This is a genomic window from Meridianimarinicoccus sp. MJW13 (genome assembly GCF_014901205.1).
GTDB lineage: Bacteria > Pseudomonadota > Alphaproteobacteria > Rhodobacterales > Rhodobacteraceae > Meridianimarinicoccus.
In genome coordinates, this window is the sequence record NZ_JACNMU010000004.1 from 115344 (window position 1) to 171668 (window position 56325).

55 protein-coding genes (2 of these 55 running past the window's edge) are annotated in these 56325 nt (G+C 65.0%); 29 read left to right on the plus strand and 26 right to left on the minus strand.

Translation table 11 applies throughout. From position 1 onward, the window contains the following. Positions 1–623, plus strand: partial view of a ParB/RepB/Spo0J family partition protein gene (locus H8B03_RS08480; RefSeq protein ID WP_193141310.1) — the 3' portion only. 382 nt of this gene lie to the left of the window's left edge; only the last 623 of its 1005 coding nucleotides appear in the window; its start codon lies off the left edge, out of view; its stop codon occupies positions 621–623. Between the two features lie 152 nt (positions 624–775). Here H8B03_RS08480 and H8B03_RS08485 read toward each other — a convergent pair whose 3' ends face one another. The 11 genes from H8B03_RS08485 to H8B03_RS08535 all read right to left on the minus strand — a co-directional run bounded on the left by H8B03_RS08485 (position 776) and on the right by H8B03_RS08535 (position 10457). Continuing rightward, the gene (locus H8B03_RS08485) at positions 776–1012 is read right to left on the minus strand and encodes a hypothetical protein (protein ID WP_193141311.1); all 237 of its coding nucleotides are present in this window, start codon (positions 1010–1012) and stop codon (positions 776–778) included. Next, positions 1009–1752 carry a cobalamin biosynthesis protein CbiX gene (locus H8B03_RS08490; protein WP_193141312.1) on the minus strand — a complete coding sequence of 248 codons (744 nt, stop codon included), beginning with the start codon at positions 1750–1752 and terminating at the stop codon, positions 1009–1011. The genes H8B03_RS08485 and H8B03_RS08490 overlap by 4 nt, the downstream gene beginning before the upstream one ends. Beyond that, a complete protein-coding gene (locus tag H8B03_RS08495; protein WP_193141313.1) occupies positions 1709–3256 on the minus strand; it encodes a nitrite reductase in 1548 nt (515 codons plus the stop codon). Before H8B03_RS08495 ends, H8B03_RS08490 begins: the two co-directional genes overlap by 44 nt. Next, positions 3231–4445, minus strand: a complete 1215-nt coding sequence (gene nirJ, locus H8B03_RS08500; protein WP_193141314.1) for a heme d1 biosynthesis radical SAM protein NirJ — start codon at positions 4443–4445, stop codon at positions 3231–3233. Before nirJ ends, H8B03_RS08495 begins: the two co-directional genes overlap by 26 nt. A 3-nt stretch (positions 4446–4448) precedes the next feature. Beyond that, complete coding sequence (locus H8B03_RS08505; protein WP_193141315.1) at positions 4449–4937, minus strand: Lrp/AsnC family transcriptional regulator; 489 nt, start codon at positions 4935–4937, stop codon at positions 4449–4451. Further along, positions 4934–5389 carry an Lrp/AsnC family transcriptional regulator gene (locus H8B03_RS08510; RefSeq protein ID WP_193141316.1) on the minus strand — a complete coding sequence of 152 codons (456 nt, stop codon included), beginning with the start codon at positions 5387–5389 and terminating at the stop codon, positions 4934–4936. The genes H8B03_RS08505 and H8B03_RS08510 overlap by 4 nt, the downstream gene beginning before the upstream one ends. Further along, entirely contained in the window at positions 5386–6378 is a 993-nt protein-coding gene (locus H8B03_RS08515) for an AsnC family transcriptional regulator (RefSeq protein ID WP_193141317.1), read from the minus strand. The genes H8B03_RS08510 and H8B03_RS08515 overlap by 4 nt, the downstream gene beginning before the upstream one ends. 2 nt (positions 6379–6380) lie before the next feature. Then, a complete protein-coding gene (locus H8B03_RS08520) occupies positions 6381–7529 on the minus strand; it encodes a cytochrome D1 domain-containing protein (protein ID WP_193141318.1) in 1149 nt (382 codons plus the stop codon). Further along, on the minus strand, positions 7526–7828 hold the full coding sequence (locus H8B03_RS08525) for a cytochrome c (RefSeq protein WP_193141319.1): 303 nt from the start codon (positions 7826–7828) through the stop codon (positions 7526–7528). The genes H8B03_RS08520 and H8B03_RS08525 overlap by 4 nt, the downstream gene beginning before the upstream one ends. After that, positions 7821–8615 carry a uroporphyrinogen-III C-methyltransferase gene (cobA, locus tag H8B03_RS08530; protein WP_193141320.1) on the minus strand — a complete coding sequence of 265 codons (795 nt, stop codon included), beginning with the start codon at positions 8613–8615 and terminating at the stop codon, positions 7821–7823. The genes H8B03_RS08525 and cobA overlap by 8 nt, the downstream gene beginning before the upstream one ends. Positions 8616–8702: 87 nt before the next feature. Further along, the gene (locus tag H8B03_RS08535; protein ID WP_226925809.1) at positions 8703–10457 is read right to left on the minus strand and encodes a nitrite reductase; all 1755 of its coding nucleotides are present in this window, start codon (positions 10455–10457) and stop codon (positions 8703–8705) included. 110 nt (positions 10458–10567) lie between these two features. Here H8B03_RS08535 and H8B03_RS08540 point away from each other — a divergent pair, with 110 nt between their 5' ends. The 8 genes from H8B03_RS08540 (at position 10568) to H8B03_RS08575 (ending at position 19587) form a co-directional block, all read left to right on the plus strand. Next, on the plus strand, positions 10568–12679 hold the full coding sequence (locus H8B03_RS08540; protein WP_226925810.1) for a NosR/NirI family protein: 2112 nt from the start codon (positions 10568–10570) through the stop codon (positions 12677–12679). Further along, complete coding sequence (locus H8B03_RS08545) at positions 12676–13875, plus strand: NnrS family protein (RefSeq protein ID WP_193141321.1); 1200 nt, start codon at positions 12676–12678, stop codon at positions 13873–13875. The genes H8B03_RS08540 and H8B03_RS08545 overlap by 4 nt, the downstream gene beginning before the upstream one ends. 260 nt (positions 13876–14135) lie before the next feature. After that, positions 14136–14588, plus strand: coding sequence for a cytochrome c (locus H8B03_RS08550; protein ID WP_193141322.1), 453 nt, complete (start codon positions 14136–14138; stop codon positions 14586–14588). A 20-nt stretch (positions 14589–14608) separates the two neighbouring features. After that, positions 14609–15973 carry a cbb3-type cytochrome c oxidase subunit I gene (locus H8B03_RS08555; RefSeq protein ID WP_193141323.1) on the plus strand — a complete coding sequence of 455 codons (1365 nt, stop codon included), beginning with the start codon at positions 14609–14611 and terminating at the stop codon, positions 15971–15973. A 5-nt stretch (positions 15974–15978) separates the two neighbouring features. Beyond that, entirely contained in the window at positions 15979–16788 is an 810-nt protein-coding gene (locus H8B03_RS08560) for a CbbQ/NirQ/NorQ/GpvN family protein (RefSeq protein WP_193141324.1), read from the plus strand. Between the two features lie 11 nt (positions 16789–16799). Further along, entirely contained in the window at positions 16800–18737 is a 1938-nt protein-coding gene (locus H8B03_RS08565) for a nitric oxide reductase activation protein NorD (RefSeq protein WP_193141325.1), read from the plus strand. A gap of 2 nt (positions 18738–18739) precedes the next feature. Further along, complete coding sequence (locus H8B03_RS08570; protein ID WP_226925811.1) at positions 18740–19306, plus strand: cytochrome c oxidase subunit 3; 567 nt, start codon at positions 18740–18742, stop codon at positions 19304–19306. Further along, positions 19303–19587, plus strand: coding sequence for a nitric oxide reductase F protein (locus tag H8B03_RS08575; protein WP_193141326.1), 285 nt, complete (start codon positions 19303–19305; stop codon positions 19585–19587). Before H8B03_RS08570 ends, H8B03_RS08575 begins: the two co-directional genes overlap by 4 nt. Here H8B03_RS08575 and H8B03_RS08580 read toward each other — a convergent pair. Further along, entirely contained in the window at positions 19584–20291 is a 708-nt protein-coding gene (locus tag H8B03_RS08580) for a Crp/Fnr family transcriptional regulator (RefSeq protein WP_193141327.1), read from the minus strand. The two genes, H8B03_RS08575 and H8B03_RS08580, sit on opposite strands and share 4 nt — an antisense overlap. 183 nt (positions 20292–20474) lie before the next feature. Here H8B03_RS08580 and hemA point away from each other — a divergent pair, with 183 nt between their 5' ends. The 9 genes from hemA to H8B03_RS08625 all read left to right on the plus strand — a co-directional run bounded on the left by hemA (position 20475) and on the right by H8B03_RS08625 (position 31182). Then, entirely contained in the window at positions 20475–21698 is a 1224-nt protein-coding gene (gene hemA, locus H8B03_RS08585; protein WP_193141328.1) for a 5-aminolevulinate synthase, read from the plus strand. Between the two features lie 565 nt (positions 21699–22263). Beyond that, complete coding sequence (locus H8B03_RS08590; RefSeq protein ID WP_193141329.1) at positions 22264–24459, plus strand: NosR/NirI family protein; 2196 nt, start codon at positions 22264–22266, stop codon at positions 24457–24459. Next, positions 24452–26362 carry a TAT-dependent nitrous-oxide reductase gene (nosZ, locus tag H8B03_RS08595; protein WP_193141330.1) on the plus strand — a complete coding sequence of 637 codons (1911 nt, stop codon included), beginning with the start codon at positions 24452–24454 and terminating at the stop codon, positions 26360–26362. The genes H8B03_RS08590 and nosZ overlap by 8 nt, the downstream gene beginning before the upstream one ends. Before the next feature lie 3 nt (positions 26363–26365). Further along, the gene (locus H8B03_RS08600) at positions 26366–27625 is read left to right on the plus strand and encodes a nitrous oxide reductase family maturation protein NosD (RefSeq protein WP_193141331.1); all 1260 of its coding nucleotides are present in this window, start codon (positions 26366–26368) and stop codon (positions 27623–27625) included. Then, positions 27615–28514: an ABC transporter ATP-binding protein gene (locus H8B03_RS08605; protein ID WP_193141332.1), complete on the plus strand. Its 900-nt coding sequence runs from the start codon at positions 27615–27617 to the stop codon at positions 28512–28514. The genes H8B03_RS08600 and H8B03_RS08605 overlap by 11 nt, the downstream gene beginning before the upstream one ends. Continuing rightward, positions 28511–29335 carry an ABC transporter permease gene (locus tag H8B03_RS08610; protein ID WP_193141333.1) on the plus strand — a complete coding sequence of 275 codons (825 nt, stop codon included), beginning with the start codon at positions 28511–28513 and terminating at the stop codon, positions 29333–29335. The genes H8B03_RS08605 and H8B03_RS08610 overlap by 4 nt, the downstream gene beginning before the upstream one ends. Further along, positions 29332–29850, plus strand: coding sequence for a nitrous oxide reductase accessory protein NosL (locus tag H8B03_RS08615; RefSeq protein WP_193141334.1), 519 nt, complete (start codon positions 29332–29334; stop codon positions 29848–29850). The genes H8B03_RS08610 and H8B03_RS08615 overlap by 4 nt, the downstream gene beginning before the upstream one ends. Beyond that, positions 29847–30782: an FAD:protein FMN transferase gene (locus tag H8B03_RS08620; protein WP_193141335.1), complete on the plus strand. Its 936-nt coding sequence runs from the start codon at positions 29847–29849 to the stop codon at positions 30780–30782. Before H8B03_RS08615 ends, H8B03_RS08620 begins: the two co-directional genes overlap by 4 nt. A 16-nt stretch (positions 30783–30798) precedes the next feature. Further along, positions 30799–31182, plus strand: a complete 384-nt coding sequence (locus H8B03_RS08625; RefSeq protein WP_193141336.1) for a cytochrome c family protein — start codon at positions 30799–30801, stop codon at positions 31180–31182. A 231-nt stretch (positions 31183–31413) separates the two neighbouring features. Here H8B03_RS08625 and H8B03_RS08630 read toward each other — a convergent pair whose 3' ends face one another. Next, complete coding sequence (locus H8B03_RS08630) at positions 31414–32925, minus strand: aldehyde dehydrogenase (NADP(+)) (RefSeq protein ID WP_193141337.1); 1512 nt, start codon at positions 32923–32925, stop codon at positions 31414–31416. A gap of 108 nt (positions 32926–33033) precedes the next feature. After that, positions 33034–33726, minus strand: coding sequence for a GntR family transcriptional regulator (locus tag H8B03_RS08635; RefSeq protein ID WP_193141338.1), 693 nt, complete (start codon positions 33724–33726; stop codon positions 33034–33036). 157 nt (positions 33727–33883) lie between these two features. Here H8B03_RS08635 and H8B03_RS08640 point away from each other — a divergent pair, with 157 nt between their 5' ends. Then, the gene (locus H8B03_RS08640; protein WP_193141339.1) at positions 33884–34900 is read left to right on the plus strand and encodes an Ldh family oxidoreductase; all 1017 of its coding nucleotides are present in this window, start codon (positions 33884–33886) and stop codon (positions 34898–34900) included. 49 nt (positions 34901–34949) lie between these two features. On the opposite strand, the gene H8B03_RS08645 is transcribed toward H8B03_RS08640, so the two are convergent. The 12 genes from H8B03_RS08645 to H8B03_RS08700 all read right to left on the minus strand — a co-directional run bounded on the left by H8B03_RS08645 (position 34950) and on the right by H8B03_RS08700 (position 46282). Then, the gene (locus tag H8B03_RS08645; protein ID WP_193141340.1) at positions 34950–35975 is read right to left on the minus strand and encodes a proline racemase family protein; all 1026 of its coding nucleotides are present in this window, start codon (positions 35973–35975) and stop codon (positions 34950–34952) included. A gap of 11 nt (positions 35976–35986) precedes the next feature. Next, the gene (locus tag H8B03_RS08650; protein WP_193141341.1) at positions 35987–37090 is read right to left on the minus strand and encodes a cis-3-hydroxy-L-proline dehydratase; all 1104 of its coding nucleotides are present in this window, start codon (positions 37088–37090) and stop codon (positions 35987–35989) included. Between the two features lie 13 nt (positions 37091–37103). Then, positions 37104–38357 (minus strand): FAD-binding oxidoreductase, encoded by a 1254-nt coding sequence (locus tag H8B03_RS08655; RefSeq protein ID WP_193141342.1) that lies wholly within the window; start codon positions 38355–38357, stop codon positions 37104–37106. Positions 38358–38365: 8 nt separating this feature from the next. Further along, entirely contained in the window at positions 38366–39676 is a 1311-nt protein-coding gene (locus H8B03_RS08660; RefSeq protein WP_193141343.1) for a TRAP transporter large permease subunit, read from the minus strand. 3 nt (positions 39677–39679) lie between these two features. Further along, positions 39680–40228 (minus strand): TRAP transporter small permease subunit, encoded by a 549-nt coding sequence (locus H8B03_RS08665; RefSeq protein WP_193141344.1) that lies wholly within the window; start codon positions 40226–40228, stop codon positions 39680–39682. Between the two features lie 63 nt (positions 40229–40291). Continuing rightward, entirely contained in the window at positions 40292–41356 is a 1065-nt protein-coding gene (gene dctP, locus H8B03_RS08670; protein ID WP_193141345.1) for a TRAP transporter substrate-binding protein DctP, read from the minus strand. Between the two features lie 46 nt (positions 41357–41402). Next, a complete protein-coding gene (locus H8B03_RS08675; protein ID WP_193141346.1) occupies positions 41403–42353 on the minus strand; it encodes a proline racemase family protein in 951 nt (316 codons plus the stop codon). After that, positions 42344–43303, minus strand: a complete 960-nt coding sequence (locus tag H8B03_RS08680) for a dihydrodipicolinate synthase family protein (protein WP_193141347.1) — start codon at positions 43301–43303, stop codon at positions 42344–42346. The genes H8B03_RS08675 and H8B03_RS08680 overlap by 10 nt, the downstream gene beginning before the upstream one ends. Positions 43304–43368: 65 nt before the next feature. Continuing rightward, on the minus strand, positions 43369–44091 hold the full coding sequence (locus H8B03_RS08685) for an amino acid ABC transporter ATP-binding protein (RefSeq protein WP_193141348.1): 723 nt from the start codon (positions 44089–44091) through the stop codon (positions 43369–43371). Then, complete coding sequence (locus tag H8B03_RS08690; RefSeq protein ID WP_193141349.1) at positions 44088–44750, minus strand: amino acid ABC transporter permease; 663 nt, start codon at positions 44748–44750, stop codon at positions 44088–44090. The genes H8B03_RS08685 and H8B03_RS08690 overlap by 4 nt, the downstream gene beginning before the upstream one ends. 9 nt (positions 44751–44759) lie before the next feature. After that, entirely contained in the window at positions 44760–45422 is a 663-nt protein-coding gene (locus H8B03_RS08695) for an amino acid ABC transporter permease (protein ID WP_193141350.1), read from the minus strand. Positions 45423–45481: 59 nt separating this feature from the next. Next, the gene (locus H8B03_RS08700; protein ID WP_193141351.1) at positions 45482–46282 is read right to left on the minus strand and encodes a transporter substrate-binding domain-containing protein; all 801 of its coding nucleotides are present in this window, start codon (positions 46280–46282) and stop codon (positions 45482–45484) included. Between the two features lie 368 nt (positions 46283–46650). Between H8B03_RS08700 and H8B03_RS08705 the strand changes: the two genes are divergently transcribed. The 10 genes from H8B03_RS08705 to H8B03_RS08750 all read left to right on the plus strand — a co-directional run. Then, positions 46651–47673 carry a tripartite tricarboxylate transporter substrate binding protein gene (locus H8B03_RS08705; RefSeq protein ID WP_193141352.1) on the plus strand — a complete coding sequence of 341 codons (1023 nt, stop codon included), beginning with the start codon at positions 46651–46653 and terminating at the stop codon, positions 47671–47673. Positions 47674–47764: 91 nt separating this feature from the next. After that, positions 47765–48250, plus strand: a complete 486-nt coding sequence (locus tag H8B03_RS08710; RefSeq protein ID WP_193141353.1) for a tripartite tricarboxylate transporter TctB family protein — start codon at positions 47765–47767, stop codon at positions 48248–48250. Beyond that, positions 48247–49770 (plus strand): tripartite tricarboxylate transporter permease, encoded by a 1524-nt coding sequence (locus H8B03_RS08715; RefSeq protein WP_193141354.1) that lies wholly within the window; start codon positions 48247–48249, stop codon positions 49768–49770. The genes H8B03_RS08710 and H8B03_RS08715 overlap by 4 nt, the downstream gene beginning before the upstream one ends. Next, a complete protein-coding gene (locus H8B03_RS08720; protein WP_193141355.1) occupies positions 49763–50593 on the plus strand; it encodes a sugar phosphate isomerase/epimerase in 831 nt (276 codons plus the stop codon). The genes H8B03_RS08715 and H8B03_RS08720 overlap by 8 nt, the downstream gene beginning before the upstream one ends. Beyond that, the gene (locus H8B03_RS08725; protein WP_193141356.1) at positions 50590–51909 is read left to right on the plus strand and encodes an enolase C-terminal domain-like protein; all 1320 of its coding nucleotides are present in this window, start codon (positions 50590–50592) and stop codon (positions 51907–51909) included. The genes H8B03_RS08720 and H8B03_RS08725 overlap by 4 nt, the downstream gene beginning before the upstream one ends. 63 nt (positions 51910–51972) lie before the next feature. Further along, positions 51973–52635, plus strand: coding sequence for a TetR/AcrR family transcriptional regulator (locus H8B03_RS08730; RefSeq protein WP_193141357.1), 663 nt, complete (start codon positions 51973–51975; stop codon positions 52633–52635). A 378-nt stretch (positions 52636–53013) separates the two neighbouring features. Next, positions 53014–54165, plus strand: a complete 1152-nt coding sequence (locus H8B03_RS08735) for a Gfo/Idh/MocA family protein (protein WP_193141358.1) — start codon at positions 53014–53016, stop codon at positions 54163–54165. A gap of 13 nt (positions 54166–54178) precedes the next feature. After that, positions 54179–55333: a dihydrodipicolinate synthase family protein gene (locus H8B03_RS08740; RefSeq protein ID WP_193141359.1), complete on the plus strand. Its 1155-nt coding sequence runs from the start codon at positions 54179–54181 to the stop codon at positions 55331–55333. Beyond that, positions 55330–56154 carry a sugar phosphate isomerase/epimerase gene (locus H8B03_RS08745; RefSeq protein ID WP_193141360.1) on the plus strand — a complete coding sequence of 275 codons (825 nt, stop codon included), beginning with the start codon at positions 55330–55332 and terminating at the stop codon, positions 56152–56154. The genes H8B03_RS08740 and H8B03_RS08745 overlap by 4 nt, the downstream gene beginning before the upstream one ends. Before the next feature lie 140 nt (positions 56155–56294). Further along, positions 56295–56325 carry the 5' end (the start) of a LacI family DNA-binding transcriptional regulator gene (locus tag H8B03_RS08750; RefSeq protein WP_193141361.1) on the plus strand. It continues 998 nt past the right edge of the window, so 31 of the gene's 1029 nt are visible here — the first part of the coding sequence; its start codon is at positions 56295–56297; its stop codon lies off the right edge, out of view.

A 56325-nucleotide genomic window follows, 5' to 3' on the forward strand; every position in this document is an offset into this window, starting at 1 on the left:
TCAGCTGGCTGCGGGCCAACAATTATCCGCAGTTCAAGTACCTGGTGGATGTGCGCGACCTGTCGGATGAAGAGGCCTTCCGCCTGGCCGATATCGAGAACCGCGACCGCGAGGACATCAGCGACTTCGAACGCGCCCGCGACTATGCCGCCGCGCTTGAGCGTTATTACGGCGGCAAGCAGAAGGCCATGGCGGCGCGGCTGGAGGTCTCGGAGGGCTGGCTGTCGCGCTATCTGCAACTGGCCAAACTACCGCCCGAGATCGTCGCGGCCTATGGTGCCATCACCGACATCAAGGAGCTGCACGCCCGCCAGCTGAAACCGCTTCTGGCGCGGCCGGCGGATCGGGCCAGGGTTCTGTCTGCGGCGGCGGATCTGGCGGCGGCGAAAGGGCAGGGGCGGGCCAGCGATGGCGCGCAGGTTCTGGCGGCGTTGAAGGCGGCGGTCAAACCGGCGAAACCGAAAGGGCAGGGCGGCACGCTGTATCGCCGGGGGCCGGGAGAAAGCGGCATCACCGTGCGCAAGAAGGGCCGCAGCGTCGTCATGGAGTTCTCGGACAGCCTGAGCCGCAATGCGCTGGAGGAGGCCTTCGCCCGATACATGGCGGATCGCTTTGGAAAGTGAAATTGCCAACTGGCAAGAAGACGGTTTTACCGTTTAAAAACAGTTGGTTCATCAGTTTGACAACGGATCTGTTGCAGCCAGATTGCCAAGGCAAGGCTTTGAAGATGGTCACGACAGGGCAGGGGAGGCGGGCCGCAAGACCCGCCGTCCGGTTATTTGCCCTCGGCCTCGTCCATCAGGCCGCGCACCCATTTGGCCGCCCACCAGGTCGCCGGAATCCCCAGCGGAATGCTGAGACCAAGGGTCAACATCGGCGACAGCGCCGACAGACCGATGGCCTGGCCCATCAGGCTGAGCATGAACAGGTTGATGGCCACGGCCCCCGCCGCGAAGGGGTACAGCACGATGGCCAGCCGCTTGCGGGTCCATTTCTCGTCGGTGTCGGTCATGAGGCGTGTTCCAGGCGGGCGGCGGCGCACAGGGCGTCGGCGATCAGGGCAGGGATGGCCGGCCACAGGGCCAGCGGCGGCAGGGTGGGGCCACGAAAGCCGCCCGCGCTCAGGGCGGCGGGCAGGTCGTCGGTGACATGGCCGCCGTCGGCGGTGAAATAGGACAGGCAGATCGCCTTGGGTCCGAAGCCTGCCGCCACCGTGTGGATATGGGGGGGTTCTTCCAGGAAGGCGACCTCGATCCGGGCGAAGGTTCCGGCCTGACGCAAGGCCTCGGCAAAGCGCCGGGTGCAGGCGGCGGGCACCGCGCCCTGCGCCGATCCGTGGGCCGCGACCAGAACTTCGGTCTCTGAGGCGCTCCAACCGGCGCTGGAGGCCGCGTCCGACAGCATCTGAAGGGTGCGGTCCGGCAAGGCCGGATCGCTGCCCAGCGGCGGCAGGACGCGCGCGGCGGGCAGGCCCAGACGGGCGGGCAGGGCGGTGTTGGTGAACCAGCCTTCGGTCATGAACAGCGGATAGATCAGCACATCGTCGCGCGCACCGTCCAGTGCGCGCTCGACGGACCCCTTGGCCGCCAATGTGGCCGCGCCAATGCGGCGCCCCGGCATCCGGGCCGCGACCTTGGCGGCCAGTTCGGCCAGCCGGGCCTCGGCCGGGGCCGGGTCCGAGGGCTGGCCGTGCGAGACCAGGATGGCCTCAGTGGCTGGTGCCTTCAGAGAAGGTGATCTTGTTCCAGACATTGTATTTCCCGGATGGTTTGCGCATCGGCAGGCGGCGGACCTCTTCCAGCGTGGCGGCGTCATAGACGATGACCGCGCCGTCATCCTCCCAGACCGACACCAGCGCATGGCGTCCGTCGCGGGTGAATTCCACATGGGCGACGGTGGCGCCGGGCACCGGGCGCAGGGTCTTGACGATCTCGAGGCTCTGCTTGTCGATCACATGCATGACGTCGCGGTTGGGACCAAAGAAGACGTCGGCCCAGAAGTAGGGCGTGTTCTCATGACTGCGCAGGAAGAAGCCGGGGCCTTCGGTTTCGATCGTGGTCAGCCGTTCCCAGGTTTCGGTGTCGATGACCGAAAGCTTGGCCTCTTTCAGGTGCGGCGTCGCCATCACACGGCGGCCATCGCGATCCCACGAGATGCCCGAGCCCAGATGCGGCATGCCGTCCAGCGGCAGTTCGGCGATCTCGCGCCCGACGTTGAGGTTGACCACCACCCCGCGACGCCCGTCGCGGGCGGCCCCGATCAGGTTGCGATAGTCGTCGTCAAAGAAGAAATCATCCAGCGGTTCGGTAACCTCGATCCGGCGCCGGGCGAACAGCCCTTCGGAGGAGGCGATGGCCTCGACCATGTCCTTCTCGCGGCTGTGCACGAAACCTTCGTAGACCGGCTCGGCGTTGGGATCGGTGGCGACCTCCCAGATCTCGGGGGCGTCCTTCAGCGCAAGGATGAAGCTTTTGCGTTGCGGGGCCTGGTAGACCGCCGAAACCCGGCTGGGGGTGCCGTCCTTGCCGATCACCTCCATCACGCGGGTAACCGACAGATCCTCGGTCGACAGCAGGGTCAGGGTCATCGGCAGGTAGTTGGCAACGGCCAGCCATTTGCCATCGTGGCTCATGGCGATGTTGCGGCTGTTCAGACCGGCGCGGACCCGGCCCACTTCGGACAGGGACCACAGGTCGTACTTCTGCACCCAGCCGTCGCGCGACATGATGAAGACATAGCGCCCGTCGGGGCTGAACTTCGGGCCGCCATGCACGGCAAAGGGGGTTTCGAACCGGTCGAGCACCTCGAAGGTGTCGCCATCCAGCACGCTGACGTGATGGTCGCCGGTTTCCACCACCAGGGTGATGTTCATCGGGTCCGAGGACCAGACCGGCGCTTCGGCGGCGGCGTAGTCCGGGGTCAGGGTGCGGCTGGCGGCGATCTCGGCCTCGCCCCAGGCCGGAACATCGTCCAGCGGGGTGCGCAGGTAGTCGGCCAGCGCGGCGATACGGTCGGTGTCCAGCACCTCGGCAAAGCCCGGCATCTGGGTGGCGGCACGGCCGTCGCGGATCACCGCCTCCAGGTTGGGGCCGCGCATCCGGCCAAGGGTCTGCGGAATCAGCGCCGGACCCAGGGCGCCCAGACGGCTGGGGCCATGGCAGTCGGTGCAGTGATCGGCATAGTCCTGAGCGGGATCCGCCGCCAGAGAGGTGGCCGCGAACAGGGCCGCACTAATGGAAACGGTGAACCGGATCATTTCGTTTTCCTCGGAAGGGGGTCACGGTAAGGCGGTCGCCCTCGGCCACGCCGATCTCGGCGTCGCTGAGGTAGCAGGCCGGATCTTCGGCCCAGGGATCGCCGGTCAGTTGCAGGGCGCGGATGCGGGTGTTGCCGCCGCAGACGGCCTGATAGGCGCAGGCACCGCAGCGCCCCTTGAGCGGGCGCGGCCGCGTGCGCAGCTTGGCCAGCATCGGATCGGGACCTGTCCAAAGCTCTGAAAACGGGGTCTTTTTCACATTTCCGATGGTGTAGTCCGACCAGTAGGTATCGGGGTGCACATTGCCCTGGGTGTCGATGTTGGCGACCCCCAGACCCGAGGAATTGCCGCCCCAGGCTTCCAGGTGGTCGCGCACATTGGCGTGTTCGGCGGCATCGAAATTGCGTTCGACCCAGTTCAGGAAATGCACCGCGTCGGCATCGTTGTTGCCGGTCACGATGTCCAGCGGGAAGCCGTCGGCGGCCCCTGCCCAGCTGCGTTCGATCAGCACATCCATGGCCCGGCGCGAGCGTTGATGCGCGGCATCCTCGCCCCGGTTCTTGTCGCCGCGCCCGGCATAGACCAGATGCGACAGGTAGAACTTGTCGACCCCTTCGTCGTCGCACAGTTGCAGCAGGTCCGGCAGGTGGCGATGGTTCGACTCGGTCAGGGTGAAGCGAAGCCCGACCTTGATGCCACGCTTCTTGCATTCGCGCACGCCCCGCAGGGCATCGGAAAAGGCACCCTCGACGCCGCGGAACCAGTCGTTGGTGGCCCCGATGCCGTCGATCGAGATGCCGACATAGTCAAAGCCGGCCTCGGCCACGCGGTCGGCGTTCTCGCCGTGGATCTTGGTGCCATTGGTGGACAGCGCCAGCATCCTGACCATCGGCCGGGCGCGGGCGGCCAGGTCGAACAGATCCTTGCGGTCCAGCGGCTCGCCGCCCGACAGGATCAGCGCCGGAATGCCGAAGCGGTCAAGATCGTCGAGCGTGTCCATGGCCTGCTGGTGGCTCAGCTCTCCGGGGAAATCCACATCCGCCGAGACGGTGTAGCAGTGCCGGCATTTCAGGTTGCAGCGGCGGGTCAGGTTCCAGATCACCACCGGTTTCACGGGGCCAGAGCCGCGGCGGGCGCGGACCGGCGTGGGGGTGACCAGCTGGTGCATGTACTCGGTGAGGCGAAACATGGTCTATCCTTCCTTGCGGCGCAGTCGCAGGCCGGTTTTTTTCAAGATTTTCGTGGAAAACAGAATGTCGCTACCACGGCAGGCGTCGCCCAGAATCGCGGCGATCTCGGCGCGCTTGGCATCGACCTCGTCGCGGGTCGAGCCGTGCACCATGGCGAACAGGTTGTAGGGCCAGACGGGCAGGGCGCGCGGGCGGCGGTAGCTGTGGGTGACGAAGGGCAGGGCGCCGATCTTTTCACCCAACTGATCCACCAGGCCGTCATCCACGTCCCAGACAGACATGCCGTTGGCGGTCATGCCCAGCTTGTAGTGATTGGGCGCACCACCGATGCGGCGGATCACGCCGCGCTCTTTCATCGCCGCGATGCGGTCGATGACCTCGGGTTCGGTCAGGCCAAGAACTTCGGCCACGGCGGCGAATGGCGCAGGCACCAGCGGCAGCCCGGCCTGCGTTACCTCGACGATCCGGCGATCGGTTGCATCCAGTGTCATGCCGCCACCCTGAAGCCGATGAAGAATTCGCGTTCCTTGGGAAACAGCAGCACTTGCAGGCCGGTTTCCGCTTCGATCCGGCGCGCCGTGGCCTGGATGCCCTCGGCGCTTTCGGTGGCCATCACGAACCACATGTTCAGGCGATGGTCTCGGGCATAGTTGTGGGCCACCTCGGAATGGGCGTTGACCTGTTCCGTCACCGTCTCATAGCGGTCCTCGGGCACTTCCATCGCGCACAGGCAGAAGGCGCCGCCCAGGGCCGCGGCGTCGTAGAACGGGCCGAAGCGGGTCAGATAGCCGGTGTCGCGCAGCCGCGAGATGCGGGCCAGAACCTCGACCTCGGTCAGATCAAGTTCCTGCCCCAGCGCCGCGAAGGGGCGCCGGTCCAGCGGCAGGTCGTCCTGCAGTCGGTTCAGCAGCGCGCGGTCGGTGGTGTCGATATCTTGAGTCATGCGGCAGCGGTTCCTTTGGTCGAGATCAGGGCGCCAGTCTGCTTGAAACAACGGCTGGAGAACAGCGCAAGATGCTTCACCCCCGCCAGTTCGGGCAGGGCGGCGGCCCCGGTCAGAACGCCTAGGGCCTCGTCGCGGCTGCGGGCGTGGATCATGCAATACAGCCGGTAGGGCCAGGCGTCGGCCACCGGGCGGCGTTCGTAGCACAGGGTGACGCCGCTGTGGGCGGCCAGCACCGGCCCGGCCTGGTCGATGCGGTCCGAGTTGATGTCCCAGACCACCATGGCATTGGCCCGCCAGCCCAGGGCGCGGTGGCGGACGATGACGCCCAGCCGGCCCAGGATGCCGGCCTCTTGCAGCACCGCCAGACGGTCCAGAATCTCGGCCTCGGTCCGGCCCAGCTGTTCGGCCACGCGCAGGTAGGGGCGGGACACCATCTCCAGCCCGTGCGACAGCACTTGCAGCAAACGGCGGTCGCCGGGGACCAGAACCTCGGGACGCACCTCGCGGCGGGTCGCGGGCAGGCCCGGCGTGCCGGTCAGGCGAAAGCCGAGATCGACGTTGAAGGGGCGCACCAGGCGCAGGTCCAGCACCCGCAGGCCGGTCTTGCGCCCGATGTCGTGCAAAACCTGGTCCACATGGGCGCGATCCGGCCCGGTGGCGACGAACCACAGGTTCCATTCGTTTTCGCGCAGGTAGCTGTGATTGACGCCCGGCTGGGCGCCGATGATCTCGGCCACGGATTCGATCCGGTCGGGGGGGGCTGCCACGGCGGCCAGGGTGCTGGCCGAGATGGTGTTGGGGGCAAAGGTCGCCCCCACCCGCGAAATCCGCCCCACTGCCTGCATGCGGTCCAGCCGTTTGAGCACCTCGGCCTCGCCGCAGCCCAGCGTGTCGCCCATCTGGGCGAAGGGGCGGGGCACCAGCGGCAGGTCGCGCTGCCAGTCGTCCAGCAGTCTCAGATCGATGGGATCAACGGTCATGTCCATGGCTACAGCCCCGTCCGATGCGCGCGCGCGGTGAAGAAGATGCCCGAAGGGCTGGCGGCGTCGATCTCGCCCAGCTTTTCGAAGGTCGCGGTGTCGTAGATCATGACCTTGCCGGCGTCGCGGACCGAGACCCAGACCTCGTTGCCGCGCGGGCTGAATTCCATGTGCAGCACGGCGGGGCCGGGCTTGAATTCATGCACCACCTGCTTGGTCAGCGTGTCGATCACCTGGATGGTGTCGTTGCGCGGATGCGCGAAGTTGACCCAGACGTGTCGGCCATCGGGGCGCGCCATGGCAAAGACCGGCTGGCCGTAGGTCGCGGTGCGGCCGGTTTCCTGCAACGTCGTGGAATCGACCCACAGAACCTGGTGATGCTTGACGGCCGGCAGGACGAATTCACCGCCCGCCAGCGCCCAGCCTTCCAGGTGGGGCATCTTGTAGACCGGCAGTTCCTCGGAGCCGCGGCCATAGCCGGGCAGCACGCGGATCGGTTCCGGCGGGACCTGCCACAGGTCCAGCGCGGTCATCCCGTCCTCGCCGAACAGCCCGGTGATATAGGTGCGCCCGTCGCTGGTGATCAGCGCGTCATAGGGGTTGGCGCCCATGTCGGGGATCTTTGTGATCTCGGGCGCGTCGCCGGACATGTCCGCGATCCAGGTTTCGCCGCTGTCCCACATGGTGAAGACAAAGCGGCGGCCCGGCGCATCGACCAGCCCGATGGTTTTCGACCCGGTGGGAATATCGGCGACCATGTCGAGCGTGTCGGCGTCGAAGATCCGCACCCCGCCGGGATCGTAGTTCGACACCGCCACCAGCGCGCCATCGTCAGAGATTGCCCCGCCGATGGAGTTGCCGGCCTGAAGCACGCGCGCCACCACGGCCTGCTCAACGATGTCGACCTTGCTGAGGCCGCCATCGCGGCCAAACACATAGGCAAAGCGTTCGTCGGGCGAATAGACAAGGCTGGCGTGCGACAGGTCGCCCAGACCCTCGATCCGGCCAATGGCCGCGCGTTCGGACCGGTCGACCAGCAGCAGCGCGCCATCGGCGCGTTCGACAACGAGACCAAGGTCGCCTGTGGCAACGATCTCTCCGGCCTGAGCGGCGGTCAGGGTGACAGAGGCCAGCAGGCCGGCGATCAGCAGTTTCATGGTTGGGTACCTGTAAGAAGATAGTCGGCGATCCATTGTGCTTCGGCTTCGGAGATCAGCGGCCGCCACGGCGGCATGGCCGTACCGGGAATGCCGTCGAGCACCACAATGGCCAGCGTGTCGGGATCGTAGTGAGAAATGGCGTCGGGACGGATGTCCGGCCCCAGCCCGCCCTTCAGGGTCAGGCCGTGACAGGATCCGCAATCCTGAAGCACCAGGTGCTCCAGCGCGTCGGGGTCTGCAATGTCGGACGCCGAGACCATGAGGGTCGAGGCCAGCAGGAAAGCGAGGCTACGCATGGGCCGCCCGAACGGTTTTTGGCGCGTCACATTCAGCCGTCAGCCCGACGGCCTCACAGGCCTCGGACAGGGAAACGACGCGGCCGATGACGAACAGGACCGGGGCCTGCATTTCGGCGGCGCAAATGTCGGGGGCAATCCGGCCAAGGCAGGAAAACAGGCGGCGCTCGCGCGGGGTGGTGGCATTGGCGATGGCCATCACCGGGGTGTCATGGGGCAGGCCTTCGGCCATCAGATGCATGGCGATCTGGCCGATATTGGCCACGCCCATGTAGACCACCAGCGTGGTGTCGATGCAGGCGAGGCTTTTCCAGTCCAGATCCAGCGCGCCATCGGCCTGCCGGTGCCCGGTGACATAGCGCACACCGGTGGCCAGCCCGCGATGGGTCAGCGGCACGCCGGTGGCGGCGGCCACCCCTTGCGCGGCGGTGATGCCGGGGGCGTATTCCACCGGGATGCCAAGGGCAGTCAGATAGGCGGCCTCTTCCGAGCCGCGTCCGAAGATCAGCGGGTCGCCGCCCTTCAGGCGGGCCACGGTCAGGCCGTCCTGGGCGAATTCGGCCAGAACCTCGTTGATGCGACCCTGGGGGACGGGGTGATCCTTGGGGGCCTTGCCCACCGAGAACCGGCGCGCGCCCTCGGGCGACAGCGCGAGAATTTCTTCGGAAACCAGGCGGTCGTAGACAACCACATCCGCAGCCTGAAGCATCCGCAGGGCGCGCAGGGTCAGAAGCTCAGGGTCGCCGGGACCGGCTCCGATCAGACAGACTTTTCCCAGGCTGGGCATTGCGCATTCCCCGTAAGCTGAAACGTTTGGCGAAAATTGGGGGTGGCAGGGGCGGTGGCCCGCCCCTGCCGGGAACGACGTGAATGATCAGTAAACGTCAGACCGGGTGTTGTAGACGTTGAACTTGCCGGTCGGTGTGATCAGGCGCGGGTCCTTGATGACCTTCTTCAGCTCAAGCGTCTTGTCATCGACAACCACGATGGCCGATTCCAGATCCTTGGCATTCCAGACAGAGAACCAGATTTCGTTGCCAGCCTGGTTGAATTCACCTTGAACAACGCGTGGCTGTCCTTCGGCAATTTCGGCCCATTCGACGATCGGAAGCGTCACGTACTCAGGCTCTTCCTGATCCAGTTCGTCAATCTTGAAGACCGCGACCGAGCCGGAAGTTTCGGCATCCGGGTTCAGCGTTGCGTCAACATAGAGGTGGTTCGAGGTCGGGTGCGTTTTCACGAACAGCGAACCGCCGCCCAGACCGTAAAGCTGCTGAACCATCTTCCACGCATGGTCGGGGTGACCTTCAGGGTCTGTCCCGATCAAGGCGATCGTGTCATCGCCAAGGTGCGACGTTGCCCAGACCGGCCCGTAGGTCGGGTGCATGATGTTGGCACCGCGGCCCGGGTGGGGTGTCTGGCCTTCGGTCTCGACAATCGCGGTCAGCGCGCTTTCCTTGGTGTCGATCACGGCCACCTTGCCACGCGCGTTGGCGGCTGTCAGGAAGTACCGCTTGGTGCTGTCCAGACCGCCGTCATGCAGGAAGCGTTCGGCTTCGATCTCGGTGACTTTCAGGTTCTTGATGTCCGAATAGTCGACCATCAGGATCTTGCCGGTTTCCTTGACGTTGACCAGGAACTCGGGCTTGTAGTGCGAGGCCAGAATGGCCGCCACGCGGGGTTCGGGGTGGTAGACCTGTTCGTCGTAGACCATGCCGCGGGTGGACTTGATCTTCAGCGGCTCAAGCGTGTTGCCGTCCATGATCACGTACTGCGGCGGCCAGTAGGCACCGGCAATGGCGTATTTGTCCTCATAGCCTTCGAACTTGGAGGTTTCGACCGAACGCGCTTCGGCACCGACCTTGATTTCGGCGACGGTGGCGGGCTCTTCCATCCACAGGTCGATCATGTTGACCTTGGCGTCGCGACCGATCACGAGCAGATAGCGGCCCGAGGCCGAGATGCGCGAGATGTGTACGGCATAGCCGGTCTTGATGATCGAGTGGATTTCGTAGGTGGCGCCATCGATCAGGGCAATCTCTCCGCTGTCACGCAGGGTGACCGAGAACAGGTTGTCGATGTCGATGTCGTTCATCTTCTCCTTCGGACGATCCTCGGGTGCGACGATCACTTTCCAGCTTTCGCGCATCTCGGGCATGCCCCATTCTGGCGGCGCAGCCGCATCAAGCAGAATGTAGCGCGCCATCATGTCGACCTGCTCTTCGGTCAGGTCGCCGGATGTGCCCCAGTTCGGCATGCCCGCGGGCGAGCCGTACTTGATGAAATCACGCAGGTATTCAAAACCGTTGGCCCGGGTAATGTCCGGGGTCAGGGCCTTGCCGGTCGCGCCCTTGCGCAACACGCCGTGGCAGCCGGCGCACCGCTCGAAATAGATCTTGTTGGCGGCTTGGTACTCTTCGGCTGTCATCACCGGGTCGCCTTCGCGGCGGCCGGGGATTTCCACTTGCAGTTCGCCAAGTGTGGTCATCGACGGCTGATACGCGGCGGATGCTTCATCCCCGTGATCGGCCGGTTTGTCTTGCGCGGACGCACCAAGGGCGGAAAGCCCAAGGGCCATCGCCGCGCTGACAATCAGCGTGGATCCGCGAATGGCTCGTTTAGTTGTCATAACGGTGTCTCCGTTGTGCTGGTGAGGCACGCCGAACGTGGAATCACATTGCTGTGAGCGCCTTGACTTAGGTTAAGGTGAGACAGTTCTTCGCTTCGTATCCGGAAACAATGATCCGGCTTCATCACATCCCGTTTCTCTGGACCTGCCTGTTGATGCTTGTGCTGCCCGGCAGCATGGCGATTGCTCAGAGCGGGCTGGTCCGCGACACCACCACCACGCCTTCGGTGCAGGTGCTGACAACCATGGCCGAGCGCCTGTTCGACCCGCAGGAACCGATCCGGGTGCGTCCCGACGACGGCGCGGTGCCAGGCTGGTCCGTCACCACCGCCGGCGGCGAAACCCTTGGCTACATCGGGTCGACCTGGGAGATTGCCGGGTCGGTGGGCTATTCCGGCCGCCCGATCGAGATGCTGGTGGCGGTCAGCCAGGATGGCAAGATCGCCGGGGCCGAGTTGCTGCGCCATTCCGAGCCGATCCTGACGCTGGGACTGTCGGATGCCGACATCGCGCGGTTCGTGGCGGGCTTCGGGGGTGTCGATCTGGCGGCCCCGCGCGAATCGGCGGCTGCGGCCGAGGCCAATGCGCCGGACGTGATCTCGCGCGCCACGGTGTCGACCGGGGTGATTCGTGACGGCATCCTGCGCAGCGCCCGCGCGCTGGCGTTGGATCGCGGGGTGATCGACGCTGGCCGAATCGACCGCACCGGGTTTGTACCGCAGGACTGGGCCGCGCTGGTGGCCGATGGGTCCATCGCCTACGCAGGCACCACCAAGACCGATGCCGCCGCGGCTTTTGCCGAGGCCAAGGTACCGCTCAGCCCCGGCGACGCGCCGTTCCTGGATCTGTACGTTGCCCTGCTGGATCCGCCGGCCATCGGGCAGAACCTGCTGGGCCAGACCCTGTACACCCGCGCCGTCGGCGGACTGGGGGCCGGACAGGTGGCGCTGTTCATCGGCTCGCAGGGGGTGCAGTCGCATCGTGGAACCGGGTGGAAACGCAGCCATGTCTTCGACCGTATCACCGTGGTACAGGGCGAGCGGCACTTCGCTCTGACCGACGAAGGCTATCTGCGCGTCGATCGTCTGGGGCTGGAGGATGCGCCGCCGATGAAAGAGCGCAGCGTGTTCCAGCTGGGCGACGGCTTTGATCCCATCGCGCCGTTCCGGGTCGAGGTTGCGGCGACGCGCCCGGCCAGCGACGGCACCGAGCTGCGCTTTGTCACGGCGGTCGAGTATGCGCTGCCGTCCCAGTACATTCTGCCGCCGCCGCCCGAGCCCACGCCGCTGTGGGAAAAGACGTGGCGTGACAAGCGCTTCGTCGTGATCGGGGTCGGCCTGATGATCGCCACCCTGACGCTGATGCTGTTCGCGCAAGAGGCGCTGGTGGCCCGGCCGAAGCTGTGGCGCAGCTTCCGCTACGGCTTCCTGACGCTGACGCTGGTCTGGCTGGGCTGGGGCGTCAACGGCCAGTTGTCGGTGGTGCAGGTGGTGGCTTTCCTGCAATCGCTGCTGACCGGGTTCCACTGGGAAACCTTCCTGATCGAACCGGTGATCTTCATCCTGTGGAGTTTCGTCGCACTGGGACTGCTGTTCTGGGGCCGGGGCGTCTATTGCGGCTGGTTGTGTCCCTTCGGCGCGCTTCAGGAACTGACCAATGCCATCGCGCAGAAACTGAAGGTGCCGCAGATCGCCGTGCCGCAAGCCATCCATGAACGGCTGTGGACGGTGAAATACACGCTGTTCCTGGCGATTCTGGCGCTGTCCTTCTATTCCATGTCCGACGCCATCACCCTGGCCGAGGCGGAACCCTTCAAGACCGCGATCTCGATGCGGATGATCCGGGCCTGGCCGTTCGTGCTGATGGTGCTGGCGATCCTGACCGCCGGATTGTTCATCGAACGGTTCTATTGCCGCTACCTGTGCCCGTTGGGCGCGGCGCTGGCGATCCCGGCCAAGCTGAAGATCTTCGACTGGTTGCACCGTCGGTCGCAATGTGGGCGCGAGTGCCGGCTGTGTGAACAGAAATGCACCGTCGGCGCCATCGATGCCCTTGGCCGGATCAATCCCAATGAATGCGTGCTCTGTCTGCGCTGCCAGGTCATTTTCAACGACGACACGACCTGCCCGACGCTGCTGAAGCGCGCCCGCAGTGACGCGGCCCGGCAGGCCGCCATCGAAAAGGCGCGCGCGGCCCGCGCCGAAAAGGAGCACGAAGTATGACCTCCAGAATAGCGCTTTTCTTCGGCGAGGGGTTTCGCGTCTTTTTCTTCGCGGCGGGGGCCTTCGGCGTCCTGTCGATGCTGGTCTGGGTCATGTGGCTGGGGGTGCACTATCTTGGCCCGGTGGTCAGCGAGATGCCCTTTGGCATGCCGGCGCATCAATGGCATTCCCACGAGATGATCTTCGGCTATGCCGGGGCGGCCCTTGGGGGGTTCCTGCTGACGGCGGTTCCGAACTGGACCGGTTCACAGGCGGCGCGGCACCGGTTCATCACTGCCGCGGCCGGGGTCTGGCTGGCCGGACGGTTGGCGATCTGGTGCTCCGGCACGCTGCCGCTGTGGCTGGTGGCTGGGCTGGATCTGGCCTTTCTGCCGATTCTCGCCGCGAAGATCGGCAGCCAGCTGTGGCGGCGTCCGAAGCCGCAGAACATGATGTTCCTGCTGTTCATCGCGATGATCTGGGTGTCGAACCTGATGGTGCACCTGCAATGGCTGGGGCTGACCAAGGCGACGCTGGACGCAGGGATGCGCGGCGGGTTGCTGGGGGTTTGCGCGATGATCGCGGTGCTGGGCGGTCGGGTGACACCGGGGTTCACGCGCAACGCGATGAAGCGTGCGGGCGTGCCCGAAGAAGGCTGGCCGGTGACCGTACCGCTGGCCGAGAAGGCCGCGCTGGGGCTGGCCATCGTGCTGCCACTGGCGGTGCTGACCGGACTGCCACAGGCGGCGGTCGGCGGGCTGGCGGTTCTGGCGGGCGCGGTGCAGATCCTGCGGATCGCACGCTGGAAATGGCGGTGGACCCTGGACCAGCCGATCCTTCTGGCGCTGCATCTGGGCATGGCCATGCTGGGCGCCGGCCTGATCCTGTGGGGGCTGTCGCTGCTGGGCACCGGCAGCGAGGTGGCCGCGCTGCACATCCTGGGGATCGGTGCGGTGGGCGGCATGACGCTGGCGGTGATGAGCCGCGCCGTGCTGGGGCATACCGGCCGACCGCTGGTGGCCCCAAGCCCGGTGGCGGCGGGCTATCTGATGCTGGCCGTGGCGGCGGTCCTGCGCTGGCTGGCCTCGACCCTGCCCGCGGATTGGTACTTTCCGCTGGTGCTGGCGTCGGGTGTTCTGTGGGTGGCGGTTTTTGTTCTGTACACCGTGTCAATCTGGCCGGCAGTGACCAACGTCCGGCTTCCATCGCGGGCCTGACGCCGGGTGCGGCAGGGGCGGCCCATGGGCCCGGCCCTCCGCCCCAGTCTGCTGCAAATAGCTGAAACTAATCCCTATTATTTCCTATTGGTCGCGTTTCGAACCCGGCTCTGACCGTTTGTGCGCGACCCGCGAGACATGGATTAGGCCATCACATTCAAATTTCAAGAGAGTTCACGATCCCTTGACTTTCGTTAAGGCGAGTCGGCTCTCGGCGACGCAAGTTCTGCATATCATCAAGCGGCGCAAAGGAGCGCGCAATGCGCGAAGTCATGACCAAAAGCATGGCCCGCAATATCTTCTATGGCGGGTCGCTTTTCTTCATCCTCATCTTTGTGGGCCTTTCGGTCCACTCTCACTATTACATCGTCAACACATCGACGGACGCGAGCACGCTGAACGAAAGCGTGGCCGCGGGCAAACACGTGTGGGAACGCCACGCGTGTATCAACTGTCACACGATCCTGGGCGAAGGGGCCTACTTTGCCCCCGAGGTCGCGAACGTGATGACTCGCTGGGGCGTCCTTGACGACCCCGAAGCAGCTTTCGAGACCCTCAAAGGCTGGATGGAAGCCATGCCAACCGGGATCGAAGGTCGTCGTCAGATGCCCCAATTCAATCTGACCGACGAAGAAATTCGTGACCTCAGCAACTTCCTGATCTGGACCGACAAGATCGACGCCCAGGGATGGCCGCCGAACGACGCGGGCTAAGGGACGAGAGGACAAAGAAAATGAAATACCAAACTCAGAAAATTGCCCTGGCTTACTTTGCCGTGGCCATGGCCCTGTTCGCCATCCAGGTACTGGGCGGACTGCTGGCCGGGTGGATCTATGTCTCCCCCAACTTCATGTCCGAGCTTCTGCCGTTCAACATCGTGCGGATGCTTCACACCAACTCGCTGATCGTCTGGCTGCTGTGCGGCTTCTTCGGCGCGGCCTACTTCCTGATCCCGGAAGAAGCCGAGCGGGAAATGTACTCGACCAAGCTGGCCTATCTTCAGCTGCTGATCCTCGTGGTCGGTACGCTGGGCGTGGTGCTGACCTATGTCTTCAACCTGTTCGAAGGCAACTGGCTGCTGGGCAAGGAAGGCCGCGAGTTCATCGAACAGCCCAAATGGGTCAAGATGGGCATCGTCGTTGCGGCGCTGATCTTCCTGTTCAACGTCACCATGACGGTGCTGAAGGGCAAGAAGACCGCGATCACCAACATCCTTCTGCTGGGGCTTTGGGGTCTGGCGCTGCTGTTCCTGTTCAGCTTCGTCAATCCTGACAACCTGTCGCTGGACAAGATGTACTGGTGGTACATCGTGCACCTGTGGGTGGAAGGCGTCTGGGAACTGATCATGGCCTCGATCCTGGCCTACCTGATGCTGAAGCTGACCGGGGTGGACCGCGAGGTCGTCGAGAAATGGCTGTATGTCATCGTCGCCGCCGCGCTGTTCTCGGGCATCCTTGGCACCGGCCACCACTATTTCTGGATCGGCACGCCGGGCTACTGGCAGTGGATAGGATCGATCTTCTCGGCCCTGGAAGTGGTACCCTTCTTCGCCATGATGGCCTTTGCCTTCGTGATGGTCTGGAAGGGCCGCCGGGACCATCCCAACAAGGCCGCGCTGTTGTGGTCGCTGGGCTGTGCCACGCTGGCCTTCTTCGGCGCCGGTGTCTGGGGCTTCATGCACACGCTGCACGGGGTGAACTTCTATACCCACGGCACGCAGATCACCGCCGCCCACGGTCACCTGGCCTTCTTCGGCGCCTATGTCTCGCTGAACCTCGCGATCTTCAGCTATGCCATGCCGATCCTGCGCGGACGTGATCCGTACAACCAGGTGCTCAACATGGCCTCGTTCTGGCTGATGGCCGGGGGCATGACCTTCATGACCTTCGTGCTGACCTTCGCAGGGACGCTTCAGACGCACCTGCAACGGGTGGGTGGCGAGTACTTCATGGACGTTCAGGATCAGCTGGCGCTGTTCTACTGGATGCGCTTCGGCTCGGGCCTGGCGGTTGTGATCGGCGCCCTGCTGTTTATCTACGCCATGTGGGTGCCGCGTCGCGAAGTCATCTCGGATGATGCGTCGGTACCGGCGGAGTGAGAACCATGGACGGTACAATGACAAACCTGCAGGGGGCGGCTGACGCCCCCTTCTACCTGGCCCACGCCGATGAATGCGATGTGTTCGAGGCGGCCAATGCAAACGGTCTGCCGGTCCTGCTGAAGGGACCCACAGGCTGCGGCAAGACCCGTTTCGTGTCCCATATGGCGGCGCGTCTGGGCAAGAAACTTTACACCGTCGCCTGTCATGACGACCTGGCGGCGGCGGATCTGATCGGGCGTTATCTGCTGAAGGGCGGCGAGACCGTCTGGGTGGATGGCCCGCTGACCCGCGCCGTGCGCGAGGGGGCAATCTGCTATCTCGACGAAGTGGTCGAGGCGCGCAAGGATGTGACCGTGGTGCTGCACCCGCTCACCGACGACCGGCGCATCCTGCCCATCGACCGCACCGGCGAAGAGCTGGAGGCGGCACCGGGCTTCATGCTGGTGGCTTCCTACAACCCCGGCTATCAGAACATTCTGAAAACCCTGAAACCTTCGACCCGGCAACGGTTCATCTCGGTCGAGTTCGACTTTCCCAAGCCCGAACTGGAAGCCAAGGTTGTCGCCCAGGAAAGCGGGCTGGATGCGGACCGCGTCAAGGCGCTGGTGCGTCTGGCGGGCAAGCTGCGCGCGCTGAAGGGCCAGGATCTGGAAGAAGGGGTATCGACCCGTCTGGTCGTTTATGCCGCGACACTGATCGCACAGGGCATGAGCGTGGAACGGGCCATCCTGGCGGCAATGGTCGAGCCGCTGACGGATGACGAGGACGTCAAACGCGGTCTCCTCGATCTTGTCACGGCTGTCTTTGGGTGAGGCCAGCCGATATGGGCACGATCGACTTCGAGCCATGGGAACCCGAAGAAACTGTCGGGAAACTGTGGCACGCGTTTGCCAGCCGTCTGGATGCGCCTCAGGTGCATCATGGAGCCGCGGTCGACCTCTCTGAGGTTGTGGGGCGGCTGGCAGTTCTTTTTCGGGGGCTGGGTGGCAGCCATGCGGTCGAAATCCGCTCGGTCTCCGATGAAATTTCTTCTCATCGTTTGAGCTTCCGGCGCCGGCTGGGCACCGAAGTGGAAACCGTGCCGCGCGCCAGTTTCGACGGCGAAATCCTGCGCCTGCCTTCGCAGTTGGCGGTCTTTCCCACGCGCGAGGCCAATGCGGCCCTGTACCTGTGGCTGACCGCTGCCGTGGCCCACGCGCCCGCGCGGATGGCCGAAGACGACTTGCTGCTGGCCGATCTGCGCGCCTTGCAGGCGGCACAGGCGATGGTGGCGGCGGCGCTGGACAATGCGCCGGGGCTGCGGGATCTCTATGCGGCGTTGAGCGAGGGCACCCTGTACCAGCGCCCGCGCGGCAAGCTGCCGGGGGTCGAGGCCGATGTCGAGGCACTGTTGCGGCACATGCTGGGCGATCCAGCGGATCTGTCGCCACGGGCGCGAGACATGCAATCCGCGCTGGACGCGGATGATCTGTCCACGATCGCCGCGCCGCGCGGCTATCGCCAGTTCCGCCCGGTGCCGCTGTGGCCTGATCTGCGCGACATGGTGTTTTCCGCCAGTGACGAGGTCGAGAACCCCGAAACCGAGGGCACGCCCGAGGAAGCCGGGGAAAAGACCGTGCGTGCCCGACGCCGCGAGGCCGATCTGGCCGAGCGTCAGGACAGCCTGATCCTGCACAAGTTCGAAGCCATCCTCAGCTGGGCCGAGTTCCTGAACCTGAACCGCCGTGTCGATGACGACGACAATGACGACGCCAAGAAGGCCGCCGACGATCAGGACGAGATCGGTCTGGGGCAGGTGTCGAAAGCGCCGGCCACCCGGCTGAAGCTGCACCTGGACCTTGCCCCCGAGGACGTGGACCGCGAGCGCCTGTCGGCGAAACTGACCTATCCCGAATGGGATGCCCGCACCGGGGCCTATCTGCCCGACCATGTCTGTGTTCTGGCCTCGGTCGCCGAGGCGCGCGCGGAATTCGACGATTTCACCAAGGATCCCCGCACCGCACGGCGCATCCGTGCCGTGAAGCGGCAGTTCGAGGCGCTGCGCCCCGGCCGCGTCACCACGCGCGGGCATCTGGAAGGCGATGATCTGGACATGGATGCCGCCGTGCGCGCGCAGGTCGAACGTCTCGCCTCGGGCGAGAGCAGCGAGCGGATCTGGTTGCAGACCCGTCCCGAGGCCCGCGATCTGGCGGTGTCCATCCTGCTGGATGTGTCCCGCTCCACCGAAAGCGCTGTTTCTGGCCGCGCCGTGATCGACGTGGAGCGCGAGGCGCTGGCGGCGATGGCCTGGGGGCTGGATGCCTGCGGCGACGACTTCGCCATCAACGCGTTTTCCTCGCTCAAGCGGCACCGGGTCTATATCCAGAACTGCAAGAAATTCGGCGAGCCGATGTCGCGGACCATCGAGGAACGCATCGGCGGGCTGCGGCCGGGGTTCTACACCCGTCTGGGTGCGGCGGTGCGCCATGCCTCGGCAGACCTGGCCAAGCAGACGCGGCAGCGCAAGCTGCTGCTGGTCATCACCGATGGCAAGCCCAACGACCTGGACCACTACGAGGGCCGCCACGGCATCGAGGACACCCGCATGGCGGTGCGCGAGGCCCGGCGGCAAGGCCAGTCGGTGTTCGGCGTCACCATCGACCGCAGTGCCAAAAGCTGGTTCCCCCGGCTGTTCGGACAGGGCGGTTTCGCGGTCATCCCCGAGCCGGACAAGCTGACCCAGGCGTTGCCGCAGATCTACCGACAGCTCGTGGGGGGCTGAGCATGGCGGATTCGCGGGGCCAGGCCCCTGCCAGCGTGCTGGACGAACTGCCCGGCGAGCTTCTGATGTGGGTGCTCATCGTCAGCGAGCTGCTGGTGTTCGGGGCCGGGCTGGCCGCCTTTCTGGCGGTACGGATCACCGACCCGGTCGGGTTCGCCGAAGCCCAAAGCCATCTGCATCGTACAAGTGCGGCCCTGAACACCGTGGTGCTGGTCACCAGCGGGTTTCTGGCCGCGCGTGCGCTGAACCTGCGCGAAGCCGCGCGCCGCACCGCCGCGCGTTGGCATCTGGTGGCGGCCATCGTTCTTGGCGGGGTGTTCCTGGCCGTGAAGATCGCGGAATACGCCGACAAGGCAGGGCAGGGGATCGGGATCGAATCCCATGCGTTCTTCACCTTTTACTACCTGCTGACCGGATTTCACGCCGCCCATGTGGTGGCGGGCATGGTCATTCTGGCGCTGGTGGCCTGGAAGGACGACCCCAACAACATCGAAGTCGGCGCTGCCTTCTGGCACATGGTCGATCTGGTCTGGGTGCTGCTGTTCCCGGTGATCTACCTGATCTCATGAAACGGACCCTGCCCACAAACCCGCTGACTCGTGCCTGGGTGCTGCTGCTGCTGCTTTGCATGGCCTCGACCCTGATCGCCGCGCTGGATGCGCTGGCGGTGGCGCCGGTGGTGGTCGGCGCGGTGATCCTGCTGCTGTCCTGGATGAAGGCGCGGGTGATCCTGTCGCGCTATCTGGGCCTGTGGCGCGCGCCCACATGGCGGGCCGGGTTCAACTGGGTGCTAGGGTTATATTGCCTGCTGCTGCTGGGTCTGTACCTGGTGCCCGGCTTTGCCTCTTAGGAGCGCTTGTTCCAGAACGCCGCCGGGTCGGATTCGGAAAAATCGCGCAGACGCTGGATGTCATCGATCGCGGCGTTGTTGCGGGACACCTTCACGCCGAATTCCTTCAGCTTGGAAAACGCCCGCGACAGGCTTTCGGGCTTGATGCCCAGACGTCCGGCGATCACGACCTTGTCGTAGGGCAGGGTCACAAGGCAACTGCCCTCGTCCCGTTCGGACAGTTCCAGCAGAAACTCGGCCACCCGCTGGGCGCCGGTCTGCGCCTTGAGCTGTTCCAGTTGCGCCACCAGCGCGTGCAGATGCGAGAAGGTCGCGGCCAGCATGGTGACGCCGGCCTCGGGGTCGCGCCGCACCATTTCGGTGACCGCGGCGGCGGGGATCTGCAAAACCTCGGAGTCGGTCACCGCCTCGGCCGAAACCGGGTAGGGGGTGCCGCGCAGGGCGACCGCCTCGCCAAAGCTCTGGCCCTTGGTGAACACCGACACGATGGCCTCGCCCCCGTTCGGCGTGATTCGGTAGAGCTTGACCCACCCGTCCACGACAACATGGATCGAGCGCGCTTTCTCGTCCTGCTGAAACAGGGTCTGGTTGCGCTGATAGGTGTGCCAATGGGACATCGAGAGCAGCATGTCGGTCTGCTGCTCGGAAAAGCTTTTCAGCAAAAGGGAGTTTCGGGCGATGAGCGTGCGCCGGTCTTCCGTCATGGGATCATCCCTTCGTCGTCGCCGGCGGTAGGTGCCGGATCGGGTTTCGGGGACCACGTCGCATATTTCGCGGGGGAGGGTCCAGTTGAAAGCCACAACCTTCGCGCTTGGCTTGACTATTGTCATGTAACCGCCGCCCGGATCACTCCAGACTTTGCCTGAAAATCCGAATGTGGGGGTGACATGGACTATCAGGCATTCTTCGCGGACCGGCTCGATTCGTTGCGGGACGAAGGTAACTACCGCGTGTTCGTCGATCTGGAACGCCGTTGCGGGAATTTTCCCTCGGCGCAGCGGACCAAGGGGATCCGTCGCGATGACGTGACGATCTGGTGCTCCAACGATTACTTGGGCATGGGTCAGCATCCCGATGTGGTCGCCGCGATGCATGACGCCATCGACCGCTGCGGCGCCGGCGCCGGCGGGACGCGCAACATTTCCGGCACCACGCACGACCATGTGCTGCTGGAGGCCGAACTGGCCGACCTGCATGGCAAGGAATCCGCCCTGCTGTTCACTTCGGGCTATGTGTCGAACTGGGCAGCCCTTGGGACGCTGGCCTCGGAAATTCCCGGCTGCATCGTCTTTTCCGACGCGCTGAACCACGCCTCGATGATCGAGGGCATCCGCCATTCGCGCGCCGAAAAGGTGATCTGGAAGCACAACGATCTGGCCGATCTGGAAGCCAAGCTGGCCGCCGCGGATCCGTCCCGGCCCAAGCTGATCGCCTTCGAGAGCGTCTATTCCATGGATGGCGATATCGCACCGATCAAGGAGATTTGCGACCTTGCCGACCGCTATGGCGCCATGACCTATCTGGACGAGGTGCACGCGGTGGGCCTCTACGGTCCGCGTGGCGGCGGCATTGCCGAACGCGAAGGGCTGATGGATCGCCTGACGGTGATCGAGGGCACGCTGGGCAAGGCGTTCGGCGTGGTTGGCGGCTATATCGCCGCGTCGGCCGAACTGTGCGATTTCGTGCGCAGCTTTGCCAGCGGCTTCATCTTCACCACGGCCCTGCCGCCGGCGGTCGCGGCGGGGGCCGCGGCCTCGATCCGGCATCTGAAGGCATCTTCGGCCGAACGGGAGTTGCAGCAACGGCGGGTGGCGGATCTGCGCGCGCGCCTGGATGCAATGGAGATCCCGCATCTGGACAACCCCAGCCACATCATCCCGGTGATGGTGGGCGATCCGGTGAAGTGCAAGTTCATCTCGGATACGCTTCTGGACGAGTTCGGGATCTATATCCAGCCGATCAATTACCCCACGGTACCAAGGGGTACGGAGCGGCTGCGCATCACGCCGTCACCGGTGCACAGCGAAGCCGATCTCGACCATCTGGTCGGTGCGCTGGAAGAATTGTGGCATCGCTGCCAGATGGCGCGGATGCCGATGGCGGCGCAATAAGGGGCGTGTCGCGAGGGAAAGCCCGGAAACTGACTTAAATCAATTACGGTCCTTCCACAGGCCACTACCCCTTGCCCTGCAACCATCCTTGATCGGAGTTTGGCGCCGTGCTGGCCCAGCGAGATTTTCAGTTTTCCACAGGAGCATGGCCCAGCCGTCGCTGGTTTGCCGTGGCCCTGTGCGTGGCGCTGGTGCTGGTCCAGGCAAGTTTTGCCTGTGCCCGTCCCGCCGGAGAGCTGACGGAAATCTGCAGCGAAACCGGCGTCTCCGTCGTGCGCATCGATACAGCCGGAAACATCGTTGAACAGGGTGGCCCGCTTGCGCCGGGCTGCGACTCCTGCCGGTTCTGTGCGACCCTGGGTTCTGCGGACCTGGCAGTGGCTTTCGCGCCGGAGCGTCCCGAATTTCCAATCACCGCGGGTGCCCGTCCCATGGCGTGTTCCGTTCATTGCACCACACCCGATCTGTGGCCCGAAACCCGAGGCCCCCCAAGCGATAGCATGATGACCCCATATTCGTTCCCCGCCCAAACCCCGGCCCCCATCTCCGATAACGGGAGGCCGTCATGGGCGTGACCCGGACCCTTGGCCGCTGGATGTCGGCCCTTGTCCTTGCAGTTGGCCTTGTCCTTGCGGCGCTCGCCCCGGCAAAGGCCGATACCCTCGCCACATTTCTGGCTGATCTTGTTCCCGGCGATCTTTACGAAGGCGCCGACGGCTTTGGCGCGATCCGGGACGATGTGCCCGTCGCCCCGGTGCTGAAGGGCGGCGAGACTGTCGCCTGGGCCTTCCTGACTTCGGATTTCGTAGGCACCACCGGCTATTCCGGCAAGCCCATCCATGTGGTTGCGGCCATTGACCCCGACGCGGTGCTGACCGGTGTGCAACTGGTCAAGCACTCTGAACCCATCGTTCTGATCGGCATTCCCGACAGCAAGGTGAAGGCGCTGACCGAATCCTATGCCGGGCTGGACCTGAAGGCCGAAGCGGCCTCGGGCGGGTCGTCGCATGACCTGGACATCATTTCGGGCGCGACGGTGACGATCATCGTGATCGACGATTCCATCGTGCGCGGCGGCATCAAGGTTGCCCGACTGCTGGGACTGGGCGGGCTGGCCGAGGAAATCACCGGCCCCCGGCGCGCACTGGACCCGGACATCACCGGCATCGACTCCTGGACCACCCTGTCGGGCGACGGATCGATCCGGCGCATGACGCTGGACGTGGGCCAGGTCAACGCCGCCTTCGAGGCCAGCGGCGACGCCCGCGCCATCAAGCGCCCCGAGAAGGGTGCCCCCGAGGACACCTTCATCGACATGAACATGGCGCTGGTCTCGGTGCCGTCGATCGGGCGGTCGCTGCTGGGGGACAATGAATACAACAACCTGACCGGCTGGCTGGGCGAAGGCGAGCACGCCATTCTCGTGCTGGGGCGCGGCACCTATTCCTTCAAGGGATCGGGCTATGTGCGCGGGGGCATCTTCGACCGGATCCAGCTGATCCAGGGCGACAATTCGGTGCGCTTCTTCGACAAGCAGCATCGCCGTCTGGGCGATCTGGCGACCACGGATGCGCCCAGTTTCACCGAGATGGACATCTTCAAGATCCCCGCCGACGCCGAGTTCGATCCGGCCGAGCCGTTCCGCCTGCAACTGCTGGTGCAACGGGCCGTGGGGGCGGTGGAAAAGACCTTCCTGACCTTCGATCTGGGCTACAAATTGCCCGAGCGGTTCCTGCTGCCGCAGAAAGCGGCCCCGGTGCTGGAAGTCGCCGGCGGTGAAGAGGCCGCCGCCAAGGCCGCGCTGTGGAAGCGCATCTGGAGGGACAAGGCTTTCGAGATCGGCGTTCTTGGCGTCATGCTGGCGGTGCTGACCGCGACGTTCTTCTTCCAGTTTCAGGCGACGATGAACGCGCGCGTGTTCTATTGGTTCCGCATCGGCTATCTGACCATGACGCTGGTTTTCATCGGCTGGTATGCCAATGCGCAACTGTCGGTGGTCAACCTGATGGCGCTGGCCGGGCAATTGCGCGCCGGGTTCAGCTGGGATGCCTTCCTGATGGATCCGCTGGTCTTCATCCAGTGGTTCGCCGTCGCCGCCGCCCTGCTGTTCTGGGGCCGGGGCGCCTATTGCGGCTGGCTGTGCCCCTTCGGCGCGCTGCAGGAACTGAGCAACCAGATCGCCCGCTATTTCAAGGTGCCGCAATGGGAATTGCCCTGGGGCCTGAACGAACGGCTCTGGCCGATCAAATACATGATCTTCCTGGGGCTGTTCGGCGTCTCCCTGGCGTCGATCCCGATGGCCGAACAACTGGCCGAGGTCGAACCGTTCAAGACCGCGATCATCCTGAAATTCGTGCGTGACTGGCCGTTCGTGGTCTTCGCCCTGCTGCTGCTGCTGGCCGGCCTGTTCGTCGAGCGGTTCTATTGCCGCTACATCTGCCCGCTGGGCGGCGCCCTGGCGATCCCGGCGCGGGTCCGCATGTTCAACTGGCTGCGCCGCTACAAGGAATGCGGAAGCCCGTGCCAGACCTGCGCCAACGAATGCCCGGTGCAGGCCATTCACCCCACCGGTGAGATCAATCCGAATGAGTGCATCAACTGCCTGCATTGCCAGGTTCTGTACCAGTCGGACAAGAAATGCCCCGTTGTCATCAAGAAGATGAAGCGGCGCGCGAATGTTGGCACGCCGCTTGCCATGCCACCGGCCGGCCATCCCAACGCAAAGAAGAACGTACCCAAAGGAGGGAAAGCCCATGTCTGAGAAAATGAAGCAACTGGCGATGACACGCCGGGGCATGCTGGGGGCCGCGGCCACCGGTGCCGCGCTGGCCACCACCGGTATCGGCGGCTCGGTCCTGACCGCGAAACCCGCCAAGGCCGCCGGCGGTAACGCCCACCTGGCACCCGGCGAGCTGGACGATTACTACGGCTTCTGGTCCTCGGGCCAGACCGGCGAATTGCGCATCCTGGGCGTGCCGTCGATGCGCGAATTCATGCGCGTGCCGGTGTTCAACCGCTGCTCGGCCACCGGCTGGGGCCAGACCAACGAAAGCCTGAAGGTGCTGACCGAGGGCCTGACCGAAGATACCAAGAAGTATCTCGCCGCGCAGGGCAAGGTCACCTATGACAACGGCGACCTGCACCACCCGCACATGTCGTTCACCGATGGCACCTATGACGGCCGCTATCTGTTCATGAACGACAAGGCCAACACCCGCGTGGCGCGCGTGCGCTGCGACGTGATGAAATGCGACAAGATCATCGAGATCCCGAACGCGCATGACATCCACGGCATGCGCCCGCAGAAGTACCCGCGCACCGGTTACGTCTTTGCCAACGGCGAGCACGAAGCGCCGCTGGTCAACGACGGCAAGATCCTCGACCAGCCGGAAGAGTATGTGAACATCTTCACCGCCATCGACGGTGACACGATGGAGATCGCGTGGCAGGTGATCGTGTCGGGCAACCTCGACAACACCGACTGCGACTACCAGGGCAAATACGCCTATTCAACCTCGTACAACTCGGAAATGGGCATGACCCTGGCCGAGATGACCGCCAACGAGATGGACCATGTGGTCGTCTTCAACCTGGCCGAGATCGAAGCGGGTGTTGCCGCTGGTGATTATCAGGAGCTGAACGGCGTCAAGGTTCTGGACGGCCGCAAGGGACAGAACAAGAAGTACACCCGTTATATCCCGATCCCGAACTCGCCGCACGGCATCAACACCGCGCCGGACGGCAAGCACGTCTGCATCAACGGCAAGCTGTCGCCGACCGTGTCGGTGATGGATGTGACCAAGCTGGACGCCTTGTTCGAAAGCGACGTCGACCCGCGGTCGTGCATCGTGGCCGAGCCGCAGCTGGGTCTCGGGCCGCTTCACACCGCCTATGACGGTCAGGGCAACGCCTTCACCACGCTGTTCCTGGACAGTCAGGTCGTGAAGTGGAACATCGAGGACGCCATCAAGCTGTATGCGGGCGAGGACGTGGATCCGATCCGCGAAAAGATCGACGTGCACTACCAGCCGGGCCACAACTCGACCTCCATGGGCGAAACCAAGGAAGCCGATGGCAAGTGGCTGATCTCGATGAACAAGTTCTCGAAGGACCGGTTCATCAACGTGGGTCCGCTGAAGCCCGAGAACGAACAGCTGATCGACATCTCGGATGGCGGCATGACGCTGAAGCACGATGGCCCGACCTTTGCCGAGCCGCATGACAGCATCATCGTGCGCCGCGACATCGTGAACCCGGCCACCAACTGGCAGCGCGACGATCCCACCTGGGAAGACGCCCGCAAGCAGGCCGAGGCCGATGGCGTCGATCTGGACTGGGGCCACGAGGAAATCATCCGCGACGGCAACAAGGTGCGGGTCTACATGTCCTCGGTGGCGCCGGAATTCTCGATGGAGAAATTCACGGTCAAGCAGGGCGACGAGGTGACCATCTATGTCACCAACATGGATGACATCGACGATCTGACCCACGGCTTCTGCCTGGCCAACTTCGGCGTCGCCATGGAGGTGGGTCCGCAGGCCACCGCCTCGGTCACCTTCGTGGCCGAACGTCCCGGCGTGCACTGGTACTATTGCCAGTGGTTCTGCCACGCACTCCACATGGAGATGCGCGGCCGGATGTTCGTCGAACCGCGGGCGAGCTGAGCCATGCGCGCGCTCTGGGTTGTTCTGGTCTGTCTTGCCACGCCGCTTTTCGCGGCCGAGTGGGATGTGCCGGTGCACCCGGGCGCGATTGGCGAAACACTGGACCGGGCCGCGCAGGGCGACACGCTGCGCCTGCGGCCCGGCACCTATACCGAAACCGTGGTTCTTGACCGCCCCATCCGCCTGGAAGGGCTCGCCGGCACCGTCATCGACGGGCAGGGGCAGGGCAGCGTCATCACCGTGACCGCGCCGGGCGTCTACGTCGGCGGCATCAAGGTGGTGGGTTCTGGCTCCAGCCACGAAACCATCGACTCTGGCATCAAGCTGACCGAGGGCGCCGTGGGCGCCGAGATCCGCGACAACACGCTGATCGAGAACCTGTACGGCATCGACATTCACGGCGCGCGCGACGCCCTTGTCGCCGGCAACCGGATCGTCGGGCGGCAGGATCGCCGCGTCAATGACCGGGGCAACGGCGTCTACGTCTGGAATGCGCCCGGGGCGGTGGTCGAGGACAATGACATCCAGTTCGGCCGCGACGGCATCTTCGTCAATTCCTCGAAGAAGAACATCTTCCGCAACAACCTGTTCCGCGATCTGCGCTTCGCGGTGCACTACATGTACGCGAACAATTCCGAAGTGACCGGCAACACCTCGATCGGCAACGATCTGGGGTATGCTGTGATGTTCTCGAAACGCGTCAAGGTGGCCGACAACATCTCAATCGGTGACCGCGAGCATGGCGTGATGATGAACTACGCCAACAACAGCGAGATCACCGGCAACTACGTGCGCGGCACCAAGGAGAAATGCGCGTTTCTCTACAATTCCAACAAGAACATCTTCACCGGCAACCACTTCGAGGGCTGCGGCATCGGCATCCATTTCACCGCCGGGTCGGACGGCAACCGCATCGTCGGCAATGCTTTCATCGGCAACCGGACGCAAGTCAAATACGTCTCGACCCGCTGGGTGGAATGGTCCGAGGACGGCAGCGGCAACTTCTGGAGCGATCTGGCGGCCTATGACCTGAATGGCGACGGGGTTTCGGATGTGCCATTCCGTCCCAATGACAGCATGGATCATGTATTGTGGACCCAACCGGCGGCAAAACTGCTGCTGGGGTCACCGGCGGTGCAACTGGTGCGCTGGTCGCAATCGGCCTTCCCGGCGCTGCTGCCCGGCGGCGTGATCGACAGTTATCCGTTGATGCAGCCGCCCGAGCTGACCACCAACGGCAAGGAGATTTCCCATGACCCATGAGGTCCTGAAAATCGACGGCCTCACCAAGCTGCGCAGCGGCCGTCCGGTGCTGCGCGACGTGTCGCTGTCGGTCGCCGCTGGCGAGCGCGTGGCGCTGCTGGGCCACAACGGCGCCGGCAAGAGCACAATGATCAAGATCGCGCTGGGGCTTCTGTCGCCCGATGGCGGGTCCGTGCGTGTTGCCGGTTCGGTGCCGGGAAGCGGCGCGGCGCGTCTGGCCACCGCCTTTCTGCCCGAAGCCGTCAGTTTTCACGGTGCCCTGACCGGACGCGAGCAGTTGTCGCTGTTTGCCCGGCTGGCCGGCACCGGCACCGGCCCGGTGGCGGGCCTGCTGGAACGGGTCGGGCTGGCGGATGCCGCCGACCGCCGCATTCGCACCTATTCCAAGGGGATGCGGCAACGGCTGGGGCTGGCGCAGGTGATGCTGGGCAAACCGGCGGTGGCGCTGCTGGACGAACCGACCAGCGGGCTCGACCCGATCTCGCGCCAGGATCTGTACACGATCATCGACGAACTGGCCGCACAGGGCACGGCGGTGCTGATTGCCAGCCACGCGCTGACCGAGGTTGAGGCCCGCACCGATCGCATCGCCATTCTGCGGCAGGGCGAACTGGTGGCCAATGACACCCTGCGCAACCTGTCGCGCCGGGCCGGGCTGCCGACGCGGCTGCGGATCGTGGTGCGTGGCGGGCTGGCCGACCAGATGGCCGCCGAAACCGGCGGCACCCGCGTCAACGGCGCGTCGGTGGACGTGGAATGCGCCCCCGACACCAAGATGGAAGCGTTGCGGCGCTTTGCCAGCATGCCGGACCGGGTCGAGGATATCGAGATGACACCGCCGGGACTGGAAGACCTGTACCGGCACTATGCGCAGGAGGGCAAACAATGACCGCGCGCGTTCTGGCCGTGGCCCGCAGCGAGATGACCATCCTGCGCCGCAACCGCTGGCTGTTCCTGGCCACGCTGATCATGGTGCTGTTCGCGCTGGCCCTGACCTTTGCCGGCAGCGCGCCGACGGGGTCGCTGGGCGCCGACCGTCTGCTGGTTTCGGTGGCCTCGATGACCACCCTGTCGGTCTATCTGGCGCCGCTGCTGGCGCTGATGATGAGCTTTGATGCCATCGCCGGGGATTCCGAACGCGGCACGCTGGCGCTGCTGTTGAGCTATCCGGCCGGGCGTGGCGAGATCCTGCTGGGCAAATACCTTGCGCAACTGGCCGCCCTGAGTTTCGCCCTGGCCGTGGGCTTCGGCATCGCCGGGGCAGCGGCCGGTCTGACCGGCGGCACTTCGCCGGAAAGCCTTGCGGCCCTGTTGCGGCTGATCGGCACCTCGATCCTGCTGGGCGGCGTGTTCCTGGCCTTCGGGCATTTCCTGTCGGCGCTTGCGGGCAGTCCTGCTGCGGCGGCGGGGGCGGCGGCGGCGCTGTGGCTGGTATTTGTCGTGCTCTATGATCTGGGTCTGCTGGGCGCCGTGGTGCTGGACAGCGGCGGCGTCTTCACAACCACCTTCTTCCCGTGGGTGATGGTGGCCAACCCGGCGGATGCGTTCCGGCTGTGGAATGTCGCGGCCTCGGACGGGGTGGCGCTGACCACCGGGATGACCGGGGTGGCGGGCAGCCTGCCGACCTGGGCCGCGCCGCTGTCCATCGTGCTGTGGCTGGGGATCACCTTCGGTCTGGCCTGGGCCGCGTTCCGGAGGCTGGAACCATGAGAGCCGCCCCGATCCTTGCCCTGCTGCTGCTGTTGCCCGCCTGCCGCGAAGAGGTGGCCGAAGCGCCGCCTCCGGTGGCGATGACCGAAGCCGCGCTGAGCCATTTCTGCCAGATGAATGTTGCCGAACACGGCGGTCCCAAGGGGCAGGTTCACCTGGAAGGAATGCCCGACCCGCTGTTCTTCGCGCAGGTGCGTGATCTGGTCGCCTATCTGAAAAGCCCCGAACGCGATGCCCCGATCACCGCCGTCTATGTCAGCGACATGGCGCTTGCGGCCAGTTGGGCATTGCCCGGCGAGAACAACTGGACCGACGCGAAGACCGCGTTCTTCGTTGTGGATGCCGGGGTCGCGGGCGGCATGGGTGCCCCAGAGATCGTGCCATTTGCCGCGCGCGACGGCGCCGAAGCCTTCGTCGCGCAATATGGCGGCGAGATTCATTCCCTCGAAGACATTCCCGACCACGCGGCCATCGGCCCGGTCGATCTTGACTCTGTTCTGGAGCAACCCTCATGACCCCCATTCTGTCCCGCCGCCGATTTCTGGCCGTTTCCGCCGTGGCCGTGGCCCTGCCCGCCGCTGCCGCAACCCCCGGAGCCCATGCCACATGGCAGGGGATCGCCCTTGGCGCCCCGGCGTCGATGCGGCTGGAAGGCGTGACGCAAGATCAGGCCCGTGCGATCTTTGCCGAGGTCGAGGCGGAACTGTCGCGGCTTGAGGACATCTTCAGCCTGTATCGCCCCGACAGCGCATTGGCGCGGCTGAACCGCGACGGGGTGCTGACCACCCCCCCGGCGGAGCTGCTGGAGGTGCTGAGCCTGAGCGCCAGCCTGAACCAGGCCACCGATGGTGCCTTCGATCCGACGGTGCAGCCGCTTTGGCAGGCGCTGGCCGAGGCGCAGACCAACGGGCCAGGGCTGGATGCCGAAACGCTGGACGCGACCCGCGCCCGCACCGGATGGGCGCATCTGCGCTTTGACCGCGATGCGGTGCGCTTCATGCGTCCGGGCATGGCGCTGACCCTGAACGGGATCGCGCAGGGCTATATCACCGACCGGATTTCGACGCTGCTGGCGGCGCGCGGATACGCGGATACCGTGATCGACATGGGCGAGGTCCGAGCCCGCGGCGTCAAGACGGGCGGCACCCCCTGGACCGCCGGGATCGCCACCCCCGATGGCACCATCGTGCGCCGGATAACCCTTGCGGATCGCGCTCTTGCGACCTCGGCCCCGCTGGGAACGGTTCTGGACCCGGCGGGCCAAATCGGCCATATCATTGACCCACGTACAGGCGGTTCGGTCGAAGGCCGCACCCTGATATCGGTGAGCGCGCGCACAGCCGCGCTGGCCGATGGTCTCTCGACGGCATGCTGCCTTCTGGAGCCCGAACTGATCAAGGTTGTGATCGGAGGTTTTCCCGATACCATCCTTGAGACCCTGATCTGAAGCGAAAGGAATCGAAATGAAATCAGGACTTCTCTCTATGGTCGCCGCACTGGCCACCGCTGTTGCCCTGCCCGTGATGGCAGACGGCGACCCCGAAGCCGGTGAAAAAGTGTTCAAGAAGTGCAAAGCCTGCCACGCGGTCGGCGAAGGCGCCAAAAACAAGGTCGGACCCGAGCTGAACGGCATCGTCGGCAGTGCCGCCGGCCAGGTCGAAGGCTTCAAGTATTCGGACAACCTGCTGGAACTGGCAGAAGGTGGCCTGACCTGGGACGAGCCGACCCTGACGCTTTATCTGACGAAGCCCAAGGACCTGATCCCGAAAACCAAGATGTCCTTCGCCGGTCTGCGCAAGGATGAAGAAATTCAGAACGTCATCGCGTACCTGCAGACATTCGAATAATAATTTCCGAAGTTTCGCGCGAATCGCGGAATGGAAATGCGCAAGGTGCCCGGCTGGAAAGCCGGGCACCTTTCGTTTCGGCAGCAGTTTGCCGAGCGTCCGGCCGGGTCGGACCTGTTGCGCAGGTCTTGTCTGGCCAGCCCTGCGCGCATTCCCTGGCCAGAACAGCAGAAGGCCCGGCATTGGGGTGCCGGGCCTTTGCAATGTGTCGGGGTCAGATCGCGGCGCGGATCAGCGCAGATCCTCGGGCAAAAGCGCTGCCGGCAGGTTCTGGTAGCAGACCGGACGCAGGAAGCGGCGGATCGACAGGGTGCCGACCGATGTGGCGCCAAAGTTGGTGGACGCCGGATAGGGGCCGCCGTGGACCATGGAGTCCGCCACTTCGACCCCGGTGGGGAAGCCATTGGCCAGAACCCGCCCGGCCTTGCGCTCCAGCACCGGCATGAAGGTGCTGGCGACGGCGGTGTCACCGTCGTCCACATGCAGGGTGCAGGTCAGCTGCCCTTGCAGCGCCTCGGCGACGGCGCGCATCTGGTCGGCATCCTCGACGGTGACGACCAGACCCAGCGGGCCAAAGACCTCCTCGGCCAGCACCTCGTTGGCCAGCCACGTTTTCGCGTCGGTGACGAACAGATAGGGTGCCGCCTCCCGCGCATCGCAGCTGGTGGTCAGGACTTCGCGCACCCCGGCGGTGGCCGAGACCCGGCGCTGGCCCGCGCGATAGGCACTGGCGATGCCATCGGTCAGCATGGTCTGCGGTGCGGTGGCATTCAATGCTTCGGTCGCGGTGGCAATGAAGGCTTCGGCCTCGGGTCCGGCGCGCAGCACGGCGATGCCGGGGTTGGTGCAGAACTGCCCCGCGCCCATGGTCAGTGATCCGGTCCAGCCCTTTGCAATCTCGGTGCCGCGTGCCGAAAGCGCCGCGTCGAAGATGAACATCGGGTTGACCGAGCCCAGTTCGCCGAAGAAGGGGATCGGCTCGGGACGGCTGGCGCAAAGGTCGAACAGCGCGCGGCCCCCGCCCAGAGAACCGGTGAAGCCCACGGCCTTGATGATCGGATGCTGCACAAGGGCCGCGCCCACCTGGCGATTGCCGCCCTGGATCAGGCTGAAGACCCCCGGATGCACATCGCATTTCTGGATGGCGGCGTGAATGGCTTCGGCAATGATCTCGCCAGTGCCGGGATGGGCGCTGTGACCCTTGACGACCACCGGGCACCCGGCGGCCAGCGCGGCGGCGGTATCGCCGCCCGCGGTCGAGAACGCCAGCGGGAAGTTCGAGGCGCCGAAGACCGCGACCGGGCCGATGGGACGCTGCATCATGTGCAGTTCGGGGCGGGGCAGCGGCGCGCGATCGGGCAGGGCCTCGTCATGGCGGCGGTCCAGGTAGTCGCCTTTCAGGATATGCTCGGCAAACAGACGCAACTGGCCGGTGGTGCGCCCGCGCTCGCCCTGAAGGCGCGCTTCGGGCAGGCCGGTTTCGGCGCTGCCGATGGCGGTGATGTCGTCGGCGCGGGCCTCGATTTCATCCGCGATGGTGTTCAGGAAAGCCGCCCGGCTTTCGCGGCTGGAATAGCCATAGCTGGCAAAGGCCGCTTCGGCGGCCTGGGCGGCGGCGTCGACGTCGGACACGCGGCCAACGGAATAGTCAAACGACGGTCCCGTGGCGGGCTCGGACGGGAAGCGATCGTCTCCGGCAACCCAGTTGCCTGCGATCAGGTGATTTCCGTGAGGGTGAAACATGGTGTGGCCTCTGTCTTGTGTAAGCAGTGGAGTGCGATGATCTTAGCGTGGATACGAGTGCCCCGGAGGGTCGTGCAACCGGTTTTCCGAAGTCGGTGGGCAGCGGTGTCAGGCGGTGGCGTCTTCGGCAGAGGAGGCGCGGTTTTCCGCCACCAGCGCCAGCAGGGCCTCCTTGGTGCGGGTGATATGCCAGGTCAGCATTGCGCAGGCACCCTCGATGTCGCGGGCCTGGGCCAGTGCCAGCAGGTCGCGATGCTCTTTCTTGGCGGGCTCGCGCTGCTTCATGACGCTCAGGTGCATCCGGACATAGCGGTCGGAATGCACGCTGACCCCTTGCAGAACGTCATTGGTCAGCCGCCGGTCGGCGGCGGCGTAGAGGGCCGAATGGTACTGATGGTTCAGCGACCCCCATTTGCCCACGTCATCGGCGTCATAGGAGGATTCCATCGCCACCAGAATCTCGTCGCAACGGCTGAAATCCGCGTCGGTCATGGCCGGGATGGCGCGGCGGAACAGATCGACCTCCAGCAACATGCGCAGGTCGAAGATCTCGGCGATCTCGCGCAGGGAATGTTTGGTCACGGTGGCGCCGCGATTGTTGGTGAACTGCACCAGCCCCTCGGCATCCAGCCGCTTCAGCGCTTCGCGGATCGGCATGCGCGACACGTCGTATTCCACGGCCAGGTTCTCCTGCCGGATGGTCTCGCCTTCAGCCAGCTCACCGCTGAGGATTCGTTCGCGCAGATCGTCCGCAATGATGTCCGGAAGGGTGTTTTTCTTGACAGCACGGGTGCTTGCCATTGGCGGCCTCTTGCAGCGTTGTTTTCCGTATTTTGGATACAATAAGAATTTTACCTAGGATTTTCAAGCGTGAAACGGCACGGGATTTCGGCAAATGGGATGGTATTGGCGGGAGGGATGATGTATCCCGTATACAAACAGCAAAGTGGAGGCCCGGATGGAGCCGAAAACCAAACTGACCCTGGACGAGGTGCGCGGCCTTGCGACCGACGTTCTGACCCACAGCGGCTATGACGCGGCCCATGCCGGGGCCATTGCCGAGATGCTCTATCGCTGCCAACTGGACGACTGCCAGTCGCATGGTCTGTTCCGGCTGCTCATGTGCGCGGCGACCATGCGCGACGGCAAGATCGACGGGGCAGCGGCGCCGCAGATCACCCCGTCGGACAATGCCATCGTGCGGGCCGACGCGCGGGACGGCATGTCGTTGCTGGCGGTGCAGGCCGGGCTGCCCCTGCTGATCGAGAAGGCACGGGCCCACGGCATGGCGGCGCTGACGGTGAACAACTGCTTCCATTTCTCGGCGCTCTGGCCCGAGGTCGAGGATCTGGCGGGCGCCGGGCTGGCCGGGCTGTCGATGGTGCCCAGTCATTCCTGGGTGGCTCCGGCCGGCGGGCGGCGCGGCACCCTTGGCACCAACCCGCTGGCCTTCAGCTGGCCGCGTCAGGGCCAGACGCCGTTCACCTTCGACTTCGCCACCAGCGGCTTCGCGCGCGGCGAGATCGAGCTTTACAAGCGCGCCGGAAAGCAACTGCCCGAAGGGGTGGCCATCGACCGGGACGGCAACCCGACGCGCGACCCGCAGGCGGCGCTGGATGGTGCGATGCTGACCTTCGGCGGACACAAGGGATCGGCCCTGTCGATCATGATCGAACTGATGGCCGGCCCGCTGATCGACGACCTGACCAGCAAGGAAAGCCAGGCTGCGGCCGGGGCCGATGGCACAGCGCCCTATCACGGGCAGATCATCCTTGCCTTCGATCCCGATCAGTTCTCGGGCGGGACGGCCGAGGCCAACGATGCCCGCGCCGAACGCCTGTTTGCCGATATCGTCGATCAGGGTGCGCGTCTGCCATCGCAGCGCCGCTATGCCGCCCGCGCCCGCAATCTTGCGCGGGGCTATGTGGAAATATCCGAAGGACTGCACCGCGACCTGCTGGCCCTGCTGGGCTAGGCGCGGGTGTCCCGGCGTGCAGGACGCACGCCGGGCGCGGCACGGTGGGTCACACCCCCCAGGTGTCGCTTAACCGATAGCCACCGGGCCAGGGATCGTCGGGATCCAGCATGTGCTGGTGAATGCCGGTGATCCAGCCCCGGCCGCTGATCTCGGGCACGATGGCCGGACGCCCGCCCACGGTGGTCTGCGCTGCCACCCGCCCGGTGAAGCGCGATCCGATGATCGAGATCGCCTCGAACTCCTGATCCGCCGTCATCTCGCCCTTGGCCAGCATCAGCGCCATGCGCGCCGAAACCGCGGTGCCGGTGGGCGAACGGTCGACCTTTCCGGGCTGGATCGTCACCGCCGAACGCCCGCGCAGGCCGGTGGCGGTCTGTTCCAGCGGCCCGCAGAAGGCGCAGAACGAGATATGCGCCCAATCCGGGTTCTCGGGGTGCACGAATCCAAGCTGGTCGTTTGCCGCGGCCACGATCCGGTTGCCCAGTTGCGCGATCTTGCGGGCGTTGGCTTCGGTGATCTCCAGCCCCAGATCGGCGGCCTGCACCACCACGAAGCTGTCGCCGCCATAGGCGGTGTCCACACTCAGACGCTCCAGCCCCGGCACGTCCAGCGCGGCGCCGATCTGGCCGGCGAAACTGGGCACGTTCTGGACGAAGATCCGTTCGGCCTTGCCATTGCGGCACTCGGCGCGCACCCGCACCAGCCCGCCTGGCGCTTCCAGCGTCAGCCGGGTTTCGGTTTCGGTCATCGGCAGGATGCCCCCGTCCAGTAGCACCGTCGAGACGCAGATCGAGTTCGAGCCCGACATCGGCGGGGTGTATTCCGGTTCCATGATGATGAAGCCCATGTCGGCCTCGGGGTGCTTCGGCGGCACCAGCAGGTTGACATGACGGAACACGCCGCCGCGCGGTTCGTTCAGCACGAAGTTGCGCAGGGTTTCGTCACGGGCGATGAAATCGCGCTGCGCCCAAAGCGTGTCGCCGGGCGGTGGGGCGACGCCGCCGACGATCACGTCGCCGACCTCGCCCTCGGCATGGGCCGAAATCACATGGATGGTCTTGTTGCTGCGCATGGGGCCGGGCCTCAGGAATAGCTGGCGACAGGATCGCCAAGCGTGTCGAAGATCGGGGTGATGCCCAGACCCGGACGGTCGGCGGCTGTCATCCGGCCATCGACCCGTTCGGGCGCGCCCGAGGCGATGGCCACGGTGCCGTAGCTGTTGAAATCTGTGGCCGAAAAAGTGAACTCCGCCGGGGTGGAACGCGCCAGATGGGCGATGGTGGCGGTGGTGATATCGCCGCCCCAGGTGTCCTCGATGGTCATCGGGATGCCATGGGCGACGCAAAGGTCGCGCATCAGCCGGGCCTGGCTCAGCCCGCCGACCTTGCTGATCTTCAGGTTGACGACATCCATTGCATCCTCGGCAATGCCGCGCACCAGCGTGTTGGGGGTGTCGATGACCTCGTCCAACACGAAGGGCAGGGGGGTGCGGCGGCGGATCGAGACGCATTCCTCGTAGGTCAGGCAGGGTTGTTCGACATAGACATCCAGCCCGGCGATGGCCCCGACGACGCGGGCGGCCTCGTGCCGGGTCCAGCCGGTGTTGGCATCGGCGACCAGCAGATCGGTGGGCTTCAGCACGGCGCGGGTGGCGTGGATACGCTCGATATCGTCATTGGCGTCACCGCCGACCTTGAGCTGGAACTTGGTATAGCCCTCGGCGGCATAGCCTTCGATCTTGCGGGCCATGGTGTCTGGGTCTTCCTGGCTGATGGCGCGATACAGCACCACGTCGTCCTGCGCCGCGCCGCCCAACAGCACGTACAGCGGCAGGCCCGTGGCCTTGCCCAGCAGATCCCAGCAGGCAATATCCACCGGTGCCTTGGCATAGGGATGGCCGCGCAGGGCGGCATCCATGGTGCGGTTGATCTGCCCGATGTTCAGCGGATCCTGCCCGATCAGATGCGGTGCCAGCTCTGCCAGCCCGGCGCGGACGCCAAGCGCGAAGGACGGCAGATAGGCCGAGCCCAGCGGACAGCATTCGGCATAGCCCGACAAGCCTTCGTCGGTCTGGATTTCCAGCACGGTGCTGTCGAACACTTCGACGAAATTGCCGTTCGACCAGTTGTAGCGGCCTTCCTTCAGGGGCAGGCCCACCTGATAGACGTTGAGCTTGGTGATCTTCACGGAAGCGGTCCTTTCAGAAACGGGCGGCGGAATAGGGCTGCGGGGACAGCGGCGGCGGGGCACCGCGCATCAGGGCGGCCAGAAGCTCGGCGGTGCCGGCGGCCTGTGTCAGCCCAAGGTGGCCGTGACCGAAGGCATAGAACACACCCGGCACACGGGGGGAGGCGTCGATCACCGGCAGGCTGTCGGGCATCGAGGGGCGGAAGCCCATCCATTGGGTGCCACCTTCGGTGCGCAGCCCCGGCAGAAAGCTGGCGGCCTTGCGCAGCAGGATCTCGGAGCGGCGATAGTTCGGCGGCAGCTTGAGACCGCCCAGTTCCACGGCACCGCCCACCCGCACGCCGCCGTTGATCCGGGTCACCACGAAGCCATGCGACGCGAAGGTCAGATGGGTGCGCAGATCGAAGGCCCCCGGCGGCAGGGTGGTGTTGTAGCCGCGCTCGGTCTCCAGCGGGAAACGGTCGCCCAGGGTCCGCGCCAGGTGATGTGACCAGGCCCCGGCAGCGACGACCACCTGTGCCGCGACGCGGGGGCCGCCATCGGTCTGCACTGTTACGCCGTCGGGACCGGGCTGAAGGGCGCGCACCTCGGCCTGGGTGATCGTGCCCCCGCGCTGGCGCAGGGTCGCGGCCAGATGTTCAGCCCAGGTTTTCGGATCGACGGTGTTGAGCCAGTCCGGGGTAAAGGCCGCATGGGTGAACCGTGGGTCCAGCCCCGGCTGGATCTCGGCAATGGCGCCGGGGCTGTCGAGCAGGTCGAAGGCGATGCCGTGGCGGCGGCGCAGTTCCCACCCCTCGCGACTGGCCTCGAACTCGCGCGCACCTTCATACAGCTGCAACTGGCCGTCGCGCTGCATCAGGGGCTCGCCCTGCACATCGGCGACCTGGCGTTCCAGTGCGGCGCGGGAATGGGTCATCAGCCGGGCCTGGGCCGACAGCGCGGCCTCATAGCGGTCGCGCCAGCTGGCCCGCCAGAACCGCAGCATCCACGGCGCAATGTTCAAGGCATAGGCGGGCGGGATCGACAGCGGCCCTTGCGGGTCGGCCAGCCATTTCGGGGCCTTGCGCATGATGCCCGGTGTGGCCAGCGGCACGATGTCGGTGAAGGCGAAGGCCCCGGCGCTGGCCGCCGAAGCCCCTTCCGCGACGCCGGCCCGGTCCAGCACCTGCACGCGGTGGCCCTGACGGGTCAGTTCCAGCGCGGTCGAGATGCCGATGATGCCGGCACCGATGACGATAACATCCTGGGGGGCGTTGGTGGGGGTCATGTCAAGTCTCACAGTCCAACAAGGATCGAAGGCAACCAAGTCGCCAGCCAAGGGAACAGCAGCAGTGCCAGCAGCACCAGCCCCTGCGCCGCCACGAATGGCAACACGCCGCGATACATGTCCCCGTAGGTCATGTCCTTGGGCGCAATCGACCGCAGATAGAAAATCGACGGTGCCATCGGCGGGGTCAGATACGAGGTCTGGATCACCACCAGCACCAGCATCGCGAACCAGATCGGATCGATGCCAGCGCTGCGCACCAGCGGCGCGAAAATCGGCACGAAGATCAGCACGATGGACACCCAGTCCAGCACGAAGCCCGCGAAGAACACCACCAGAAGCAGGAAGGCGATCAGCCCGGCGTTGCCATAGCCGATCAGCTCTACCGTATCGCGCACCAGCCCGCTGCCGCCGGTCACGGCGAAGATGCTGGTGAACATGGTGCCGCCCGCCACGATCAGCATGATCATCGAGGTGATGCGCAGGGTAACCCCCAGGGCCTCGCGCAGCATGGTCAGGTTCAGTTCCCGGAACATCAGGGTCAGCACCAGTGTTCCGGCCGCGCCCACGGCGGCGGCTTCGGTGGCCGAAGCGGCCCCGGCCAGCAGCGAGCCCAGAACCATGCCGATCAGCAGCAGCGGCGGCAGCAGGGCCGTCGCGGTGATCCACAGCTTCTGGCCCAAGGGTATGGCGCGATCCTCACGGGGCAGCGAGGGCGCATCCTGCGGGCGGCGCAGGCTGCGCATCAGCACGTAGCCCACGAAGAAGGCGACCATCAGCGCACCGGGCAGCAGCGAGGCGGCGAAAAGCTGGCCGATGGAAAGCTGCGCGATGGAGGCATAGACCACCACGATGACCGAGGGTGGAATGATCGTGCCAAGGGATCCCCCGGCGCAGATGGTGCCCGCGATCAGGTCATTGCGATAGCCGACCCGACGCATCGCCGGGATGGCCATCAGGCCGACGACGATCTCGACCGCGCCAACGACGCCCGAAGCGGCGGCAAAGATCGCGCACATGGCGATGGTGGCCAGCGCCAGACCGCCGGGCATTCCACCCAGCCACAGTTGCAGCGCATGGAACAGCCGCCGGGCAATGCCCGAACGTTCCAGCACCGCGCCCATGAAGATGAACAGCGGGATCGCCGCCAGAACGAAGTTCGACGCTGTGTGCAGGAGCGGGCCGTAAAGTTGCAAGAACAGCAGGTCGCCAAAGACCGTGTAGCCGAAGATGACCGAGACGATCATCATCGAAAACGCGACCGGGATCCCGGCAAAGACCAGCACGAAAAGCGTGGCAAACATCAACAGGGGTGTCATGGATCAGGACTCCGGTCCGGCGGCGGCGTCCGGTCCCGCATCGGGAAGCGTCTCGCCGGGGCGTTTTTCGCCGTTTGCATATTTCAGGGCTTCGGCAAGGAATTGCAGGCAGAAGGCCAGCAGCCCGATGGCGATCACGGTGTAGAAGGGCCACATGAGCGGTGCCCAGGGGCTGACGTTCTCGACCTCGCCGGTGCGGAAGGCCTTCAGCGCCTTGCCCGCCGCCACCCAGGTCAGCGCCCCGGTGATCGGCACCATGACCAGCGCATAGACCGCCGCGTTCAGGATCTGTTGGGCGCGCAGGGGCATTTTCTGGGACAGGAAGTCGATGCGCACATGGGCTTCCTTGCGCAGCGAATAGGCCGCGCCCAGAAACACGATGGAGCCGTTCAACATGTAGGAAATGTCGAATGCCCAGAGCGTGGGCGCGTTGAACGCATAGCGTGCGACGACCTCGTAGAGCATCGAGGCGATCATGGCGAGAATGGTCAACTGACCGATGACCCCCAGCCCGTTGGCCAGTCGTTCTACGGCGTTTGTGAATCTTTGCATGGCAGCCTCCGGGAGGGATGCGCAGGCCGGCGGGAGAGGACCGGCCTGCGCGGGGAGATGGGCTTACTGGGCGCTGTCGCGCACCAGGTAGATCGAGTTTTCAGCCCAGTTCGACTGGTAGGCCAGGTAGCTGTCCAGAACCTCCTGCGTGCGGGGGTTGCCGGCCTCGGCCTGCTCGGCGGCGCGGGCACGGGCCCAGTTGCGACCCGCTTCGCGGATCTTCTCGGACTCGGCGCGGTCCATCAGCACCATTTCGACCTTTGTATCACGGTAGTCCGCCATAGCCTTGATGTCGGCATCCCCGAAGTGGGTGAAGCCTTCATAGGTGGTCAGCTTGGCGGCGGCGGTGATCAGGGTCTGCAGGTCGGCGGGCAGCGCGTCCCAGGTTTCCTGCTTGACGAAGACTTCCCACAGGAACGACGGCTGGTGCACGCCGGGCAGGATCAGGAAGGGCGCGACCTCGTGGAAGCCTTCCGAGAAGTTGGCGCCGGGGGTGGACCATTCCACAGCATCCACGCCCTTGCGCTGCAGCAGGGTGTAGATCTCGTTGCCGGGGACCACGGTGGGGATGGCGCCGAAGTCTTCCTGCATGACCGCCGCGAAGGCACCCGAGGTGCGGTACTTGACGCCTTTCAGGGCCTCGACGGTGTCAATCTTCACGTTGGAATGGGCCATGATTTCCGAGGTGCCGATGCCGACCACAAGGCTGTGCAGCCCCATGTCCTCGCGCCGAAACGCCTGCAGCAGTTCTTCGCCGCCGCCTTCATAGACCCAGTGCAGGGTCGCCTCGGGGGACATGCCGCCGGGGAAGCTGGCGAAGATCGCGTTGGTCGGATCCTGGTTGACCAGGTAGGAGGGCGTCGAATGCCCGGCCTCGACGATGCCGTCCTGCACGGATTCATAGGCCTTGAAGGCGGGCACGATGACGCCAGCGCCGAACGGTTCGATCTCGACCCGGCCCTGGGTCAGGGTTTCGACGTTGCCGGCAAAGCGTTCCATGAAGTTCTGGTAAAGGAACGAGCCTTCGCCAACGGCGGCGGTCATCTTCCATTCGACCTCGGCCGCGAAGGCGTTGCCGGATAGGGCAAGGGTGATCCCCGCCGCTGCAAATGTGGACATCCTGTTCATGTTCAGACCTCTTTGAGTTGGAACCATGGTGGAAGTTGGGGTGGTGTCAGCCGTTTCCGGCGAACACCGTGGGTATGCCGTCCCGGAAGGGATCTTCCGGATCGAAGACCAGCGTGCTTTCAGCCATGATGAAGGCCTGGCCGGTCAAGGTTGGGATCACGCCGCCGGTCGGGCCGGGCTGCCAGGACAGCCAGTAGGACGAGCCGATGACGCTTTCCTGGGTGATCTCTGTGCCCGGTGCGAGACGACCATCGGCGGCCAGACAGGCCAGCCGCGCCGAACTGCCGGTGCCGCAGGGTGAGCGGTCATAGGCATCGTCCGGGCAGAGTACGAAGTTGCGGCTGTGGACGTTCGACCCCGGCACCTCGTCCTGAAAGATCACGTGGTCGATGGGCGTGTCCGGTCCGCCGCCGACGCCCTGCGCATTGGCCGCCGTGCGGATGGCGACCGCCAGGTCGGTCAGCGCGCGGATGTTGTCGGGGCGTACTGGCAGGGGGCTGGGCTCGACGATGAAGAACCAGTTGCCGCCGTAGGCCACATCGCCGGTCACGGTGCCAAAGTCCGGCACCACGACCTCGGCCGCCTTCTGCACGCGGCGGCTTTCGATGTTGGTGACCTGCACGGTGTGGGTGTCGATCAGGGTCACCGTGACCACCCCGGCCGGGGTTTCGATCCGGTGGGTGCCGGGGGCGATCCGGCCAAGGTGAGCCAGCGTTACCGTCAGACCGATGGTGCCGTGGCCGCACATGCCCAGCACCGCACCGGCATCGAAATAGATCACGCCGGTGACGCAATCGGGATCGGTGGGCGGCACCAGCAGGGCGCCCACCATGGCCGGCTGGCCGCGCGGTTCTTGCATCACACCGTTGCAGAAAGCGGTATGATCGCGGGCCAGCCGCCGCGCCTGTTCGGCCAATGGCCCGGTTCCAAGATCCGGGCCACCGTCGAGGATCACGCGCGTCGGCTCACCGCCGGTATGGCTGTCGACTACATGCATTCGGCGATGATCCCGCCCTGCTTGGACCAATCCGCGAACCAGGTGCGGAACAGGTCATACTGCTGTTCGCAGTAGTTGCGCTGTGCATCGGTCAGCGCATCGGTCTCGTTGAAGTGCAGCCGATACTCTTCCTCGCCGTTCAGAACCAGCAGGTGCTTGTAGTAAAGGATCAGGTCCGGGCCTTCGTCGAAGGTGGACAGCACATGGATGGCCTCGGTCAGTTCCAGCGCGCGCTGGCGGGCTTCGGCGTGACCTGCGGCGGCTTTCTTCGACAGGCGGGCCAGCAGCAGCGCTTCTTTCGGCAGGGCGCAGCCGATCCCGGTGATCGAGCCGGTGGCGCCGCAGTTGACGAAACCGTGGTAGACCTCGGTATCGACGCCGACCATCAGGGTTACCTGATCGTCCTGGCTGGTGATGTGCTCGGCGGCGTAGCGCAGGTCGGCCTTGCCGCCGAATTCCTTGAAGCCGATCAGGTTCTTGTGCTCGGCGCGCAGCGAGAAGAACAGATCGGCGCGGGTGGCGAACCCGTAGACAGGGCTGTTGTAGATCACCGCAGGCACGTCCGGGGCGGCGTCGAGGATGGCCTTGAAGTGGAACCGCTGCGCGGTGGCCGAGCTGCCGCGCGACAACACGCGGGGGATCACCATCAGGCCGGCGGCGCCGACGCTCTGGGCATGGGCCGCATGGGCGGCGGCGGCCTGGCTGTTGACCGCACCGGTGCCGACCACCACCGGAAGACCGGCGTCGACCAGACGGGCGACGCCTTCCATGCGCTGTGCATCGGTCAGCAGCGGCCAGTCACCCATGGATCCGCAATAGACCACCGCCGACATGCCCGCGTCGATCATCTCGTGGCCCTTTTTCACAAGGGAATCGAAATTGGGGGTGCGGTCGTCGTTGCAGGGGGTCATCAGGGCCGGCATCGTGCCGGTGAAAACGTTCGAAGACATTGTAGGCTCCATTCACTAGTAGATCTGTCCGCCGCGACGGGCGGTGCCAGGGTTGAAAAAAGGCCTCACCGCACGTTGGCGAGGAACTTTCGGGTATGTTCGGACAGGGCGTTGCCGAAGATCTGCGAGGGCGGTCCGATTTCCTCCATCACGCCCTTGTGGAAGTAGGCTACCCGGTCGGACACATCGCGGGCAAAGCCCATCTCGTGCGTCACGCAGATCATCGTCATGCCCTCCTCGGCCAGCAGGCGCATGGTGTCCAGCACCTCGCCCACCAGCTCGGGATCCAGCGCCGAGGTGGCCTCGTCGAACAGCATGTAGGTCGGCTCCATCGCCAGCGCGCGGGCAATCGCCAGCCGCTGCTGCTGGCCGCCCGACAGGGCACTGGGATAGACATCCAGCTTGTCGCCCAGACCAACGTGCCGGAGCTGACGGAAGGCGATCTCGCGGGCCTGGTCCCGTGGCAGCTTCTTGACGATCTTCAGGGCCAGTTCGACGTTCTGCTGCGCGGTCAGATGCGGAAAGCTGTTCCACTGCTGGAACACCATGCCCAGCTTCGTGCGCAGCTTGTTGATGTCGGTGCCCTTGGCATGCACGTCGGTGCCGTCGACGGTGACACTGCCGCCCTGGATCGGTTCCAGCCCGTTGATGCAATAAAGCAGCGTCGACTTGCCAGAGCCCGAGGCGCCGATGACGGACAGCACCTCGCCCTTTTCCACGTCCAGGTTGATCCCCTTGAGAACGTGCAGAGAGCCGAAGTACTTGTGAAGGTCGCGGATGGAGATCATTGGGCCCACCTGTTTTCAAGATGCGAGGCGTAGCGGGACAGCGGGTAGGACAATGCGAAGTAGAACGCGCCCGCGACGGTCAGGATCAGGAAAGGCTCCTGGGTGCGGGTGATCAGGATCTGGCTGGCTTTCAGCAGCTCGACATAGCCCAGCACCGACACAAGCGCGCTGTCCTTCATCACCCCAAGGGCAACCCCCACCCACGAGGGGAAAACGGCACGCCCGCCGATGGGCAGCACAACGTGGCGCAGGTCCTGCCAATAGCTCATGCCGAGGCTGCGGGCGGCGCGGCGCATGGGCAGGCCCACCGCCTCGATCCCGCCACGGGCGACATTGGCGACCAGCGCGGCCGTGTAAATCGTCAGGATCACCAGCCCCGAGGCGAAGGGATCCAGGTTCAGCCCCACGATGGGCGCGAAGTTGTAGAACAGCACCAGCTGAATGATCAGTGGAACCGACCGGAAGATGTCGAGCACCGGGGCGATGGTCAACGTGGCGATCCAGCGGCCCTCGTAGAGGATCCAGCCGAAGATCGCCCCAAGTACCGTACCGATCGATATCGACAGCACCGAGATCCAGAGCGTGCGCAGCGCCGCTTCGCCCAGAAACAGAAGGTCGTAGGGGGTGAAGCCGCTGAAGAAGGATTGCGTGGTTTCCATCCTGTCCTCTCAGTACCGGAACAGCCGGGTGGCCAGCAGGCGTGACGACAACAGGATCACCTTGACGATGGCATAGTAGATCACGGCGGTGACGGCGAAGTATTCGAAGATGCGGAAGGTGCGGCTGGCGAAGAACTGGGTCTCGCCGCTGAGTTCACGAAAGCCCACCAGCATCCCCAGCGAGGACATCAGCACGGCCCAGACCATCTGGTTGGTGATCGGGTGATAGACGATGCGGAAAACCTGCGGGATGATCACCCGCGTATAGGTCTGCCAGGGCGTCATGCCGAGGCTGCGGGCGGCGCGGACCTGGGTGTCGGGCACGGCCTGAAAGCCGCCGCGGAAGTTTTCCGCCAGATAGCCCGCGCAGTTGAAGGTCAGCCCGGTCAGCACGATCAGATAGGGCGACAGGTGCAGGCCGAAGGCACCCAGCCCGAAGCCGAAGAAGAACAGCTGGAACAAGGCGGGCGTATTGCGCGCCAGTTCGACCCAGGAGGTTGCGAACCACCGCGCCGGACCCGTCATGTGCAGCCGGATCAGCGCCAGGCACAGGCCGATGAGGATGCCGAGGATCATCGCCAGAACCGCGACCTGCAGGGTCAGCAAGGCCGCCTCCAGCAGATCCGGCAGGCTCTTCATCACGGGCCGCCAGTGGAAATTATAGTCGAACATGGGAGATGTGCTCCGGATCCCTGCCGGACAGCGCCGACAGGGAGGGTTTCACGGACGGATCAGTACATCACGCCGGGAATGCGCAACTCGGGCGCCTCGCCCCCGACATAGTGGCTCCACAACTCCTGATAGCGACCGCTGCGCACCTGATGGGTGATGAACAGGTTGAGATAGTTCAGCCAGGTCACATCCTCGCGCTTGCCCACGACCGAGGTATAGTCGGTGGTCCAGGGCATCCGCGGGCCGGGGTCGATGGTGTCGTACTGCTGGGTGATCGGCAGGACGGCGGTGTTGGTGGTGATGCCGATGTCGGCCTTGCCCTGTGCCACGGCAAGGAACACCTCGTTCTCGGACTGGTAGCCCTGATAGTTGCCTTCTTCGCCCCATTCGGCGGCGATCTTCAGCCACTCCTGCTCGGGCACGGTGCCGATGGCGGCGGCGACGCGCTTGCCGCGGATGTCCTCGAAGCTCTCGATGCCACTGTCTTTGTGCACCACGCCCTGGGCGTAGTAGATGGCATAGGGAATGGTGAAACCGACGGTGCGGGCACGCGCCAGGCTGTCGGAAGTGGCCCCGAACACCACGTCGGCGCGGCCGGTCACGATCACCGGCAGACGTTCGGCCCAGGTCACCGGCAGGATCTCGGCCTCGACCTCAAGCGCGGCGGCGAGATCGTTGCAATAGTCCACGTCGTAACCTGCGGGCTGGTTCTTGGCATCGCGATAGCCGATCGGCGGGAAGTCCAGAACGACGCCGCACCGCAGAGTGCCCCGATCAACCACATCATCCAGTGTATCCGCGAGTGTCGGTGTCATCGATACCAGCGAGAGCGCCGCGGCGACGGCCATTGTTTTTAGCATTTGTGCCTCCGTTGTTGGTAATGATTCGATACGGGATATTGTATCCAAAATCCACATGAATCTCGAAAATCCCGGCTTAAGCGCCATTTGGCCGTGAAATTCAGCGGTACTGCTTAAATATTAGGCGAATTGGGGCGTGGGTGGGCAAGGGCGCAAAGCCATGTCGCCAGACTCCGGATGGCCGATGTGCGGTGCTGCCAGTTGGCGCGGACCGTCGAACGGGACCGCCGCAAGGGCCGCCCCCGGCCCTGGGCCCGGCTGTGCCCCTTGCGGGATATCCGGATCAGGGGCCGACGCCGTGCCAAAGGGTTTGACAGGGCCGGAAAGCCTCCATAACCTACCACATGGTAGATAGCGGAGGAGATACCATGACACACCTAACCAAGATCGCGGTGCTCGCGGCAGCCGGGGCAGTTCTTGCGGCACCGCTTGCGGCGCAGGATTACAGCTGGAAACCGGATCGCCCGATCAACATCATCGTGCCGTGGTCAGCCGGCGGATCGACCGACCAGGTGACCCGCGTGGTCGCGCCCATTCTGGAAGAGGCGTTGGGAACCGAGATCGTGGTGGTCAACCAGCCGGGCGCGTCGGGTTCGACCGGAACCAAGGCCGCGCTGGACGCGCCGCGCGACGGCTATACCTGGACCGCCAACGCCATTGCCAACAACGCCACCTATTCGGTGACCGGGCTGATCGAGAATACCTCGATCAACGACTACGAGATCTACCTGCATGTGGCCAACGTGCCGCTGGTCAGTGTCAATGCCGATGCCCCGTACAAGGATTTCCCCGAACTGCTTGACGCCATGGCCAGCGGGTCGGTCACGGTGGGCACGGCCGGGGTGAACTCCTCGGGCGGCATGGCCCTTGCGGCGATCAAGGAAAGCGCCGAGGGCGACCTGTCGGGCGCGCGCATGATTGCCTATGACGGTGGCAACCCTGCCGTCATCGCGGCAGCCAGCGGCGAAGTCGTGGCCACCACCCAGCTTGCGGTGGAGCAGACCGAGATGATCCGCGCCGGTCGCCTGCGCCCCCTGGCGGTTCTGTCCGACACCCCGCTGGTGGTGGAAGGTATCGATCCGGTGCCGCCGATCACCCAGTTCATGCCCGATTTCGAAGTGGCCGCGGACTATTTCGGGGTCTTCATCCCGAAGGGTGCCCCGCAAGAGGTCTATGACACCGTCAACCAGGTCTGGCAGGACAAGGTGATGACCAGCGAAGCCCTGCAAACCTATGCCACCGATCGCGGTGCGGTCTTTGCCCCCAGCTTCGGCAAGGAAGCCTTTGACCGGGCCATGCCGGTGGTGATCGCCGAGGCCTGCGCCCGCGTCACCCGTGGCGAGGCCGTTGTCGATCCCTCCGAGATCGGCATCACCTGCCCCGCGGAATAACCCGCTTTCTCCGGGCGGGGCCATATGGCGTCGCCCGGATCTGCAGGCTTTCCGGGGACGCCCTTCCCCTGACAAATAACAGGTGATTTCGATGCGAATGGCCCAGGCGGACCGCCTTACGGCAGTCATCTTCCTTGTGCTTGGTCTGGCCCTGCTGGCGGGTGGCTACACGATGGACAGACTGGAAATCCGGAGAATCCACCCGGCCTCGATTCCGGGGCTTGTTCCGATGATCCTTGGCGTCCTGCTGTCGATCTGCGCGATCCTGCTGTACCGCTCCTCCTATGCCAAGGCCGAACGCAACGAGGCTATGGTCTTCACGGGCGGGTCCTGGGCGCGACTGGCGACCACAGCCGTGATCTGCACCCTCTATGCGCTGGGGCTGGTGGGCTGGTTGCCGTATTTCTGGGCCACTTTCATCTTCACCCTGTGCTTTACATTGGCATTCTCCTTCCCCATCGGCGGCGCCCGCCGGGCGCAGGCCATTTCGCTTGCGGCGGGGCTGGTGCTGGCGTTTGGTGTGGCGTTGGGATCGTCGCTGCTGTTTGAAAAGCTGTTCCTGGTGCGGTTGCCATGAGCGGACTGGGCGATCTGATGACCGGGTTGGGCACCCTGTTGACCCCCGGCATGCTGTTTCACGCGGCCTGGGCAACGCTTCTGGGCATCGTCGTGGGCTCGCTGCCCGGTCTGACGGCGACCATGGGCGTGGCCTTGATGACCACGCTGACCTATTCGCTGGACTCCACCTCTGCCATCTTCGTGCTGATCTGCATGTATGTCGGTGCGATCTACGGCGGCTCGCGCAGCGCCATCCTGCTGAACATTCCCGGCACCCCGGCCAGCGCGGCAACCTCGCTGGACGGCTATCCCTTGGCCAAGGCGGGCCGGGCGGGCTATGCCATGGGGCTGGCCACCGCGGGCTCGGCCCTTGGCACCGTGGCCGGGGTCGTCATGCTGGTGCTGATCGCGCCGCCTTTGGCCGAAGCCGCGCTGAACTTCGGCAGTTTCGAGTTTTTCTGGCTGGCGGTCTTCGGCATCCTGATCTCGGGCCAGCTGACCGCCGACACCACCCCGCTGAAAGGCTATATTGCCGGGCTTCTGGGGCTGGCGGTAGCGATGATCGGCTCGGAAGGCATCCACGCGCATGTGCGGTTCAACCTGGGCCTGTCCGACCTGAACGCCGGCATCGCGCTGATCCCGGCCATGGTCGGTGCCTTCGGATTCGCCGAGGTGCTGACAGCCATGTGGAACCGCGCCGGAGAGATCGCCACCAAGAAGGATTCCAGCGACCGCACGATCCCCGAAATGGGCGATATCTGGCGTCACAAGTTCACCATCGCGCGCTCGGGCGTCATCGGCACAATCGTCGGCATCATCCCCGGTGTGGGCGAGGATATCGGCGCCTGGGCCAGCTATGCCACAGCCCGCAAGCTGTCGAAGGAAAAAGAGAAATTTGGTCATGGCAGCCACGAAGGGCTGATCGCGGCGGAAACCGGAAACTCGGCCGTGGTGCCCGGATCGTTGATCCCCGCCATCACGCTGGCGGTGCCGGGGTCCGCCAGTTCGGCGGTTCTGATCGCGGCGCTGTTCATCCATGGCATCCGGCCCGGACCGCTGATCATGATCGAGCAGCCGCAGTTCGTCGGCCTGATCAGCGCCATGGTTCTGATCGCGACGGTCTTCATGGCCTTCTACGGGCTGACCCTGACCAAGGCCTTCGTGCAGGTGCTGCGGGTGCCCTACAGCCGGTTGATGCCGGTGGTCTTCGTGCTGTGCGTGATCGGCACCTTCGCCCTGAGCCAGCGCATGTTCGACATCTGGATCATGGTCGCCTTCGGCCTGATCGGCTTTGTCCTGCGGCAGATGAAATACCCGATGGCGCCGCTGGTGCTGGGGATCATCCTGGGCGATCTGCTGGACAAGAGCCTGCGGCGCGGCCTGACGCTCAGCGACGGCGAACTTGCCCCGTTCTTCACGCGGCCGGTGTCGGCGATCTTCGTGGCGCTGATCGTGGCCTCGATTGCCATGAATATCCCCGCGGTCCGCCGCCTGGCGCTGGCCCCCTTCCGCTGGATCGGAGCGCGGCTGAATGCTTGATTTCACCCTGTGCAACGAACTGCTGGCGGGCGAGGGCAAGTCGCTGGGCGAACAGGCGCATATCGCCGCAAAGCTGGGCTATTGCGGGCTGGAACTGGACCCGGCGACGCTGGGCGCGGCCCCTCATGCCCTGACAGATGCACGCATTGCGCAGATCCGGGGTGAGATCGCGGCGGAAGGCGTGCGCGTCACCGGGTTGCACTGGCTGCTCAGCAGCTACGCCGATGTCTCGATTACCGATCCCGCCGGGCAGGCGCGGGCGCGTGACATCCTGATGGGGATGGTCGACCTGTGCGCGGGGCTCGGCGGCACGGTGCTGGTCCATGGCTCGCCCAAGCAACGACTTCGGCCCGAGGGGCTGGACGATGCCGCGCTGCTCTCGCAACTTGCCGAATTCTTCGCCCCCATCGCCGCCGCGGCCGAGCGCCGGGGCGTGACCTATTGCATCGAACCGCTGTCGCGGGCCGAGGATCGGACGCTCAACACCGTGGGGCAGGGGGTGGACCTTGTCTGCGCCATCGGCAGCCCCGCCTTCCGCACCATGATCGACATCAGCGCCGCCGGCCAGACCGAAGCCCCGGTGGCCGATCTGATCCGGCACTGGGTGCCGGGCGGCATGATTGGCCATATCCACGCCAATGACACCAATCGCGGCGCGCCGGGCATGGGCGACGATCCGTTCCCCCAGATCGTCGCCGCCCTTGTCGAGACCGGCTGGAACAGGCCCATCGGGGTCGAACCCTTCCGCACCCTGATCGACGCCAGCGTGACCGCCGCGACCGGCATCGCCACCCTGAAAGCCTGTGAAAGGGCCGCCGCATGACCCAACTTGCGATCCTCTCGGCCTCGTGGTCCGAACGCCCGGTGGCGATGCGCCTGCCGTTCCAGTTCGGCAGCACCGAAGTGCGCGAAACCGCCGAAGCCTATTGTCGGGTCGAGATCGAGGTGAACGGCACCCGCGCGACCGGGCGGTCGGCGCAACTGATGGTGCCGCGCTGGTTCAACAAGCGCGCGGACCTCAGCAACGCCGACACCATCGATGAATTGCGCAGGGTCGTGGCGGCGGCGGTGGCGGCAGCCCCGGGGCAGGGCGGGACGGCCCTGACGGTGACGCGCAGCCTGCGGGCCGAGGTCGCCCGCGCCCTGCCGGACACGCCGCCCCTTGCCCTTGGCTTTGGCCCGTCGCTGGTCGAGATGGCGGTGATCGACGCGCTGTGCCGGGCGCTGGGTCTGCCGTTCTGGCAGGCGGCGCGCGACGATGCCTTCGGCCTGGCCCAGGGCTGCCCCCCGGATCTGACCGTCGATCAACTCCGCCGGTCACTGTCCGCGATCACCGCCCCAACGACCCTTGTTCTGCGCCACACCATCGGCTTTGATGCCCCGCTGCGGCAGTCAGAAAAGGCACAGGATGCGCCCGAGGATGGCCTGCCGGTGTCGCTGGACGAGGTGATTTCCCAGACCGGCATCGCGGCCTTCAAGATCAAGCTGAAAGGCGATCCCGAGGCGGACCAGCGCCGGTTGCGCGACATCGCGGCGCTTCTGGATCAGGGCGGCGACTATGCCGTGACGCTGGACGCCAACGAGCAATACACGCCCGACAACTTCAGCCGCCTGCTGGGCAGCATGGCCCGCGATGCGGCGCTGGAGCGGTTCCTTGGCACCGTGCGGTTCGTCGAACAGCCCTTCGCGCGCGAGATTGCCCTGAGCGAACCGGTTGCTGCGCCGCTGCCCCTGATCATCGATGAAAGCGACGATAGTGAGGATGCCTTTGCCCGCGCGCTGGAACTGGGCTGGTCCGGCACGTCGATCAAAAGCTGCAAGGGGATGTTGCGCGCCCTGTTGAACAAGGCCCGCGCCGAGGCGGCAGGGGCGGTTCTGTCGGGCGAGGATCTGACCTGTCAGCCGGGCATCTGCTGGTTGCAGGATGCGGCGATGATGTCGGCTTGCGGGGTTGTGGACGTCGAACGCAACGGCCACCACTTTGCCGGCGGCTTGCAGGGTGCGCCAGACGCGGAACGCGCAATGCTGCTGCACCGCCACGACGATATTCTGACCGACACCTCCGGCGGCGTCGCCCTGCGTATCGTGGGGGGTAAAGTGGCGATCGGGTCACTGGGTCAGCCCGGTTTCGGCTGGTAGGGTGCACAAGTCAGCGCGCCGGGGTACAGAGAGGATTGTCCTGACAGACGACGGCGAGGGTATATGGCCAAGCGAGTTTCTCCGATCCGCAAGGATCGCAAGCGCAACCCCGAATTGACCCGGGCCGCCATCCTGCATGCCGCGCTGGAGGAATTCAGCGAGGTCGGCCATTCCGGCGCGCGCGTCGATCGGATCGCCGAACGCGCCGGGGTCAGCAAGCCGATGATCTACGACTATTTCGGCGACAAGAACGCGGTCTATGCCGCCGCCTTGCGTGAAGCCTATATCCAGATCCGGCAAGGCGAGATGACGCTGGAGCTGGACACGCTCGACCCCGAAGAGGCGATCCGCGCGCTGGTGCATTTCACCATGAACCACTTCTGGAACAACCCGTGGTTCATCCGGATGCTGAACACCGAGAACCTGATGGGCGGCGAGACCATTCGCGGTCTGGATGACCTGGCCGAGATTCAGTCGGTCCTGTTGCGCCGCGTCGAGGAGATACTGAAACGCGGGCAGGAGAACGGCATGTTCCACCGCGCCATTCCGCCGGTCGATCTGTATATTTTCATCGCCTCGGTCTGCTGGTTTCCAATTTCGAACATGCACACGCTGACGGTGGTGTTCCGCGCGCCCATCGGCGAGGCCTGGCTGAAACGCCATGCGGATCAAGCCGCCGACATGATCCTGGGCTATCTGAAAACCGCCGTGCCCCCTGCGGTTTAACGCAGGCCGTGCACTTTCTGCCCAATCGTCAACCCCGCGTGTTGTTCGCGCGCGGGGCAGAGCTGCGTGTGTGTACACGGACCGATTTGCGCCATCGTCACAGCCCCCTGAACCCCTTGAAACAACGCAGCCGAAGTCATTCTGACTTGACTTGGATTCATTAACCTACTAGTTGGTAGTTTAAGGGCTACCGAGTGGTAGATTGGAGGAGATTGCATGACGGACATCGCATTTTCGGGCGGGGGCCTCCCCACCCTGACCTCTGGTCCTGCCGAAGCCCACAGGCCGCTTGCGCGCCGATAGGACAGCACCACAATCCGCACCAGGCTGGCAAGCCGGTGCCGAGACACGAATTCCAAAGCGAAGGATGGAAACGACATGACCACACAACGTATCGGCATCATCATGCATGGCGTCACCGGCCGGATGGGGATGAACCAGCACCTGATCCGCTCGGTTCTGGCGATCCGCGATCAAGGTGGCGTGCGCCTGAAGAACGGGGATCTGCTGGTTCCGGACGTGATCATTGTCGGCCGCAACGAGAAGAAGATTGCCGAGCTTGCGAAAAAGCACGGGGTCACGCGGTATACCACCGATATCGACGCGGCGCTGGCCAATCCCGATGACACCATCTTTTTCGATGCCGCCAGCACCCAGATGCGCCCCGGACTGCTGCGCAAGGCCATCGACGCCGGCAAACATGTCTATTCCGAAAAGCCGGTCTCGGAAGGTCTGGACGAAGCCATTGCCATCGCCAAGCACGCCAAGGCCAAAGGCGTCAAGAACGGCATCGTGCATGACAAGCTGGACCTGCCCGGCCTCGCCAAGCTCAAGCGCCTACGCGACAGCGGGTTTTTCGGCAAGATCCTCAGCGTGCGCGGCGAATTCGGCTACTGGGTCTTCGAAGGCGACTGGATGGAAGCACAGCGTCCGTCGTGGAACTATCGCAAGCAGGACGGCGGCGGCATGGTGTCCGACATGCTGTGCCACTGGCGCTATGTGCTCGACAACGTTGTCGCGCCGGTCAAGGCCGTGTCCTGCAATGCCGTCACCCATATCCCCGAACGTTGGGACGAAAACGGCGAACGCTATGACGCCACCGCAGATGACGCCGCCTATGCCACGTTCGAGCTGGAAGGCGACATCATCGCCCATATCAACAGCTCGTGGTGCACCCGTGTCCGTCGCGACGATCTGGTGACCTTCCACATCGACGGCACCCACGGCAGTGCGGTGGCCGGTCTGCACACCTGCTATTCGCAGGCGCGGGTCAACACGCCCAAGCCGGTCTGGAACCCCGACCAGAAGCAGACCATGAACTTTTTTGAAGACTGGGTCGAAGTGCCCGACAACAAGGTGTTCGACAACGGCTTCAAGGTGCAATGGGAACAGTTCCTGCTGCACGTGGTCGAAGACGCGCCGTGGTCCTATACTCTGGTCGAAGGCGCCAAGGGCGTGCAACTGGCCGAGCTGGGTTACAAGAGCTCGCAGGAACGCCGCTGGCTGGACGTGCCGGCTCTGGATATCTGAGGGGGGCTGACACATGGCAAACCTGATCCTTCCCACGGCAGGCGGCGGCACCGATACGGTGACACTTTCTGCCGGACCGGTGCCCGCGCCGGGCGGCAACTGGACCCGTACTGCCTATGCCGCCGCGCATGTGGTGGCCGATCCGTTGGCCGATCTGGACCCGGGCGAGGGCGTCTCGGTCGACTGGGACCGCACCCTGGCCTTCCGCCATCACCTGTGGTCGCTGGGCCTGGGCGTGGCCGAGGCAATGGACACCGCGCAGCGCGGCATGGGGCTTGACTGGCCGACCTCGCTGGACCTGATCCGCCGCAGCATGGAGGTCGCGCCCGATGGCGCGCTGATTGCCAGTGGCGCCGGCACCGATCATCTGGTCCCCGGCCCGGATGTGACCATCGACGATGTGATCGCGGCCTATGAAATGCAGTGCGAAGCGGTCGAAGCCACCGGCAGCCGCGTCATCCTGATGGCCAGCCGCGCGCTGGTGAAAGCCGCGAAATCGCCCGACGATTATGCCCGCGTCTATGGCCGTGTCCTGTCGGGGCTGAAGCAACCGGCGATCCTGCACTGGCTGGGCGAGATGTTCGACCCGGCCCTGGCCGGATACTGGGGCGATGCCGATCACATGGCGGCGATGGACACCTGCCTGTCGGTGATCGCCGACAACGCCGACAAGGTGGATGGCATCAAGATCTCGCTGCTGTCGGCGGAAAAGGAAATCGCCATGCGCCGCCGCCTGCCCGAAGGCGTGGTCATGTATACCGGCGACGACTTCAACTATCCCGATCTGATCGAGGGCGACGACCAGGGCTTTTCCCATGCCCTGCTGGGCATCTTCGATCCCATCGCCGGGGCGGCCTGCCGGGCGCTGACCTCGCTGGCCGAGGGCGACCGCGCCGCCTATCGCGCCGCCTTCGATCCGACGGTGCCGCTCAGCCGCCATATTTTCAAGGCGCCGACGCGGTTCTACAAGACCGGTGTGGTATTTCTGGCCTATCTGATGGGCCATCAGGACCACTTCACCATGGTCGCCGGGCAGGAAAGCGCCCGCTCGACCCTGCATCTGGCAGAAGCCATCCGGCTGGCCAATGCCGCGCAGCTATTCACCGATCCTGAAGAGGTTGCGCGACGCGCCAAGCCGGTGTTCCAGGCGCGGGGGGTGTCGGTATGAGAACGCTCACCGCGCGGGACTTGTCGCTCAACACCGCCACGGTGTCGAAACAATGGGATCTGGCCGAATGCGTCGACGGCTGCGCCCGGCATGGCATCGGCGGCATCTCTCCGTGGCGCGACAGGCTGCAGGAATGCGGTGTCGATCACGCCGCAAAGTTGATCCGCGACGCCGGGCTGGGCGTCTCGGGCCTGTGCCGGGGTGGTTGGTACACCGCCGAGGGGGCGCTGACCCAGGCCGTCATCGACGACAACAAGCGCGCCGTGGACGAGGCCGCCGCCATCGGCGCGGACTGCCTTGTCATGGTGGTGGGTGGGCTGCCCGAAGGCTCGAAAGACATCGTCGGAGCGCGCGAGATCGTCACCGAAGGTCTGGGCAAGACGCTGGAGTATGCCCGCACCGCCGGGGTGAAGGTCGGGATCGAGCCGCTGCACCCGATGTATGCCGCCGACCGGGCCTGCGTGAACACCACCAAGCAGGCGCTGGACATCTGCGACCAGCTTGGCGACGGCATCGGCGTGGCGCTGGATGTCTATCACATCTGGTGGGATCCAGACGTGGCAGACCAGATCGCCCGCGCCGGCAAGGACCGCCTGCTGGCCTTCCACGTCTGCGACTGGATGAACCCGACGCAGGACATGCTGACCGATCGCGGCATGATGGGCGAAGGTGTGATCGACATTCCCGCCCTCCGCCAGATGGTCGAGGCGCAGGGCTTTGATGGTCTTGTCGAGGTCGAGATCTTCTCGGCCAACAACTGGTGGACCAAGCCCGCCGATGAGGTTCTGCGGGCCATGATCGCGGCCTTGCCGGTGATCTAGACCGACCTTCGGGGCCACGGCGCTCCCTCAAAATCGCGCAAGAATGTGCAAAAAACTTGCGTTGCCCTCCCCCCCGGTCGAAAAGGGGGGAGGGCAATTGCGTTTTTGCCCGCTTCGTCACCATCGGCGGGAGAGGCATCTTGAGACAACACAAGGTCAGGCAGGAAGACA

Bases quoted from the DNA above. Each gene is read 5' to 3' on its own strand.
- H8B03_RS08485 (WP_193141311.1), bottom strand. From the start codon at position 1,012: ATGACCGACACCGACGAGAAATGGACCCGCAAGCGGCTGGCCATCGTG.
- H8B03_RS08490 (WP_193141312.1), bottom strand. From the start codon at position 1,752: ATGTCTGGAACAAGATCACCTTCTCTGAAGGCACCAGCCACTGAGGCC.
- H8B03_RS08495 (WP_193141313.1), bottom strand. From the start codon at position 3,256: ATGATCCGGTTCACCGTTTCCATTAGTGCGGCCCTGTTCGCGGCCACC.
- nirJ (WP_193141314.1), bottom strand. From the start codon at position 4,445: ATGTTTCGCCTCACCGAGTACATGCACCAGCTGGTCACCCCCACGCCG.
- H8B03_RS08505 (WP_193141315.1), bottom strand. From the start codon at position 4,937: ATGACACTGGATGCAACCGATCGCCGGATCGTCGAGGTAACGCAGGCC.
- H8B03_RS08510 (WP_193141316.1), bottom strand. From the start codon at position 5,389: ATGACTCAAGATATCGACACCACCGACCGCGCGCTGCTGAACCGACTG.
- H8B03_RS08515 (WP_193141317.1), bottom strand. From the start codon at position 6,378: ATGGACATGACCGTTGATCCCATCGATCTGAGACTGCTGGACGACTGG.
- H8B03_RS08520 (WP_193141318.1), bottom strand. From the start codon at position 7,529: ATGAAACTGCTGATCGCCGGCCTGCTGGCCTCTGTCACCCTGACCGCC.
- H8B03_RS08525 (WP_193141319.1), bottom strand. From the start codon at position 7,828: ATGCGTAGCCTCGCTTTCCTGCTGGCCTCGACCCTCATGGTCTCGGCG.
- cobA (WP_193141320.1), bottom strand. From the start codon at position 8,615: ATGCCCAGCCTGGGAAAAGTCTGTCTGATCGGAGCCGGTCCCGGCGAC.
- H8B03_RS08535 (WP_226925809.1), bottom strand. From the start codon at position 10,457: ATGACAACTAAACGAGCCATTCGCGGATCCACGCTGATTGTCAGCGCG.
- H8B03_RS08540 (WP_226925810.1), top strand. From the start codon at position 10,568: ATGATCCGGCTTCATCACATCCCGTTTCTCTGGACCTGCCTGTTGATG.
- H8B03_RS08545 (WP_193141321.1), top strand. From the start codon at position 12,676: ATGACCTCCAGAATAGCGCTTTTCTTCGGCGAGGGGTTTCGCGTCTTT.
- H8B03_RS08550 (WP_193141322.1), top strand. From the start codon at position 14,136: ATGCGCGAAGTCATGACCAAAAGCATGGCCCGCAATATCTTCTATGGC.
- H8B03_RS08555 (WP_193141323.1), top strand. From the start codon at position 14,609: ATGAAATACCAAACTCAGAAAATTGCCCTGGCTTACTTTGCCGTGGCC.
- H8B03_RS08560 (WP_193141324.1), top strand. From the start codon at position 15,979: ATGGACGGTACAATGACAAACCTGCAGGGGGCGGCTGACGCCCCCTTC.
- H8B03_RS08565 (WP_193141325.1), top strand. From the start codon at position 16,800: ATGGGCACGATCGACTTCGAGCCATGGGAACCCGAAGAAACTGTCGGG.
- H8B03_RS08570 (WP_226925811.1), top strand. From the start codon at position 18,740: ATGGCGGATTCGCGGGGCCAGGCCCCTGCCAGCGTGCTGGACGAACTG.
- H8B03_RS08575 (WP_193141326.1), top strand. From the start codon at position 19,303: ATGAAACGGACCCTGCCCACAAACCCGCTGACTCGTGCCTGGGTGCTG.
- H8B03_RS08580 (WP_193141327.1), bottom strand. From the start codon at position 20,291: ATGACGGAAGACCGGCGCACGCTCATCGCCCGAAACTCCCTTTTGCTG.
- hemA (WP_193141328.1), top strand. From the start codon at position 20,475: ATGGACTATCAGGCATTCTTCGCGGACCGGCTCGATTCGTTGCGGGAC.
- H8B03_RS08590 (WP_193141329.1), top strand. From the start codon at position 22,264: ATGGGCGTGACCCGGACCCTTGGCCGCTGGATGTCGGCCCTTGTCCTT.
- nosZ (WP_193141330.1), top strand. From the start codon at position 24,452: ATGTCTGAGAAAATGAAGCAACTGGCGATGACACGCCGGGGCATGCTG.
- H8B03_RS08600 (WP_193141331.1), top strand. From the start codon at position 26,366: ATGCGCGCGCTCTGGGTTGTTCTGGTCTGTCTTGCCACGCCGCTTTTC.
- H8B03_RS08605 (WP_193141332.1), top strand. From the start codon at position 27,615: ATGACCCATGAGGTCCTGAAAATCGACGGCCTCACCAAGCTGCGCAGC.
- H8B03_RS08610 (WP_193141333.1), top strand. From the start codon at position 28,511: ATGACCGCGCGCGTTCTGGCCGTGGCCCGCAGCGAGATGACCATCCTG.
- H8B03_RS08615 (WP_193141334.1), top strand. From the start codon at position 29,332: ATGAGAGCCGCCCCGATCCTTGCCCTGCTGCTGCTGTTGCCCGCCTGC.
- H8B03_RS08620 (WP_193141335.1), top strand. From the start codon at position 29,847: ATGACCCCCATTCTGTCCCGCCGCCGATTTCTGGCCGTTTCCGCCGTG.
- H8B03_RS08625 (WP_193141336.1), top strand. From the start codon at position 30,799: ATGAAATCAGGACTTCTCTCTATGGTCGCCGCACTGGCCACCGCTGTT.
- H8B03_RS08630 (WP_193141337.1), bottom strand. From the start codon at position 32,925: ATGTTTCACCCTCACGGAAATCACCTGATCGCAGGCAACTGGGTTGCC.
- H8B03_RS08635 (WP_193141338.1), bottom strand. From the start codon at position 33,726: ATGGCAAGCACCCGTGCTGTCAAGAAAAACACCCTTCCGGACATCATT.
- H8B03_RS08640 (WP_193141339.1), top strand. From the start codon at position 33,884: ATGGAGCCGAAAACCAAACTGACCCTGGACGAGGTGCGCGGCCTTGCG.
- H8B03_RS08645 (WP_193141340.1), bottom strand. From the start codon at position 35,975: ATGCGCAGCAACAAGACCATCCATGTGATTTCGGCCCATGCCGAGGGC.
- H8B03_RS08655 (WP_193141342.1), bottom strand. From the start codon at position 38,357: ATGACCCCCACCAACGCCCCCCAGGATGTTATCGTCATCGGTGCCGGC.
- H8B03_RS08660 (WP_193141343.1), bottom strand. From the start codon at position 39,676: ATGACACCCCTGTTGATGTTTGCCACGCTTTTCGTGCTGGTCTTTGCC.
- H8B03_RS08665 (WP_193141344.1), bottom strand. From the start codon at position 40,228: ATGCAAAGATTCACAAACGCCGTAGAACGACTGGCCAACGGGCTGGGG.
- dctP (WP_193141345.1), bottom strand. From the start codon at position 41,356: ATGAACAGGATGTCCACATTTGCAGCGGCGGGGATCACCCTTGCCCTA.
- H8B03_RS08675 (WP_193141346.1), bottom strand. From the start codon at position 42,353: ATGCATGTAGTCGACAGCCATACCGGCGGTGAGCCGACGCGCGTGATC.
- H8B03_RS08680 (WP_193141347.1), bottom strand. From the start codon at position 43,303: ATGTCTTCGAACGTTTTCACCGGCACGATGCCGGCCCTGATGACCCCC.
- H8B03_RS08685 (WP_193141348.1), bottom strand. From the start codon at position 44,091: ATGATCTCCATCCGCGACCTTCACAAGTACTTCGGCTCTCTGCACGTT.
- H8B03_RS08690 (WP_193141349.1), bottom strand. From the start codon at position 44,750: ATGGAAACCACGCAATCCTTCTTCAGCGGCTTCACCCCCTACGACCTT.
- H8B03_RS08695 (WP_193141350.1), bottom strand. From the start codon at position 45,422: ATGTTCGACTATAATTTCCACTGGCGGCCCGTGATGAAGAGCCTGCCG.
- H8B03_RS08700 (WP_193141351.1), bottom strand. From the start codon at position 46,282: ATGCTAAAAACAATGGCCGTCGCCGCGGCGCTCTCGCTGGTATCGATG.
- H8B03_RS08705 (WP_193141352.1), top strand. From the start codon at position 46,651: ATGACACACCTAACCAAGATCGCGGTGCTCGCGGCAGCCGGGGCAGTT.
- H8B03_RS08710 (WP_193141353.1), top strand. From the start codon at position 47,765: ATGCGAATGGCCCAGGCGGACCGCCTTACGGCAGTCATCTTCCTTGTG.
- H8B03_RS08715 (WP_193141354.1), top strand. From the start codon at position 48,247: ATGAGCGGACTGGGCGATCTGATGACCGGGTTGGGCACCCTGTTGACC.
- H8B03_RS08720 (WP_193141355.1), top strand. From the start codon at position 49,763: ATGCTTGATTTCACCCTGTGCAACGAACTGCTGGCGGGCGAGGGCAAG.
- H8B03_RS08725 (WP_193141356.1), top strand. From the start codon at position 50,590: ATGACCCAACTTGCGATCCTCTCGGCCTCGTGGTCCGAACGCCCGGTG.
- H8B03_RS08730 (WP_193141357.1), top strand. From the start codon at position 51,973: ATGGCCAAGCGAGTTTCTCCGATCCGCAAGGATCGCAAGCGCAACCCC.
- H8B03_RS08735 (WP_193141358.1), top strand. From the start codon at position 53,014: ATGACCACACAACGTATCGGCATCATCATGCATGGCGTCACCGGCCGG.
- H8B03_RS08740 (WP_193141359.1), top strand. From the start codon at position 54,179: ATGGCAAACCTGATCCTTCCCACGGCAGGCGGCGGCACCGATACGGTG.
- H8B03_RS08745 (WP_193141360.1), top strand. From the start codon at position 55,330: ATGAGAACGCTCACCGCGCGGGACTTGTCGCTCAACACCGCCACGGTG.